The sequence below is a fragment of the Pseudooceanicola onchidii genome (assembly GCF_004959925.1).
In the GTDB taxonomy this organism is placed as follows: domain Bacteria; phylum Pseudomonadota; class Alphaproteobacteria; order Rhodobacterales; family Rhodobacteraceae; genus Pseudooceanicola; species Pseudooceanicola onchidii.
Genome location: NZ_SPUW01000004.1, coordinates 55647 through 112076 on the forward strand (window position 1 = coordinate 55647; position 56430 = coordinate 112076).

Sequence of the window (56430 nt, forward strand, 5' to 3'; positions counted from 1 at the left end):
GACCTGCTGCCCTTCCTGATCGCGCTGTTCATCGCGCTTGGCATCATCACCTTCGTGCCGGACTTCGTGCTCTGGCTGCCGCGCCTGCTGGGGTACAAGGGATGAGCGACGTGAAGATCGACCTCGCGCACCGGGCCGAGGCGCAGCTGGGCGAGACCTGCCTGTGGGATGCCCGAACCGGGCTGCTGGGCTGGATCGACATCGAACAGCCACGGTTTTACACGCTTGACCCCGCCACCGGCGCGACGACCAGCGTGGCGCATCCCGGCACCTACCTTGGCTGCCAGGCGCTGACCCGGTCGGGGCGGCAGCTGCTGGCCCGCGACCTGACGCTGATCACCTGTGACGCCGACGGCAGCGACGTCCGCGTGCTGGCCGAAACGCCCGGAGAGGCCATGCCCGACACCCGCCTGAACGATGGCCGGGTCGACGCGCAGGGGCGGCTCTGGATCGGGACGATGGACAACGAATTGCACCGGGGGCTTGGGCATCTCTACCGGGTCGACCCCGATGGCACGATGACCGCGGTGCTGGGTGACGTGATCGTGTCGAACGGCATCGCCTTCGACCCGCAGGGCCGCTGGATGTGGTTCACCGATACACGGCGGCACCTGACCTGGAAGATCCATCTGGACGCCGACGGCACCGTGACGGGGCGCGACCCCTGGGCCGATTACAGTGCCTCGGGTGGCCGCCCGGACGGGGCCTGCGTCGATGCCGACGGCTGTCTCTGGCAGGCGATGTTCGGGGGCGGGCGCGTGGTGCGCTATGCGCCCGACGGCCGCATCGACCGCGACATCGCGCTGCCGGTGACCAACCCGACCTGCCTGTGCTTCGGCGGGCCGGACCTGAGCACGCTGTTCGTCACCAGCGCCACGAAATTCCTGACCCCCGAGCAGCGCGCGACCGAACCGCTGGCCGGGTCCGTCCTGGCCATTCACGGCGCGGGGCAAGGGATGCCCGAAAACCTATTCAATATCTGACCCACAGGGAGGACCCCCATGAAACTGACACTCAAGGCCATGATGCTGGCCGCCGCGACCGCCGTCGCGCTGCCCGCCGCAGCACAGGACAAGGTCGAACTGATCTTTTCCGACGTGAACCCGCCCGAGGTGCCGCGGTCAAAGGCGATGGTCGAGATCTTTGCCGCCGAACTGGGCGACAGCTTCGACTTCCAGCCCTACTTCAGCGCGACGCTGATGAAGCAGGGGACCGAACTTGTCGGCCTGCAGCGCGGCAACATCCAGATGGCCGGCCTGCCGCCGTCGGACCTGGCGCAGCAGGCGCCCGAATTCGACATCCTCGGCGCGGCCTATGTCGTGCGCGACCAGGCGCATCTGAAGGCGATCTTCAACTCCGAGGTCGGTGATCAGCTGAAGGCCATCGCCCGCGACAAGCTGGGCGTCGAGATCCTTGGCACCTTCTACTACGGCACCCGCCAGGTGAACCTGAAGGGCGACATGCAGGTCCAGACCCCGGCCGATCTGTCGGGCGTGAAGCTGCGGATGCCCGGCGGCGAAAGCTGGCAGTTCCTGGGCCGGTCGCTTGGCGCGAACCCGGTGCCGATCCCCTATACCGAACTGTACACCGCGCTGCAGTCCGGCGTCGTCGACGGCCAGGACAACCCGCTGCCGAACGACAAGGCGATGAAGTTCTACGAGGTCACGGACCAGATCGTCCTGACCAACCACAACGTCGGCTTCGGCATGCTGCTGGTGTCGTCGCAGGTCTGGAACGGCCTGAGCGATGACCAGAAGGCCGCGATGCAGGCCGCCGCCGACAAGGCGACCGCCTGGTCCGATGAACAGTACCTGGCGGAAGAGGCTGAACTGGTTGCCTTTTTCGAAGGCGAGGGCCTGAAGGTCTACAGCCCCGACGTGAAGGCCTTCCAGGAGCACGCGCAGAAGATGTACCTGGAGTCGGACCTGTCCAAGAACTGGCCCGAGGGCATGCTGGACGCGATCAACGCGCTCTGATTGTCAGGTGACAACATGGAAAACGCCCGCTTGTCCAAGCGGGCGTTTTTCGTTGCGACGGGGTCGGGTCAGGCCTCGGCCAGGATATCCTGTGCTGCCGTCACCGCGTGGACATAGCCGCGCGCGCCCAGCCCGGCGATCACGGCCGTCGCGACGGTCGAGACCAGCGATTTGTGATAGATCTCGTCGCGCCGGTGAATGTTCGAGATATGCACCTCGATCAGCGGCCCGGAAAACATCTTGAGCGCGTCCAGCAGCGGGATCGACCGAAAGCTGAGGCCGGCCGGGTTGATGATCAGCGCATCGCCCGTGTCGCAGGCTTCGTGGATCCAGTCGATCAGCTGATATTCGGCGTTGGACTGGCGAAAGACGATCTCGTCGTCGGTGGCGGCGCCACGGCACATCGCCTCGATCTCGGCCAGGGTGGTGTGGCCGTAGATCTGGGGTTCGCGCAGGCCAAGGCGATTGAGGTTGGGGCCGTTGAGCACGTGGATGCTACGGGTCATGTCGGTCTCCGGGGTCTTGGGAAACGGGGCGACCCGGGGGCCGCCCCCGCAGGGATCAAAGCGCGTTGATGCGGTCCAGCATGCCTTCGGGCCAGTCTTTCGACAGGTCCGAGTCAAGGTACATCTTCTGGGCATAGGCGCGGAAGGCGTCTACGTCGGGGGTGTGGAAGGTCATGCCCTCCCCCTTGAGGAATTCGACCAGCTCGGCCTCGCGGGCCAGGTGCTGTTCGGTCGACCAGGCGATGGCCTCGTCCGCTGCGGCCTGGAATTCGGCCTTCTGCGCGTCGTCCAGCTTGTCCCAGACCGTCTTGGACACGACCAGCAGGTCATAGGCGATCAGGTGCGAGGTCAGGACGGTCTGCTTCTCGACCTCGTAGAACTTCATGTTCTCGACGTTCGGCAGCGGGTTGTCCTGCCCGTCGATCGCACCGTTCTGCAGGCCGGTGTAGACCTCGGGATAGGCCATGGGCGTCGGGTTCGCCCCAAGCGCGCGACCCAGGAACTGCCAGCTTTCGCCGCCGGGCATGCGCAGCTTGATGCCGGCCATGTCCTCGGGCGTGTTGATTTCCTTGTCGGTGCGCAGGCCGACCTGCCGGGTGCCGAAATAGGTCGGGCCCAGGATGTGGATTCCCAGCTGGTCCTCGGCCATCTGCTTCATCTCGGCGCCCACGTCCGACGCCCAGAAGGTCTTGAGGTGGTCGGCATCGCGGAACAGATAAGCCGAGGTCAGGATCGAGAAGGCCGGGATCTGGTTCGACACGTCCTGCGGGGCGATGTTGCCCATCTCGAGGTTGCCACGCTGCAGCGCGACCAGTTCGGTCCCCTGCTTGAACAGCGTCGCGCCGTAGTAGCCGTTGAAGGTGTAGCCGTCGCCAAGCGCCTCGGCGAACTTCTGCATCATCTCGGCCCGGATGTCCTGCTGCGAGAATACGGCCGAGAAGTTCAGTTCGACCTTGTCCTGCGACAACGCGGGCAGCGCGGTGGCAAGCAGGCCGACCGTGGCGGCGCCCATCATCAGGCGTCGGGTCAGTGTGAGCATGTTTTCTCCTCCAGTTAACCGATAGTTTTGATTCTATCGGATGATTTAGAAAACATATGCTGAAATACAAAACCGGTAAAGCCGGTCTGACCCATCTGGCAAACGGCGGTAGGCAAGCGGCCACGAACCGGGTAATCAGACGTCATAAGGCAAAGTGGATTTCATCCTATGATCCGAAAGACCTTCTTCGATGCGCAGACGACGGATACCGTCGGAGATTCCGGCTATCGGCGGATCAAGTCCGACATCCTGCGCGGCGGGCTTGCCCCGTCGAAAAAGCTGAAGATCGATGAACTGCGCAAGACTTACGACCTTGGCGCCGGCACCGTGCGCGAGATTCTGACCCGTCTCTGGGTCGAGGGTCTGGTCGTCGCCGAAGGCCAGAAGGGGTTCGAGGTCGCCCCGGTCACCGCCGAAGGGCTGCGCGACGTGGGGCGCCTGCGGCTTTTGCTGGAAGAACAGGCCCTGCGCCAGTCGATCGAAACCGGCGACATGCACTGGGAGGCCGACGTGGTGCGCGCCCACTACATGCTGTCCACGGTCGAGGAGAAGCTGATCGCGGGCGACCGGTCGATCGTGAACGACTGGGTGCAGCAGGACTGGGAATTCCACTACGCCACGATCTCGGCCTGCAATTCGCCTGCGCTGATGGCGGCGCATTCGATGGCCTTCGACCGGTTCATCCGCTACCACATGCTGGTGCTGGAATTCCGCGGCCGCCCCGCCGCCGACCAGCACGCCGAACTGCGCGAACTGGTCATTGCCCGCAAGACCGACGCCGCCGTCGACCTGCTGGGCCGCCACATCCGCAGCGGGGTCGACCACATCCTGTCGACGGGCCGCATTCCCGGGTGACGATCGGCGCACCAAGATAGACACTGGCATGCCAGCGCCCGTGCGCCCTATTGCCGGGCGCAAAAAGGGTCAGCCCGACCATATCGCTGATTTCCCGGCCAAAAGTTGATCTGGTACTGTTTTACCTTGCTTGCAAAGGCCCGGGGGCAGTCCATATACCGGTATTCAGAGACCTGAGAACCGGGAAGGGAAACGGATTTGGCGGTGCCGCAGCGGCTGACAGACTACTTGCGCGGATCCAATATCGCCCTGGCCCTGTCCGACACGTCCGAGGATGCGCCGCTTGTCCTGGTCAACAAGTCCTTCTGTGATCTCACCGGATACGACGAAGAAGACGTCCTGCATCAGAACTGCCGGTTCTTGCAGGGCGAGGCGACGACCGAAGAGATGCGCAAGCCGCTGCATGATTTCGTCCACGGCGTGGGCGCGGATGCGGGCCGGTTCCCGATCCTCAATTACCGCAAGGACGGCACGCCCTTTCACAACTATGTCTTCATGTCCCGCCTTCGTGATGACGCGGGCAAGGCCAGGTACATCCTGGCTTCGCAGTTCGACATGACCTCGGCGGTGAAGCGGTCGAAGATCCAGTCGAACGACGACACGCTGCGGGACACGCTGAGCGATGTCGAACAGATCGGGCGTGAATACGGCCTCGCGATGATCGGATCGGCCAAGCTGCTGGCGGATTCGGTCGCCATGATGGCGCGGCTTTCCTTGTCGCGAACCTGAGCGGACAGGGAGCTTCGGACAGACCATGCGCGATCAGGAAAGCAACGATCCCCAGCAGATCGACGGCGATACGGAACGGCTGTGCATCGTGGGCATCGGCGCCTCGGCCGGCGGACTCGAGGCGATCCGCGAGATGCTGGCGGGGGCGTCGCCGGATGCGAACCTTGCCTACGTGGTGATCCAGCACCTTGACCCGAACCACGAAAGCCTTCTGGCCGAGCTTCTGGCGCGGCATACGGATCTGGCGGTCCGGCAGGTGTCGGGCGGCGAAAAGATCCAGAGCGGCAACGTCTATATCATCCCGCCCGGCGTGGGTCTGTCGGTCAGCAAGGGCGTGCTGGACCTGACCGCCTTTTCCCAGCCGCGCGGCCTGCGGCGTCCGATCGACGACTTCTTCGAAAGCCTTGCCATCGACCAGGGCCGGTTCGCGGCCTGCGTGATCCTGTCGGGGACCGGCGCGGACGGCAGCGTGGGCCTTCGGGCGATCAAGGAACATGGCGGGCTGTGCATCGTGCAGGATCCCGAATCCGCCAAGTACGACGGCATGCCGACTTCGGCGCAGAATACCGGGCTGGTCGATTTCGTCCGCCGCCCCTCTGACATCGTCGAGGCGATCCGGTCCTATTACACCCATTCGTTCCTGGGCAAGACCGACACGCAGCTGGCCAGCACGATCGAAACCAACCTGACCGACATCTGTGCGGTGGTGCGGAATTTCGTCGGCCACGACTTTTCCGGCTACAAGCAGTCCACGCTGGTGCGTCGGGTGCAGCGGCGGGTCCAGGTGCTGAACCTCGACAATGCCGAGCAGTACCTGCAGCACATCCGGTCCGACCCCCGCGAATGCGAGCTTCTGTTCCGCGACCTTCTGATCAACGTCACGCGGTTCTTCCGCGATGCCGACCATTTCGAGGTGCTGCGCAAAACGGCGATCCGGCCGCTGGTCAAGAATTCGGGCAACGAGGATGACATCCGGATCTGGGTGCCCGGCTGTTCCAGCGGCGAGGAAGCCTATACCATCGCGATGATGATCGCCGACGAATGCCGCCTGCAGAAACGGTCGGTGAACGTCCAGATCTTTGCCACCGACATCGACGAACAGATGCTGCGGATCGCCCGGGAAGGCACCTATGCCCAGGCCGCGCTTGGCGATATTCCCGAACAGATGCGCGATGCCTACACGATCGGGCGCGACGGGCATTTCCAGGTCTCTGCCAAGATCCGCGACATGATCCGCTTTTCGGTCCACAGCATCGTGCGCGATCCGCCGTTTTCGAACATCGACCTGCTGTCGTGCCGCAACCTTCTGATCTATTTCGGAGATCAGCTGCAGAAGGCGGCGATGCCGATCTTTCACTATGCGATCAAGCCGGGGGGCATCCTGTTTCTGGGCCCCTCGGAAACCGTGGGCCGGTTCGATCATGCCTTCCAGGCGATCGACCAGTCCGCGCGCGTCTTCCGCCGCAACGACAGCCGGCCGGAATACCCCCTGCACCTGCGCCATCAGGAACCCACGGCCACGACCAACCGGCGTCGGCCGCAGCACGACGAAGAACCCTCGAAGCGGCTGGAATGGGGCGATGGCGGCGCGACCGACCGGATCCTGGCGGCCTATGCCCCCGCAACCCTGCGGGTGACGGCCAGCGGCGAGATCCTGAAATCCACCGGTCGGCTGGGCAAGTACCTGGATTACAGCATTGGTGGGGATTCGAACCGGTTCGCACCCTCGATCGCGCGTCCCGGCGTGCGCGAGGCGATCTCGGCCATCATCCGGCAGGTCAGCCGGAACAAGAAACGCACCATATCGCGCGATCTGACCGCGCAGTCCGAATTCGGCACGCAGGACTTCGACCTGATCGGAGAGCCGCTGCCGGACGGGTCCTTCCTTCTGGTCTTCCGTGAAAGCGACCGCTTCACCTTCGGCGATGACGAGGATTTCGAATCCGTCCTGCCGATGGACAGCCATGTCCAAAGCCTTGAGGACGAGCTGCGGTCGACCCGCGTCCGCCTGCACACCACCGTCGAGGAACTCGAGACCGCGAACGAAGAGCTGAAAAGCTCGAACGAAGAAATGATGTCGATGAACGAGGAGCTCCAGTCCACGAACGAGGAGCTTTCGACGGTCAACGACGAGTTGAAGGGCAAGGTTGACGAGCTTTCGGTCGCCAATTCGGACCTGTCGAACTTCTTTGCCTCGACCGCGCTGCCGCTGGTCGTCGTGGATGCCGACATGGCGATCCGCAACTACACGGTCGCGATCCAAAGCATCTATCCCTTCCGCAATTCCGACCGGGGCCGCCCGCTGACCGAGGTGACAAGCGCCCTGCGGCAGGACTCCGAGATGCTGGAGGCCACCCGCGAGGTGATGCGCGACGGCGAGGTCCGGCACCTGCGGGTCTGGGACCGCAACGATGAACGCATCTGGTCGCTGGTCATCACGCCCTACCGGTCCCGTGACGGTCAGCTGGACGGCGCGACGCTGGTCTTCTCGGAACTCACCGACGCGGTGCGGCTGGAAGATGCGCTTGAACAGGAAAGCGAACGCCTGCGCCTTGCCCTCGACGTGTCGAACCTGTCGGTCTGGGAATTCGACCCGGTGGCGGGGACGGTGCGCATCGACCCGACCGGCGCGGTCATTCTGGGCCTTGCGACCGAACATCCGTCGGCCGAGGACTTCTACGACTGCGTCCACGACGATGACCGCGACCGCGTGAAGCAGGCTTTCCGTGCCGCATCGGGCGACGGCGACCAGATCGATGTGACGTTCCGCACCAGGTCGGACGATGCGACTTCTCGGTTCTGCCAGATCGTCGGCCAGCGCATGCACAGCCGGAAATCCGCCCGCGTCCTTGGCGTCGTCTTCGACGTTACGCGCGAACAGGAAGACCGCGACGTGCGCGAACTGATGCTGCGCGAGATGAACCATCGCGTGAAGAACATGTTCGCGATCATTTCGGGCATGCTGCGGATCGTCGGTCGTTCAGCCAATTCGGTCGCGGATCTGGTCGAGGCGATGCAGCTGCGCATCACCGCGCTGGCCCGGTCGCACGACATGACGCAACGCGCCCCCGCCGGCGAGGCGCTGACCCTGGCGGATGTCGTCGCGGCGTCGGTCGAACCCTACGACGCGCATTCCGAGATCAGTATCGACGGCCCCGAGGTCGCGGTGGACGTCAGCGAACTGACCGCGCTGTCGCTGCTGTTGCATGAATGGGCCACCAACGCGGCCAAATACGGTGCACTTGGCGCACGGGACGGGCGCCTTGCGGTGACCTGGGCGAAGAACGAGTCCAAGGGCATCACATTGACGTGGAACGAAGTGATGGCCCAGGACGTTGTCCGATCGGAAGAAAAAGCCGGCTTCGGGTCGACGCTTGTCCAGTTGTCCGCGATGCAACTGGATGGACGCCTCGAGACGACGATCGACGCGAACACTCGAAGGATGACCCTGGAATATGTCCCCAACTCCGAAGGATCCCGCACCTAGACAGACGGTTCTGCTGTGCGAGGATGAGCCGATTGTCGCGCTGGATCTGAAGTTCATGCTCGAAGACATGGGCTTCGATGTCGTCGGACCCTTCGCCGACGTGAAATCCGCCAAGCATTCCCTCGACGTCGGCGTGCCGGACATCGCGGTGCTGGACGTGAACCTTCGCGATGGCCAGGTCTTCCCCCTTGCCGACGTGCTGATGCAGCAGGGCGTGCCACTGATCTTCCACTCGGGCCACGTCGACGACCGGGAGATCTCGCGCCGCTATCCGGGGGCGGAAACCTGCATGAAACCGGTCAATCCCGCCAAGCTGAAAGGCGCGCTGACGATGTCGGCCCCGTGATCGGGACGTAGGGCAGGTGTCTGGTCTGCGTGACGCCTGGGCCCGCGATCAGGCCCGTTGTTTGGCGAAAGAGGGCGCGCGGAACACGCCCATCATCCGGATGGAATTGGCCGCCTCGGCCATGCGCGGACCCAGGTCATTCTCGATCACGTCCTCGCGCGCCCGGAAACGCGGCAACCCGCAGCTGAGCGCCACGTAAAGCCCGTCTTCGGTTTGGCCAAGCGGGGTCGACAGTGCAACGATATTTGGCCGCCATTCGCCGTAAGCCACGCAGAACCCTTCCTCGCGGCAGCGCTGTATGGCTGCGAATGTGGGCTCTGCGTACTTGTCGAAATCTTCGGGAAAGCGCATGCGGAGTTCGGCCAGCTTGTCGTTGAGCTCCTGGCCCTCGAGCAGCGCAAGCAAAGACCTGCCGCTGGCCGAGCGCAGCAGCGGGCCGGTGATGCCGGGTTCGGGGATGTGCGGGAAAGAGGCCGGATCGCCGACCGGCTGGACTTGGACGAACCTGTCATCCGACATCACGCAGAGCGAGACGTTGCCATTGCTCATCTCTGCGATTTCTCGCATCGGCGGGATCAGGCGGTGCCGCCAGCGCGTGGCGGCCAGAACGGGGTAGGCCAGCGACAGGATCTGCGGGGCCAGCCGGAACAGGCCCTTAGGATCGCGCCGCAGATAGCCCATGTGCACCAGCGTCTTGCACAGCCTGGACACGGTCGCCCGGTTCAGGCCCAGGCGGCGCGCGATTTCCGAATTTGACAGACGATCCTCGGTGTCACTGTAAAGCCCGAGGATCTCGAGCCCGCGCATCAGCGTGGATGACAGGGCCTGGTCGGTCGACGTATCGATGGTCAGGTCACACTGCCCGTCATCGGCCCACTGGCTGAGGATAGTCTTGCCGTCTTTCAAAGGATGCCCTTGTCCCTGTAAGCCTCGATCTCCTGATCGCTCAGGTTCAGGACCTGTTTGTAGATGTAATCGTTGTCGGCTCCAATCGCCTTGGCGGCCCATCTGATTTTTCCCGGCGCGTTGCGGTAGCGCGGCACCAACCCCTGCATGCGGACTTGGCCGAAATCTTCGTCTTCGACCGACACGATGGCCTCGCGTGCCTTGTACTGCGGGTCTGCGAAGATCTGGTCGATGCCGTAGATGGGCGCGATGGTGCCACCCGTCTTGCGGAAGGCCTCCAGCACTTCGTCCAGCGTGTGCGCAGCGATCCAGCTGCCAAAGATCTTGTCCAGCTCGGCCACGTTCTTCACCCGTCCGGCGTTCGAGTTGAACCTGGGATCCTCGACCAGCTCGGGTCGGCCGATCGCGGAGGCGTTGTAGCCGAAGGTGCTGTTGGTCGATCCGGCAAGCGACACGTACCGCTTGTCCGCCGTCATGTAGACATCCGACGGGGCGGAGTAGGTGTTCTTGTTGCCCACGCGTTCACGTACGTCGCCCAGCTGGTCGTATTCGATGGCGAGGGACTCCAGCAGACGTAACACGGCCTCGGTCATGGCAAGGTCGATCTCCTCGCCCTCCTGACGGTCGGATCGGACCACGCGGACCAGCGCGGCGCAGATCGCGAAGGCCCCGAAGACAGCGCCGATGGAATCGGCCAGCGGATAGCCGGTGTGCATCGGCGGGCGGTCCGGATCGCCCGTGATATGGGTCAGGCCGCCCATGGCTTCGAAGATGCGGGCAAAGCCGGACTGCTTGGCCATCGGCCCGTCCTGGCCGTACCCCGAAACGCGCAGCACGACGAGCCGTGGGTTGGCTTTCCAGAGGGTGTCGATGTCGAAGCCCCACTTGGTCAGCGTGCCGGGGCGGAAGTTTTCGATCAGCACGTCGACCTCGGAGATCAGGTCGAGGAACAGCTTGCCGCCCTCGGGTGTCCGAAGGTCGAGCGTGCCGTGGCGCTTGCCGCGATTCGTGACCTTCCACCACAGCGACTTGCCCTCTTTGAACGGGGGGAAACCGCGCAGGCCGTCACCCACGCCGGGGAGTTCGAGCTTGATAACCTCCGCCCCGAAATCTGCCAGCAATGACCCGGCCATAGGCCCTGCAATGATGGTCGCGATATCGAGAACTTTCAGCCCGGCCAGGGGGCCGGACCCGGTGTCTGTGGCGGTCATGGATGCTCCTAATCATGAAACTCGTTTGACATGTGTTACGATATTTGAAACAAGAGGGTCAAGAAGCGCAAATAATGAACCTTGGGAGGGGGTATGCACTTCGAACCCACAGACAGATCGCAAGAGATCCTGGCGCAGGTCGCCGCGTTCTTCGACACCGAGATCCTGCCGCGGCATCGCGATTGGGTCGAACAGGTGCAGCGCGGCGGAGTCGAGGCCGACTTCCTGCCCGCGCTGCGCGCCAAGGCGCGGGCGCAGGGGCTTTGGAACCTGGCGTTGCCCGAGCTGGCAGAGGATGAACCGGGGACACGGCTGACCAACCTGGAATTCGCGCCGCTGGCCGAGATCATGGGAAAGCTTCCCTGGGGAAGCCAGGTCTTCAACTGCCAGGCGCCGGACGTGCCGAACATGGCGATGCTGCAGGCGCTGGCGACGCCAGGGCAGAAGGCCCGGTGGCTGACGCCCTTGCTGGAGGGCACGACCCGGTCTGCCTTTGCCATGACCGAGCCCGACGTGGCCTCTTCGGACGCGTCGAACATCGCGACCCGGATCGAGTTCGTAGGTGACCGTATCCGCGTCACGGGTCGCAAGTGGTTTGCCACGGGCGGTGCGCACCCCGACTGCTCGTTCCTGATTGTCATGGGCGTCAGCGATCCCGAGGCCGTGCGGACCGAACGTCAAAGCATGGTGATCGTGCCGACCGATGCCCCCGGCGTCACCATCACGCGGGAACTGAGCTACCTGGGCTGGGAAGACCACGTCGCCCCGATCGCGCAGATCGACTTCGACGGGGTCGAGGTGCCGGTCGAAAACCTGCTGGGCGAACGGGGCAGGGGCTTCAAGGGCGCGCAGGTCCGGCTTGGACCGGCCCGCATCCATCACGCCATGCGCTGCATCGGGCTAGCCGAGATGCTGGTCGAGCTGATGATCGCGCGGGCCCGGGAACGGACGACCTTTGGCAGGTCGGTGATCGATTACGACACCGTGCAGCGCTGGATCGGCGAGGCGCGGGTCGACATCGACCTGAACCGGCTGGCCGTGCAGCGCTGCGCCTGGCTGCTGGACCAGGGCGGCGACGGGGCCAGCTGGCGTCCGGTGTCGATGATCAAGGTGTCGGTGCCGAACATGCTGCAAAGGATCGCGGATCACGCGCTTCAGATCTTCGGCGCAATGGGCGGCACGGCAGATGTGCCGATCCACCACGCCTTTGCCTATGCCCGCTGGTTCCGCATCGGCGATGGCCCGGACGAGGTGCACCTGCGCCAGATCTTCCGCACCGAACCGCAGCCGGGATGGAGCATCGCCGACAGCCCCTATGTCACCGTGCCCGCCGTGGCCCAGCCTGTCAGGAGTGCCGCGGAATGAGCACACGGGAGTTCGACCTGCGCAATGTCGGGCTGTTTCTGGCCGCGCTGATTTCGGTCGCGCTGGCCGGCCAGTCCGTCTGGGTGGCCTATTCGGGGCCCTGGGACATCGCCTTCGGACGCAACATGCTGATCGGTGCGGCGGTGGTCATCGTGCTGCTGTTGCGGCCCGTCTTCGGGTCGCGCGACGTGTCGGGCCTTTCGAGACTGGCCGGTACGGTTTTCGATGCGGTGCTGATCGCGGTGGTCGTGGCGGCCTGCGCCCGGTTCACCATTGTCGAGCACCTCAACGAGATCACCTTCTACATCTTCTCCGCATTCGATACATGGCTGGCGTTCGCCGGGGTCCTTGTGGTGCTGGAAGCCACGCGGCGCCTGTTCGGCCTGCCGATCGTGATCATCGCGGGGCTGATGCTGGTCTACTGCCTGTTCGGGTCGAACCTTCCGGGGTTCCTGGGCCATGCGGGGGTCGATCTGAACCGCACCATGCAGAACGTGTGGTATGGCTATCAGGGCGTCTTCGGCATGCCGACGGGCGTGGTGATCCGTGTCGTGTTGGTCTTCGTCGTCTTCGGCGTGATCCTGGAAGGCACCGGGGCCAGCGATGCGCTGATCCGGACCTCGGTCGCGCTGACCGGGGGGACGCGCGGCGGGCCTGCGCATTCGGCGGTCGTCGCCTCGGCCCTCTTCGGGTCGATGTCGGGCAGCGTGACGGCCAATGTGGTCGGCTCGGGCACATTCACCATTCCGATGATCAAGCGGCGCGGCTTTTCGCCCGCGATGGCGGGCGGCGTCGAGGCCGCGGCATCGACCGGGGGGCAGATCGTGCCACCGGTGATGGGGGCTGCGGCCTTCCTCATGGCCGACCTGACCGGAGAACTTTACACCACGATCGCGGTGGCCGCGCTGATCCCGGCGCTGTTCTACTACGGGTCACTCTTCGCGGCGATTTCCGTCCAAGCGGCGGCATCGGGGATCGAGCCAATCCCGGTCGAGGACCGGGTGAAACTGACCCGTATCGACTATCTGCATGCCCTGCAGTTCGTCATCCCGATCCTCGCCATCGTGGCCGTGCTGATCATGGGCCGGTCGCCGGCCATGGCCGGCTTTGTCGCGGTGGTGCTGTCGGTCATCCTGGGCCTCTTCCGCAAGCAGAACCGCGCCAATCCGCGCGTCTACTGGGATGCGCTGGTCAAGGCGGGCAAGGCCTGTGCCTCGATCCTTGTGGCGGTGGCGTGCATCGGGGTGATCCTGGGCGTGATGAACCTGACGGGGATCGGGCTGACCTTTGCCAGCGTGATCTCATCCTATTCCGAGACCTGGCTTTTCGGATCGCTGGTGATCACCGCCTTTGCCTGCCTGGTGCTGGGCATGGGCATGCCGACGCTGCCAGCCTACCTGATCATCGTGCTGGTCCTGGGGCCCGTAATGACCAAGCTGGGCGCGGACATGCTGGCGGTGCACATGTTCGTCTTCTACTTCGGCGTGCTTTCGGCCATCACGCCGCCGGTCGCCATCGGTGCCTTCGCGGCCGCCCCGATCGCCGAGGCGAACCCGATGAAGACGGCCTTTGTCGCCGTACGGCTGGCGCTGGTTGGCTTCATCATTCCGTTCATCTTCATCTACGAGCCGTCGCTGCTGCTGATCGGAGAGTTTCACCCGGAAGCCTTCGTCCGGGTCTGCGTCGCGCTGGCCCTGGCCATCTGGCTTCTGAACACCGGGATCGTGGGCTACGCGGGCACGCGGATCGGCCTGGCGCATCGTGGCCTGCGGATCGCGCTGGCTGGGGGCCTCGTGATCCAGATCGCGACGCTGCAATACGTGCTGATCGTCGCGGCGCTGGCCCAGCTTCTGCTGCCTGGCCGCAAGCGGGCGGGCACGGCCTCACACACACCTGTCACAGAAACCAAGGGAGGAATTTGATGGGACTCATGACGTTCAGGAAAAGGGCGCTGGCGCTTGCCGCGGGGATGGCGCTGGTTGCAGGCGGGTCGCAGGCGCAAAGCTTGCGCATGGCGTCGCTTGGTCAGGCATCGCCGACCACCGTCTTTTCGATCGCGCTGAGCCAGGCGATCAAGAAGGACCACGGGTATTCCACGCAGCTGACCACCGGCGCCGTCGGCACCCGGATGATCGTCGACGCCTCGAACCAGCAGCTTGACCTGTTCATGACGGCCGTGTCGATCAACGGTTACCTGCGCGACGGCACGCGGATGTATGAAAAGCTGCCGAATGCGAAAGAGCTGTTCACCAACATCCGGTCCATCGTGAACTATCCGCTTGGCGCCTATCATGGCATCACCTGGGCGGATTCCGGGATCGAGAGCATGGCCGACCTGAAGGGCAAGAAGGTCTATATCGGCCCGCCGTCCAGCGCCGGGCGCACCGTCATCAGCCAGGTCATCAAGGGCGTCACCGGCTATGAGGCCGACACCGATTTCGAACCGGTCAACCTGGACTGGGCTTCGGCGGAACAGGCTTTCCAGGACCGCCAGGTCGACGCCTATTTCGTGCCGACCCCGATCCCGAGCGCCGAACTTCAGCAGTTGTCCGCAATCGGTCCGTTCCGGGTTCTGGGTATTCCGGATGACAAGCTGGAGGATCCGTCGATAAAGGCGGCCGCCGCGGTTCCGGGGCGCGAGTTCGATATGCTCGAGCCAGGCACATACAAGAACCTTGTCAACGACACGCCGGTGCGGATGGTCAGTTCGATCGTCGGCCTGGGCACCAACAAGTGGATGGACGAAGAGGTCATCTACAACGTCACCAAGTCCATCTTCGAGCATCACGACGATTTCGTCGCCGCCGCGAAGTGGATGGAGGTGATCACCCCCGAGACGGCGCTGAACCAGATGAACGCTCCGCTGCATGTGGGCGCCTACCGCTACTACAAGGAAATCGGCGTCGACGTGCCCGAAGACCTGATCCCGCCCGAAGCGAAGTGATGAACCGGGGCCCGCGGCGGGGCGCCGCGGGTCGTGATCAAGACGAAAGGCCGGCCATGGAGCTGTTCTATTCCGACGCGGACCTCGCCTTCCGCGACGAGGTCCGCAGTTATCTGGACGACGCGCTGCCCGAGGATATCTCGGGCACCTTTTTCGGATACGGTCGCCATTCCTGGCACCAGATGATCCGCTGGCACAAGATCCTTGCCGACAAGGGCTGGGTCGCGCCGAACTGGCCTGAGGACCACGGCGGCACGGGCTGGAGCCCGATGCAGCAGTACATTTTCGACAGTGAGGCGATGATGGCCGGCGCGCCGCGCCTGCGGCCCTTTGGATTGAAGATGATCGGCCCGGTGCTGATTCGGTTCGGGTCCGAGGCGCAGAAAAAGCGGTTCCTGCCGCGCATCCTGAGCGCTGACGATTACTGGTGCCAGGGCTTTTCAGAACCCGGCGCCGGGTCCGATCTGGCCGCACTGAAGACCCGCGCGGTTTGGGACGGCGACGCCTATGTCGTCAACGGTCAGAAGACATGGACCACAACGGCGCAGCATGCGGACTGGATGTTCACGCTGGTCCGTACGGACCCGGATGCCGAGCGGCCGCAGCAGGGGATCTCGATGCTGCTGATCCCCCTCGACAGTCCCGGTGTGACGGTGCGTCCGATCATCACGATCGACGGTGATCACCATGTGAACGAGGTTTTCCTTGAAGACGTGCGCGTCCCCGCCGACCTGCTGGTCGGAGAGGAGAACAGGGGCTGGACCTATGCCAAGTACCTGCTGGGCAACGAACGTGTCAGCATCGCGAACGTCGGGCAGTCGAAGGCCGAGCTGGCGCTGCTGAAACGGCTGGCAGCAAACCGGAAGCGGGGCAACGTCGCCCTGATCGACGATCCGGTCTTCGGCATGAAGCTTGCGGACCTCGAGGCGGACTTCCTGGCGCAGGAGGTGACCAACCTGCGGATGCTGTCGCAGGTCCGGCCGGGTCAGGACGTCGGTGCGCTGTCGTCCTTCCTGAAGCTGCGCGGATCCGAGATCCAGCAGCGCATACAGGAACTGGCGATGGAAGCCACCGGCGCGTTGGCCGCGCCGTGGCGCGAAGCGGACCGGCCCCGGACGGACGACTACGGCATGCATGGCTGGCTGAATTCGCGGGCCTTCACCATTTTCGGCGGATCGAGCGAGGTGATGAAGAACATCGTCGCCAAGCAGATCTTGGGATTCTGAGGAGATGGCCATGGATTTCTCACCGACCGACGACCAACGGATGATCGCCGACAGTTTTGCCCGGGTCTTCGAGGGCGGCGGCGGACAGGCCGAGCTGGACGAGTTGGGCCTGCTGCTGGCGGCCCATCCCGAGGCGACGGGCGGCTTTGGCGCGGGCGTGGCCGACCTTGTCCCGGCGCTTGTCGAATGCGGCCGCGCGGCGACACAGGCCCCGGTGATCGGCGCGGCCTTTCTGCCGGGGCTGGCGCTGACCCGTGCCGGGATCTGGGCCGAAGGACCCGCATGCCTGGACCCGGAAGCCGAAGTGCGGATCGACGATGACCGGCTGACAGGCGTCCTGCCGGTGGTGCCCGGGGCGGATGTGGCGGACAGGCTGGTCATGTGCCTGCCGGACGACCGTCTGGCCGTGGTACCTTTGTCCGTGGCCGAGGTCGTGCCATTTGCTCTGGTAGACGGGCGGGGCGCCGCAGAGGTGCGGCTGGACGGGGCACGGGCCACGATCACCGACACGGTGCCGGGTCTGACCGGGGCGATTCAGGACAGTGCCGTGACGCTTTACGCCGCCGAGGCGCTTGGCGCGCTTTACGCGATCCGCGAGATGACGCAGGCCTATCTGAAAGAGCGCAGGCAGTTCGGTCGGCCGCTTGGATCCTTCCAGGCGCTGCAGCACGCGATGGTCGATCTTTATCACGACATCGAACATTTCCAGTCGCTGGTCCATCTGGCCGCACGGTGCTGCGACGGGCCAGACGTGGCGATGCGCCTGCGTTCGGTGTCGGCCTTGAAACGCTATCTGGGTGGGCGGATGCGGAGGGCCGCAGCCTCGGCCATCCAGATGCACGGCGGGATCGGCGTGACCGAGGAATACGCGCTTGGACGCTATGTGAAACGCGTGATCGTCGCGGACCTGCTGAACGGCAGCGCGGATGACCACGGGGCCCGTCTGGCCCGGCTGATCGCGGAGGAAACCCGCGCCGCCGACCGGGCTGCGCCCGCAGACGACCTGAAGGAGAATGTCGCATGAGTACCCCTGCAACCGAACTGCGCGTCGAACGTGACGGCGCGGTCCTGATCCTGTCGCTGGACGGCGCGTCGTCGCGCAATTCGATCAGCCCCCCCGTCTACAAGGCGATCCAGACGCAGGTCATCACGGCGGGCGAGGATCCCGGGGTGCGGGCGATCGTGTTGTGCGGGCTGCACGGGTTCTTCAGTTCGGGCGGAAACATCAACAACCTCAAGGAAAGCGCGAACAGCACCATGGCCGAGGTGTCGGGCAACACCGATGCGCTGAACGCCATGATACTGTCGATCCGGGCCTGTCCGACACCGGTGATCGCCGCGGTCGAGGGCGGCGCGGCCGGGGCCGGCATGTCGCTGGCGCTGGCCTGTGACATGATCGTCGCGGACGAGGGCGCGAAGTTCGTGGTCGCCTACGTCAAGGTGGGCCTCGCCCCCGACGGCGGCGTCACGCATTTCCTGAGCGAGGGCCTGCCGCGCCAGCTGGTGAGCGAGATGTGCCTGACCGGCACCCCGGTCGAGGCCGAGCGGCTGCACGCCCTTGGCGTCGTGAACGCGGTCGTCCCTGCGGGCGAGGCGATCGAGGCGGCCAAGAAGATGGCCGGAAAACTGGCCCTTGGTCCGTCGGGGGCGATGGCGCTTATCAAGTCCGAAATCGCCGCCGCGCCGCACAACGACCTGGCGACCCAGCTGGTGCTTGAGGCCAGGGGCATCAACACCGCGCGGTTCGGGGCCGAGGCCGCCGAAGGGCTGGCCGCGTTCCTGGGCAAGCGCAAACCTGACTTCGCAGGAAAGGCGTAAGCCATGATCAGGGACAAGGCAAAACTCGACGCGCTTCTGGGCGAGGTGCATGACTGGGTCCGCAACGTGGCACATCCGAACGAGGACCGCGTGGCCGAGTTGGACGAGGTGCCCGCCGACATCGTGCAGGACATGGCGCAGCGCGGCTATTTCGGCTGGTCGATCCCCGAGGAATACGGCGGGTTGGGCCTGACGACCGAAGAGCTGGTGATGGGCGCGATGGAGCTGTCGCAATGTGCCGTCGCCTATCGCGCGCGGGTCGGCACCAACACCGGCATCGGGTCCGAGGCGCTGGTCGCCGACGGCACGGAAGAGCAGAAGCGCAAGTACCTGCCTCTGATGGCACGGGGCGAGGCGACGGGCTGCCTTGCGCTGACCGAACCGAACGCAGGATCCGAGGCCAGCAACATCGAAACGACCGCGCGCCGCGAGGGGGATCACTATGTCCTGAACGGGATGAAGCGGTATATCACCAACGCCCCGATCGCGGATCTCTTTACCGTTTTCGCGCGGACCGAGGACGGCACCAAGGGGGCCAGGGGCGTCACCGCCTTCATCGTGGAGCGCGGGTTCAAGGGGCTAAGCACCTCGAAGGGGTACCGGATGATGGGGCAGCGCGGCTCGCCTGTCGGCGAGGTGCATTTCGACAACTGCATCGTGCCCGCCGAAAACATCATCGGCGGGGTCGAGGGCGTGGGCTTCAGGACCGCGATGAAGGTGCTGAACAAGCAGCGCATCCACCTTGCCGCGCTCTGCACCGGTCCGGCGATCCGGATGCTTGACATGGCCTTTGATCATGCCTCGGGACGGGAACAGTTCGGGCAGAAGGTCATCGACTTTCAACTGGTCGCCGCGCTGCTGGCCGATTGCCGGGCCGAGATCGAGGCCGCGAAGCAGCTGGTCCTCGCCACCGCCCGGTCGCGGGACGACGGCAAGGACATCGCGCTGGAGGCGTCGATCTGCAAGTACTTCGCGTCCGAGATGTGCGGCCGGGTGGCCGACCGCTGCGTGCAGGTCTTCGGTGGCGCGGGATTTGTCGCCAACCATTCCTCGATCGAACGGTACTATCGCGACGTGCGACTGTTCCGCCTGTACGAGGGCACAAGCCAGATTCACCAGCTGAACATCGTCAAGCAGATGCAGCGCCGTGAAGCTGCGGGCGGGGGACGCTGACCGCCACGACATGGGGCTCCGGTGCGCCATGTGCGGACGGCAGATCTCCCGAAACGCTCAGGCGTCCGCCGCGCCCGGGCCCGGCTGTCCCGTGCCCCGGGCCTCCCATGATCCGTCGTAAATCGCGGCTGGTCTTCCAGCGCGCGCAGACCCGGCGCGGGGGCCCGGTCCGTCCTGTGCGGTCAGTTCCATGATCGGCACATGGACCGGCTCTGGCCTGATCTTGGTGACGGGCGCTGGCGGTTTCATCCCGTCGATGCCCGCATAGGATAATGGTGGTCAGGCAGGGTGAGCCGTCGAGACGCATTTACGCGCCACGTCCGTCACAACCAATTGATGACGCTCATATATCCTCCAAAAATCAAAAAGAGAAGATTGCGCCACCGGCACCGCGGCGCGACCGTTTTCACATATGTGACAGTCCGCCTTTGCACCAAATAGATGTTGATCGGTGCAGGAGAGCTTCCTATCCTGCGGCTGACTGACCGGTTGGTCAGCGGCGGTGGATGCCGCCAGTAGTGGAGGAGGAACCCATGAAGAAAATCGTCGCGGCCCTGGCCGCCTGCCTTGTCGCATCTGCCGTTCAGGCCGAGGACTACCCCGCCGAAACCGTGACCATCGTCGTGCCCTATTCCGCAGGTGGCGTCACCGACAGCTATGCCCGGATGATCCAGCCCGCGCTGCAGGAAAGATGGGGCCAGACCGTCATCGTCGAGAACAAGCCGGGGTCGGGATCGATGGTCGGGGCGATGGATGTCGCCCGTGCGGATCCGGATGGGACGCGCATCCTGATGACGGCCTATGGCGTCATTTCGAACGAAGTACTGATGCCCGACATCCCGTTCGACCTGGCTGACCTGTCGCCGGTCTACATGCTGGGCCGCGGGTCCAACATGCTGATCATGCGTCCCGACTACCCGATGGACGACATCACCGACATCGTCGCCTGGGCCAAGGAGCATCCGGGTGAGTTGAAGCTGGCGTCCTCGGGCGTGGGGGCAAGCCCGCACATCGCGGCAGAATTGCTGGCCAACGTCGCGGGCTTCGACTTCCTGCACATCCCCTACCAGGGCAGCGCGCCGTCGCGCCTTGATGTGATCGCGGGCCGGGTGGACGGCATGATGGACGGGATCTCTTCGGTGGCCTACGTCGAATCCGGTGACATCAAAGCGATCGCCCTTGCCGCCGAGGAACGTCACCCGTCGCTGCCGGATGTTCCCACCTTCAAGGAAAAGGGCATCGACTTCGTCTTCGGGACGATCTTCGGTTTCTACGTCCCCAAGGACACCCCGCAAGAGGTTCAGGACGAGATCTTCGCCGCCCTTGATGCCGCGCTGCATGTCCCCGAGACCGAGGCGCTGTTGAACAAGCAGGGGATGGACACCACCCGCCGGACCCAGGCCGAATTCCAGGAGATCGTGGCCAAGGAACTCGACCAGCTCAAGGAGCTTGTCGCCAAGGGCCGACTGACCCCCCAGTAACATGTGTCAAAACCCCGGCGCGCGATCGCGCCGGGGTTTCTGACTGAAAAAGGAAAAGGTTGAGGGTGATGCGTTCTATTTGGTCAAAAGATGTGGCGACGGCCGTGCTCATCATCGTGCTGGGCGTGGCCGTTCTGCTTTACGCGCAGGGGCACTACAAGTTCGGCAGTTTCAGGTCTCCGGGACCCGGCCTGTTCCCGGTCCTGGTATCCGGCGTTCTGGCGGTCGTGGGCGTCGGCCTGTTGATCCAGGCGCTGATGCAGGGGACCGCGCCCGAAGACGTCCGGTTCGCCTGGCGCCCGTTCATCCTGATCCTCGGGGCCATCGCGGTCTTTGCCGTCACGTATCCCGTGACCGGGGTCGCGCCCTCCGTCTTTCTGATGGTGATCATCAGCAGTTATTCCGACAATAAGCTGCCCCTGAAGAACAAGGTCCTGCTGGCATCGATCGTGACGGTCATCGCGGTGGTCCTGTTCACAATGATCCTCGGCGTCAGACTGCCTGTCATCGCGGGGGTCTGGTAAATGTCGACCATTCTTGACAATGCGATGCTGGGACTGGGCGTCGCCTTTCAGCCCTACAACCTTGCCTTCTGCTTCCTCGGGGTCTTCCTTGGAACTATCCTTGGCGTCATTCCGGGCATCGGTGTGCTGGTCTCGATCTCGCTGCTGTTCCCGATCACCTTCCATGTCGAACCAGTTGCCGCGCTGGTGCTGCTGGCAGGCATCTACTATGGCACGACCTACGGCGGGTCGACCTCGGCCATCCTGTTGAACGTGCCGGGCACGCCGTCGTCGGCGGTGGCCTGTCTGGACGGGCATCCGATGGCGCAGAAGGGCCGGGCGGCCACGGCGCTGTTCATGACCACCGTCGCGAGCTTCTTCGGCGGGTCGGTCGGGATCATCATGCTGATGGGCTTTTCGCCGGTCATTGCCGCCTCTGCCGTGCAATTCGGATCGGCAGAGTATTTCGCGCTGATGGTTCTGGGCCTGATCGCCGCGTCGACCATCGCCTCGGGGTCGATGTTGAAGGGGATCGCGATGGTCCTGATCGGCATCCTGATGGGGCTGGTCGGATCGGACGTCTATACCGGGACCCTGCGCTTCACCTTCGGACAAATGGCGTTGTTCGAAGGCATCTCGATCATCGCGCTGGCCATGGGCATCTTCGGCGTGACCGAGGTGATCCATTCGGTTCTCAACATCAAGAAGGCGGGTGAGGCGAACCACGACCTGTCGTTCCGCGCCATGCTGCCGACCAGGCAGGAGATGCGCGACAGCTGGATGCCGATGATCCGCGGGTCGATGATCGGGTCGTTCTTCGGTGCATTGCCCGGAACCGGTGGCCTGATCGCGGCCTACATGAGCTACGCGACGGAAAAGCGGGTCGGCAAGACAGAGACATTCGGCAAGGGCGCCATCCAAGGCGTGACGGGGCCCGAGTCGGCCAACAACGCCGCCGACCAGACCGCCTTTATTCCGACGCTGACGCTTGGCATCCCGGGCTCGCCGACCATGGCGATCATCCTGGGCGTCCTGATCATCCACGGAATCGAGCCGGGGCCTATGGTCGTGGTCAACCAGCCCGACCTTTTTTGGGGCCTGGTGATGAGCTTCTGGGTTGGCAACCTGATGCTGCTGATCCTGAACATCCCCATGGTGGGCCTGTGGGTCCGGCTGCTGCGCATTCCGTTCCACCTGATGTACCCGGCGATCCTGATGTTCATCGTGATGGGTGTCCTGACCACCTACAACGACGAGATACAGGTCTGGGTCGTGCTGATCTGCGGCGCATTCGGCTATCTGCTGCGATACCTCGGGATGCAGGCCGCGCCGCTGATCCTGGGTTTCGTGCTGGGCCCGATGATGGAGGAGCACTTCCGGCGGACCCTGTTGCTGAACGGCGGTGACTTCACGGCCTTTGCGGGCAGCGCGATCTCTCAGGTCTGTCTCGGGGTTTCGGCGCTGTTGCTGGTCTATGGGCTTTTCGTGACCTACCGCACACGGCTCAGGACCGTGCAGGCGCAGCGAAGCGTCTCGTCCAGAAATTCACAGGTGTGAAGTTCGGGTTCACATAAGGGTTTTTCTTTGACTCCTACCCCGAGGCGTGACGAAATCGACCCAGGGGCGGAGCGGAGGCTGCCCCCATAGGGAGGAGGCCATATGCTTGGTCTGATGCAGGAGCGGCCGCTTCTGATTTCAAGTTTGCTTGAACACGCGGCCTGTTATCACGCTGACAGGGAAATCGTGTCCAGGACCTGCGAAGGCCGCCTTCGCCGGGATACGTACCGTACGCTTGCACATCGCTCGCGGCAGCTGGCCCATGCCCTGATCCGCATGGGCGTGAAACCCGGCGACCGCGTGGCATCGCTGGCCTGGAACACGCATCGCCATCTTGAGCTGTACTACGCGGTTTCCGGCATCGGGGCGGTGTTGCACACGGTCAATCCGCGACTGTTTCCGGAACAGCTGACCTACATCATCAACCACGCCGGCGCGAAGGTCGTGATGTATGACATCACCTTTGACAAGCTGGTCGCGGATCTGCGCCCGACACTGGATCATGTAAAGACCTATGTCGCCCTGACGGATGCCGATCACATGGCCGGAATGCCAGAGGGATCGCTGTGCTACGAGGACCTGCTGGCCGCCGAGCCGACCGAATTCGACTGGCCGGTCTTCGACGAGAATACCGCATCCGGGCTGTGCTATACCTCGGGGACGACGGGCAATCCGAAGGGCGTGCTGTATTCGCACCGCTCGACCCTGCTGCACGCGATGATGCTGTGTCAGGTCGACGGTCTGGCGCTGTCCAGCCGTGACGCGACCCTGCTGTGCGTTCCGCTGTTTCATGTGAATGCCTGGGGCGTGCCCTACGGCTCTCCTCTGTGTGGGGCCAAGCTGGTGCTGCCGGGGCCGAACCTTGACGGGAAAAGCCTCTACGAGCTGGCCAAGACCGAAGGCTGCACCTTCTCGCTTGGCGTGCCGACGGTCTGGATGGGGTTCCTGGACCATATCGAAAAGACCGGTGCCGATGCGAAGTCCGAGCTGATGATGCAGCGGCTGATCGTCGGTGGATCGGCCGCGCCCAAGTCGCTGATGCGCAAGCTGGACGATCTGGGCATCCACGCCTTCCAGGCTTGGGGGATGAGCGAGACAGGGCCGGTGGCCACGGTCGCCCATGCCCTGCCGAAACACGACGCGCTGAGCGAAGAGGCGCGGTTCGACCTGCGCTGCATGGGTGGGCGCCCGATGTTCGGGGTCGAGCTTCGGCTGATCGACGACGAGGGCAGGGTGCTGGCGCATGACGGCGACACGCCGGGCGAATTGCAGGTTCGGGGTCCCTGGGTCACCTCGGGCTATTTCGGAGGCGAGGGGACGGGTCCGGATGCCGAGGGTTGGTTTTCGACCGGGGATATCGCGACGGTGGATCCCGACGGCTTTGTGCGCATCACCGATCGGGCGAAGGACGTGATCAAGTCGGGCGGCGAATGGATTTCCTCGATCGACCTCGAAGACGCGGCGATGCGGCATCCGCAGGTGGCGGAGGCGGCCGTCGTGGGCGTGCCGCATCCCAGGTGGCAGGAACGGCCACTGCTGGTCGTCGTGCCCAAGGGCGACGCGCCGGACAAGGCGGCGCTGCGCGATTTCCTGACCGATTACGTGGCGCGCTGGTGGCTGCCGGACGATGTCGTGTTCGTCGACGAACTGCCGCATACGGCGACGGGGAAACTTCAGAAGATGGTGCTGCGCAAAGCCTATGCGGAATACGTGCTGCCGGACGTGGCAACGGGCAACCGGGGGGCGGCGGAATGAGCGGGCTGATGCTGGACGATCCCGACGGCACGCTTGAAATGCTGCGCGACAGCGTGGCGGGCTTTGCCGAGCGCTTTGACGGACCCGAGGGCTTTCGCGCGCGCCGCGACGCCGGGCAGGACCTGGACCGGACGGTCTGGTCCGCCATGGCCGAGGCTGGATGGCTGGGTCTTCACCTGCCCGAGGAAATCGGCGGCGCCGGGCTGGGCGTGGCCGAGCAGGCCGTGCTGAGCGAGGCGCTTGGCCGGGCGCTGATTTCAGAGCCGCTGGCGCAGCTGAGTGTTTTTGCCGGTGTCCTGCTTGCGCAGGGCGACGGCGCAGAACGGGACCGGCTGGCTGACGGGCTGATCGCCGGGACCGCGATCGTCTCGCCGGCCTGGCAGGGGCGTGATGGCGCTCCGGCCCCGCTGGTGGCGCGGGTCCATGGCGAGGACACGGTGCTGACCGGCGCCCTTTGCCATGTCAGCGCGCCTGTATCGGCGACGGATTTCGTCGTGCTTGCCGAGGCGGGCGGTGACTGGATGCTGCTGTCGGTTCCGGCCGGGGCTGGCGGGTTGAGCGTGGATGCGGCCCCGACATTGGACGGGGCCCAGCTGGGCCAACTGACGTTCCGGGATGTCAAGGTTCCGGGCAATGCGGTGCTGGCGCGGGGCAATTCGGCCCGTGCGGCGCTCGAGGCGGCCGTGGCGACGACCCGCTTGGCGCTGGCGGCCGAAATGGCAGGCATCGCGGCCGAAGCGATCGACCGCACCGTCGCCTATACCCGCGACCGTGTGCAGTTCGGCAAGGCGATCGCGTCCTTCCAGGTGGTGCAACATCGGCTGGTCGACATGTGGTCAGATGCGGAATTCGCCCAGGCCGCTGTGGTGAACGCGGTCGAAACGCTGGCGGACGGGCCAGGCAAGGCGGCGGATCTGGCGATCCTGGCTGCCAAGGCACGGGCCGGCGACGCGGCGGTGACCATCACCCGGCGGGCGATCCATCTGCATGGCGCCATGGGTTTCACCGACGCCTGCGACATCGGGCTTTTCATGAAACGGGCCGTGGCCCTGAATGCAACCCTGGGCCAGCCGGAAGAGCTGCGCCTGCTATTCGTGGCGCGCGAAGGCGTCGCGGCCTGAAAGGACAGGACATGGAAAACAACATGATCAAATGCGAGATCAAGGATCACGTCGCGGTCATCACGCTGGATGCTCCGCCGGTGAACGCGCAGTCCAAGGACTTCATGGAAGAGCTGATCGCCTGTTTCGACGAATTGAACCACAAGAAGGGCGTGCGTTGCGTCGTCCTGACCGCCCAAGGCAAGGTGTTTTCGGCCGGCGCCGACATCAAGGGCCGTTCCAAGCAGAGTGATTGGGCCCCCGGTGACATCAACCGTCACCTGCGCCGCGCCCGCGAAGTGGGCTTTGTCATCATGGAGATGAACATCCCCGTCATCGCCGCCGTGAACGGCCCGGCGCTTGGTGCGGGCATGGGTCTGGCGATCTGTTCCGACATCATCGTGGCGTCAAAGAACGCCGTCTTCGGCCTGCCCGAGATCGACATCGGCCTGATGGGCGGCGTGCGCCACACGATGCGCGTCTTCCCGATCGGCCTGACCCGGCGCATGGTGCTGACCGGCTATCGCGTCCCGGCCGAAGAGCTGTACCGCCGTGGCCTGATCGAAGCCTGCGTCGAACCCGAAGAGCTGCTGGACACCGCGATGGAGATGGCGAGGAACATCGCCTCGAAATCCCCGACGGCGATCAAGCTGGCCAAGCGCGCGCTGAACACGGTCGAGACCATGGGCCTGAAGGACGGCTACCGGTTCGAACAGAACCTGACCGTCGAAATGACCGGCACCGCTGACAGCAAAGAGGCCATGGCGGCCTTTCTTGAAAAGCGTCCGGCCGTTTTCCAGGACGAATGACCATGGAGGCGCAGCAGGACTGGAACGCACTGAGCGACGACGCCTTCCGGGAGATCTTCCGGGAGTGGGTGGACGCGAACTGTCCGTCCGGGCTGCGCTTCATGCGCAAGCAGCGCCCTGTCTTCGACGAAGTGGCCGAGTGGTACCACCTGCTGGCTGAGAAGGGCTGGCTGTCGCCTGTCTGGCCGCAGGAATACGGCGGCATGGGCCTCGATGCGGGCAAGCACATCGTCTATGTCGAGGAATGGGCGCGCCTCGGCTGCCCGCGCATTCCCGACCATGGCATCGGCCTGACCGGGCCGCTGCTGATCCAATACGGGACGCCGGAACAGAAGGCCTTCTTCCTACCCAAGATCCTGAGCGGTGAACACGTCTGGTGCCAGGGCTATTCGGAACCGAACGCCGGGTCGGACCTTGCGTCGCTGCGGACCTCGGCGGTGGCGGATGGCGACGGGTTCATCGTCAACGGGCAGAAGATCTGGACCACCCTGGCGCATTGCGCGAACTGGATCCTTCTGCTGACCCGGACGTCGAGCGACGGGCCGAAGCGGCAGAACGGGATCACGGTAATGCTGGTCGACATGACCACGCCCGGCGTGACCGTCCGCCCGATCCCGAACCTACGGCAGGAGACGGATTTCTGCGAGGTCTTCTTCGACAACGTGCATGTCCCCTCCGCCAACGTGGTGGGCGAGGTGGATCAGGGCTGGGCCCTGGCCAAGGCCGTGCTGGGGCACGAGCGCATCTTCCTTGGTGCGCCGTCCCGTCCGGAATACGCGATCAGGCGGCTTGAACGGCTGGCCCGCGACCGTGGCGCCTTCGACGATGCGGGGTTCGTGGCGCGCTATGCCAAGCTGCGGCTGGATCTCTACGATCTGGGGTCTGCTTTCGAACGCTTTGCGCGGGTGTTACGGGCCGGCGGCACACTTGGCCCTGACGTGTCGGTGCTCAAGATCTTCTGTTCAGAGCTGTACCAGCGGATCACCGAAGAGATGCTGACCGTCGCGGGTGAGGATGCGCGGTACTGGGACGACCTGCCCACTGGAGAGGGCGATGTGGATGCAATGAACCTGTATCTCGACAGCCGGGCGCCTGCGATCTTCGGCGGCTCGAACGAGATCCAGAGGGGCGTTCTTGCAAAGGGGGTGCTTGGTCTGCCGGGGTAGATCGAGCACGAGGGGAGGAGACGGATGGCACAGAGTGAATTTGCCCTTGAGGCCAAGGGGATAGGCCGGAGGTTCGGCGACTTCTGGGCGGTCAAGGACGTGGATCTGCAGATCAGGCGCGGGTCCATCCACGCGATGATCGGGCCGAACGGGGCGGGAAAGACGACCTGCTTCAACCTGCTGACCAAGACGTTGCAGCCATCGACCGGGCAGATCATCCTGAATGGCGAAGATATCTCGAAGTTGCGGACTTCGGACGTGGCCCGCAAGGGGATGGCGCGGTCGTTCCAGATCAGCGCCACCTTCACCGAACTGACGGCACTGGAAAACGTCCGGGTTGCCCTGCAGTCCGGCCATGGCAGCGCCTGGCGGTTCTGGAGCCCGATCCGGTCGATCTATTCGCTGAACCAGCGCGCTGAAGAGCTGCTGGAGCAGGTCGGCTTGTCTGCCGCGCGCGACATGACATCGGCCGAGCTGTCCTACGGCAAGAAGCGCGCGCTCGAGATCGCGACCACGCTGGCGCTGGAGCCGGAGGTGATGCTGCTGGACGAACCGACGGCGGGCATGGGTCACGAGGATATCGAACCGATCACCGCGCTGATCCGCAAGGTGTCGGCGGGACGGACCATCCTGATCGTGGAACACAACTTGTCCGTCGTGTCGGACCTGTCGGACCGGATCACGGTGCTGCAGGCTGGGCAGGTGCTGATGGAGGGCACCTATGCCGAGGTCTCCTCGGACGAACGGGTGATTGCAGCCTACATGGGGGGTGTCGACGATGCCGCTTGATACGTCATCCGCAGAACCGCTGCTGAAGATCGAGAACCTGAAGGCCTGGTACGCCGAAAGCCAAGCACTGCACGGCGTCGGCTTCGAAGTCAACAAGGGAGAGCTGGTCACGCTGATCGGGCGGAACGGCGCCGGCAAGTCCACCACGCTGCGGTCGATCATGGGTATCGTGAAGAACCGCAAGGGATCGATCCGGTTCCACGGGGAAGACTTGATCGGACTGCGCACCTTCCAGATCGCGCGCAAGGGCATCGCCTGGTGCCCCGAGGAACGCGGGATCTTTGCCGACCTGTCGGTGAAAGAGAACCTGACCCTGCCGCCGCGCCTGGTGCAGGGCGGCATGACGGACGAGGACCTGCTGACCAGCTTCCCCAACCTGCGCGCCCGCGCATCTTCCGGCGGCACGCAGCTGTCGGGGGGTGAGCAGCAGATGCTGGCCATCGCGCGCATTCTGCGAAACGGCTGCCGGTTTCTGCTGCTGGACGAGCCGTCCGAGGGGCTCGCCCCGGTCGTCGTGAAGGAGATCGGCAACCAGATCCGCCGGCTGAAGGACCAAGGCTACACCATCCTGCTGGTCGAGCAGAACCTGAACTTCGCACGCGCCATTGCCGACCGGCATGTCGTGATCGAACACGGACAGGTGGTCGATCAATTGACCAACGATGAACTCGCGGCCGATGTGGCCCGCGTGAAGACCTATTTGGGAGTGTGACCATGTTCGACGGGATCACGCCGCAGCTGTTGTTCGGTCAGCTTCTGATCGGGGTCATCAACGGCTCTTTCTACGCGATGCTGGCCATGGGGCTGGCGATCATCTTTGGCCTCATGCACGTGGTGAACTTTGCGCATGGCGCGCAGTACATGCTGGGGGCCTTCGTCGCCTGGCTGCTGCTGAACTATTTGGGCGTGCCCTACTGGGGCGCCCTGGTCATCGCGCCGGTGGTCGTGGCCTGTTTCGGCCTGGTGATGGAGCGGTTGATATTGAAACCGATCGCCAATCTGGACCATCTGTATTCGCTGCTGGTGACCTATGCCGCAACACTGGTGATCGAAGGGCTGATCCGGCAGCAGTATGGATCGACCGGGTTGCCCTACAATTCGCCGCTTCCGGGCGGCGTGAACCTCGGGTTCATGTTCATGCCCTGGTACCGTCTCTGGGTCGTGGTGTTTTCGGTGGTCACCTGCCTCGCCACCTGGCTTCTGATCGAACATACCAAGCTGGGCGCCTACCTCCGCGCGGCGAACCAGTCGCCCGAGATTGTCGAAAGCTTCGGCATCAACGTGCCCCGGATGGTGACGCTGACCTATGCCTTCGGGGTCGGCCTGGCGGGTCTGTCGGGCGTGCTGGCGGCGCCGATCTACCAGGTGTCGCCCTCCATGGGATCGACCCTGATGATCACCATCTTCGCGGTGGTCGTGATCGGCGGGATGGGGTCCATCCTTGGCGCGATCCTGACCGGTTACCTGCTGGGCATCGTCGAGGGGCTGACCAAGGTGTTCTACCCCGAGGGCGCGAACCTCGTCATCTTCTTCATCATGCTCCTGGCGCTCATCTTCCGGCCGTCGGGGCTGTTCTCAGGGGGGAAAAACTGATGCGGATCGCCCTCATCCTGATCGGAGCGGCGCTGGCGCTTGCGGCCCCGTTCTTCGTCTACCCCGTGCTGCTGATGACGATCCTGTGCTTCGTGATCTTCGCGGCCTCGTTCAACCTGCTGCTGGGCTATGTCGGGTTGCTGTGCTTCGGGCAGGCGATGTTCCTGGGCCTGTCGGCCTACATTGCCGGTCAGATCCTGAAGACCACCGGCATCTCGATCGAACTGGCAATTATGGCCGCGGCTCTGGTCTCGGCCGCGCTTGGTGCCTTCGTGGGATTCGTCGCGGTGCGCCGGTCCGGCATCCAGTTTGCGATGATCACCTTTGCCTTCGCGCAGTTCGTCTATTTCCTGCTGCTGCAGTCCGAGTTTACCGGCGGCGAGGACGGCATGCAGGGCATCCCGCGCACGCATCTGTTCGGCATTATCGACATCTCGGACAGCCGAACGTTCTACTACTTCGTGCTGGCGATGACGGTGTTGGCGATCTTCGTGGTCTATCGCGTGGTGCATTCGCCCTTCGGCGAGATCCTCAAGGCGATCCGGGACAACGAGCCGCGGGTGGAATCCCTGGGCTTCCGGCCCGAACGGTTCAAGATCCTCGCCATGACGATTTCGGCCGGCCTGGCCGGGTTCGCCGGCGCGCTGAAGGCCACCGTCTTCGGGTTCGCGACGCTGACGGATGTCAGCTGGACCGTGTCGGGCGAGGTCATCCTGATGACCCTGCTGGGCGGTCTGGGCACGCTGACCGGTCCCATGGTCGGGGCGGGGATCATCATCCTGATGAACGACGAATTGGCGCAGTTCGGCGAATGGGCGCTGATCGCGCAGGGGATCATCCTGATCCTCGTCATCCTCTTCCTGAGGCGTGGCGTGGTCGGCGAGGCCGGCGCCCTGGTCCGGAGGATGAAGGCAAGGCGCGCCAAGTGATGCCGCGCCGTGCGTCAGAGTTCGATCTGCACCGGGTTATCGAAATCCGGGTCGGTGCGGATCGACCGGACGGCCTTGTGCAGCGCTGTAAGATACCGGTCCTGGTGGCGTCGAAACCTTTCCGTCACACCGCCAAGTGCCAGCGTGATCGGCTGACCCTGCACCAGAACCGGCAGCAGCATGGCCAGAGTCGCACCGCCTTCGAAGGGAAGGTCCTCGACATAACCGTACCCCTGCGTACGGATCTTGGTGATCTCGGCCTGGATGTCCGCCAGTTTCATGCGGCTCGCCGGTTCGGCGGTCGCGATGTTGGCGCGTCGCACGGTATTCTCAAGCTTTTCGGCGGGCATGGTGGACAGCAGGACGAGACCGGCGATGGACTTGGTGATCGGGCGGATCGTGCCTTCGTCGATATGAAATCGCAGGGCATGGATCGACGGCTTGGTCTGGATATATTGCAGGTAGACGTCGTTCTTCGCGCCCAGGAACACCCCTTCGCCGGTTTCGGCGTGCAGGTCGTACATTGCATCCAGCACCTGGCCGGAGCCGAAGAGGACCTTGGGAATCCACTCGCCGAGGGTCGAAACCTTCGTGGTCGGAAAATAGACCCGGTCGCGCCGGTCGTAGTTCAGATACCCCAGCTTTACCAATGTCTTGAGCAAGACGGTGGTGCTGGAAAGCGGGTAGTCGAGCGAGGCTGCGATTTCCGACATGGAGCGTGGCTGACGGCCGATCCGGAAGTGTTCGAGGACTTCGAAGGCACGGGCCGCGGACTTGACTGTAGCATCGCTCATGGGGGTGGCTTCGTTCTGAATTTCAGAAATGTGAAAGTCATATCCACATACACAAAACAATGGTCTCGCACAACCGGGCGTGAGAAGCTGGAGTCCAGGAGGGGCACGAGGAAGCCCCGGGAGAAGGCGGTTCGCCGGCGACAGGCCGGACCGGGGTCGGAGGCCCCGAAGACCCGCACTTTGACACGAATTGGAAGCAAGATATCGCAGCGCATCACGCGTTTGCGAAGGGAGAGGATTTATGTCTGAACGGCTGCGCGGCAAAGTGGCACTTGTGACCGGTGGCGGCATGGGTATCGGCCGGGCCATCTGCGAAGCATACGCCCGCGAAGGTGCCGCGGTCGGCGTGTTCGACCTCAAGACCGAGATCGCAGATGACGTCGCCAGGACGATCTGCGACGCGGGCGGTCGGGCGATGCCGATTGTCGGGAACGCGGCAAAACGCACCGACATTTTCGCCGCGGCCGACGCGCTGAAGGCGGAATTCGGACCCGTCACGCTGCTGGTCAACAACGCGATGTACAACCGGTATGGCCCGCTTGAAGCGCAGGACGAAAAGACCATCGGCCTGATGATCGACGTCGGCTTCAAGGGCGTGATCTGGGGCTACCAGGCGGTCATTCCGCAGATGCGCGAGGCCGGGGGCGGTGCGATCGTCAACATCGCCTCGCCGTCAGCCGTGATCGCGATGAAGGATGGCATCATGTACAGCGCCATCAAGGCGGCAGTTGCAGCTGCGACCCGGTCGGGCGCTGCAGAGTTCGGACCAGACAACATCCGTGTCACCGCCATAGCCCCCGGACCCACGCAGACCGACGGTGCCATGCGCGTCGTCACCGAGGACGGGTGGGAGAGGCGGCGCGAGCGCATCCCGATCCGTCGGCTCGGCAAGCCGTCCGACATGGCGGACGCGGCCGTGTTCCTTGCCTCGGAGGAGGCGTCTTTCATCACCGGCGACATGCTCTTCGTCGACGGAGGAATAACCTACGCCTTTTCATAGGCGGGGCAAACAGGGCGGCCAAGAGGAGGGCCGTCCACAATATTGGGAGGTAAGACATGAACTACTTCACTAAAGGCGGGCTGTCGGCAGCCCTGCTTGCGGCCACGGCGCTGACATCCGTTCAGGCCCATGCCGAAATTTCCGATGGTGTGATCCGGATCGGCGTGATGAACGACCAGTCCGGGCCCTACGCCGACAACTGCGGCGCGGGCTCTGTCACTTCGGTGAAAATGGCCATTGCCGATCACGGCGGGTCGGTCAACGGGATGCCGGTCGAGGTCGTCATCGCCGACGACCAGAACAAGCCCGACATCGGCGTTGCGCAGGCGCTGAAATGGGTCGAGGCCGAAGGCGTCGATGCGATCGTCGGCTGTTCGGCATCGTCCATTGCATTGGCCGTGACCGACGTCATGGCGACGCATGAAAAACCCTACATGATCGCGGGCACGGCCACGACCGAGACCACGAACTCCAAGTGCACGCCCTACAACACCAACTGGGCCTACAATACCTACACGCTGGCCAAGGGGTCGGTGATGTCGCAGCTCGCCCAAGGGCTGGACGAGTGGTACTTCATCACCGTCGACTACACCTTCGGCAAGGCTTGGCAGGAAGACGCGACGAAGTTCATCGAAGCCAATGGCGGCAAGGTGCTTGGGTCGATCCTGCATCCGCTTGGCGCGACCGACTTCTCGTCGCAGCTGCTGCAGGCTCAGGCCTCGGGGGCCAAGGTGATCGGCATCGCCAACGCCGGCTCCGACCTGGCGAACGTGCTGAAGCAGGCCAAGGAGTTCGGTATCGCGGAGGCGGGCCAGAAGCTTGCGCCGCTTGGCATGCAGGTCAACAACGTGCACGGCATCGGGCTTGAAACGATGCAGGGCCTGATCGCGTCGGCCCCGGCCTACTGGGACCAGAGCGACGAAACCCGCGCGTTTTCGGACAAGTGGAGCGCGGAGATGAACGGCCGCAAGCCAAACGAGTCGCAGACCGTGACCTATTCGGCCGTGAACCACTACCTGAAGGCCATCGAGGCCGCAGGGTCGGACGCAGGTCCAGACGTGATGGCCAAGATGCGTGAGATCCCGATCGACGACCTGTTCACCAAGGCTACGATCCGTGAAGACGGCGTGATCTACCGGGACATGGTGCAGGTCCAGGTGAAGACCCCGGCGGAATCCTCGGGGGACTGGGATTACTACAAGGTCATCGGCGACCTGCCTGCCGAAGACGTCTGGGCCCCGCTGTCCGACAGCGCGTGCCCGCTGGTCAACAAGTGATCGGCGCTGCGCGGCCCGGACAACCGGGCCGCGCACTTCCAGAAGACGGTGCTGCCATGACCCTGACAATCACTGCCACCCGCGTCGCCGACACGCCCGACATGCTAGGCGAAAGCCCGGTCTGGGATGACCGTATTGGTCGGCTGTACTGGGTCGACGGCGTGCGGCGGCTGATCCGGTACCTCGATTATGCCGAGAACACGATCGGCGAGATCCAGATGCCGTCGATGGTCGGCTGCGTCGGGCTGACCGAGGACGTGGGCCGGGTCATCACCGGGCTGCGCGACGGCATTTACCTGGCTGACGTGGCGACCGGCGCTGTCGATGCGCTGTACCGTCCCGAACCGATGGATGATCGGGTCCGCTTCAACGACGGCAAGGTCGACCGACAGGGGCGTTTTGTCTGCGGCACCATGGGCGTGCAGGCAGACCCGGTGGCAGAGCTGGTGCGGGTGACGGGCAAGGGCGTGACCGACCGTCTGGCCTCGGGCATCCGTATTTCCAATTCGATCTGTTTCAGCCCCGACGGCGAGACATTCTATTTCTCGGACAGCCTGGACCGGCAGATCCGGGCCTACCATTATTCCGCCTCCGATGACCCCCTGACCGAGCCGCGGGCGCATATCGACACGCGCGATTACCGGTCTGGACCCGATGGCGCCACGGTGGATGCCGAAGGCTTCATCTGGGTGGCGCTGGTCCACGCCGGCAAGATCGGGCGGTTCGCCCCCGATGGCAAGCTCGACCGCCTCGTGGAGGCACCGGTCGACATGCCAAGCTGCGTGTCCTTCGGAGGTCCGGAGATGACCACGCTCTACATGACGTCCATCAAGGATTCGGGGTCAGGACGGGCCATTTCGCGGCACCCCTATGGGGGTCACCTTTTCGCACTTGAAGGTCTGGGCGTGACCGGCCTTCCCGAACCGAGGTTCAAGATTGATGGATGATGTCCGCCCGGTCTCTGGCGCTTTCGCGTCGCTGATCTCACCCAGAAGCGTGGCGGTGATCGGCGCGTCGGATGACGTCCGCCGGATCGGTGGCCGTCCGTTGCGCTACATGCGCGAGGCCGGTTTTGCGGGGGCGATCTATCCGGTCAACCCGAAACGCGACGAGGTGCAGGGGCTAAAGGCCTATGCCTCGGTCGCGGACCTGCCCGAAGTGCCGGACACGGTGATCCTGGCGTTGCCTGCGCAGGCGACCTTGAAGGCGGTCGAAGACTGCGTCGCCCGCGGCGTTCGATCGGGCGTTGTCTTCTCGGCCGGCTTTGCCGAGGCCGACGAGGTGGGGGCCGACCTGCAGGACAAGATCGCGTCGGTTGCCCGCGACGGCGGGATGCGGCTGCTTGGGCCCAACTGTCTTGGCGTGATGAACCCCGGGATTGGCTACTATGGCACCTTTTCGGTGATCCTGGACGGCGCATTCATCCAGCCCGGGCCGGTCGGGATCGTGTCGCAAAGCGGTGCCTACGGATCCCACCTGGCGCATCTCGCACGGGAGCGTGGGCTGGGCCTGAGCCAGTTCATCACCACCGGAAACGAGATGGACATCACCTTGGCCGAGGCGCTGGAGCACGCGATCGCTCAGCCCGAAACCCGTGTGGTCATGGCCTATGCGGAAGGGATCGCCGATGGTGACCGGTTCCGCGCGGCGCTGGACCGGGCGCGGCAAACCGGCAAGGCGATCGTCTTCATGAAGACGGGCCGGACGGATGTGGGGGCCAAGGCGGCTGCGTCTCACACGGCCTCGCTGGCCGGGTCGGACGCCGTATTCGACGCGGTCTTGCGCCAGTACGGGGTCTATCGCGCGCGCACCACGGCCGAACAGATCGACATCGCCTATGCCGCCGCGCAGGGACGCTTTCCGACAGACAACAAGGTGGGCATCTTCACCATGTCCGGCGGCTTCGGCATCCAGCTGGCCGACGATTGCTCGGACGCGGGGCTGGACGTGGCCCCGATGCCCGACGCGGCGCAGGCCGACTTGAAGGCGCTGCTGCCCTTTTCCTCTCCGGTCAACCCGGTGGATGCGACTGCCCAGGCGGTCAGCGACTGGGAGATCCTGACTGCTTTCGTGAAGGCGATGATGGAGAAGGGCGGATACGACATGTTCTCGGCGATCCTTGGAACCGGCCCGTCCAGCCAGAGCTTTGCCAAACCGCTGCGCGACGCTCTGATGGAGGGTTTGTCGACCCGTGGCGACAGCATTCGCGGACTGACCATGTCCGCACCGCGCGACGTGGTGGCGGACTACGAAGCCGACGGGTTCCTTGTCTACGAGGACGGCGCGCAACTGGCGCGGGCCTTCGGGGCGCTGGTCAGTTTCGGCAAGTCCTTCGCCCAGGACGGTGACCGGATCGACCCGGTCGATCCGATAGACCTGCCGGAGGGACCGCTGAGCGAGGCCACGGCCAAGGCGGTGCTGCGAAGGGCCGGATTGCGCTTTGCAGACGAACGTCTGGCGACCACCCCCGGTGAAGCGGCCGAGGCAGCTTCGGGGTTCGGGTTCCCGATTGCGATGAAGATCTGTTCCCCGGATATCGCCCACAAGACCGAAGTCGGCGGCGTCGCCCTCGGGCTCGGCTCGGCCGAGGAGGTGCGGGCGGCGGCGGAAGAGATGTTGCAGCGGGTCGCGTCAAAGGTGCCTTCGGCCCGGATCGAGGGCGTGCTGGTAGCGCCGATGATCAAGGGCGGGGTCGAAACGATTGTCGGTGTGCACGATGATCCGACATTCGGACCGGTGGTGATGTTCGGACTTGGCGGGATCTTCGTTGAGGTTCTCAAGGATGTGACCTTCCGCGTCGCGCCCTTCAGCCTGGCCGAGGCGCACCGCATGATCCGAGAGATCCGCGGCTATCCGGTGCTGGAAGGGGTCCGGGGCGAAGCACCGGCGGACATCCAGGCGCTGGCGCAGCTCTTGTCGGATCTGTCCCGCTTTGCGTCGGCACACCGGGACCGGATCGCGGGTGTCGACCTCAACCCCGTGCGTGTCCTTCCCGACGGGCAGGGCGTGATGGCGCTGGACGCCCTGATGGACTTGAAACCGGAGGAGGGGGCATGAGCGATCCCAGACTCGAAGCGCTGTTCGACAAGGAGGCGATCCGCGACTGCATCCACCGGTACTGCCGTGGCATCGACCGCGCGGACGAAGCGGCCCTGCTGTCGTCCTATTGGCCCGATGCGCACGACAGCCACGGGGCCTACGATGGCCCGGTATCGGGATTTTTCGAACAGGTGCGCGCGACCTGGGCTCGTGGCCCGCGCAACATCCACAACGTCGGCAACATCCTGATCGAGTTCATCGGGAACGGGCAAGCGGCGGTCGAGACCTATTTTATCGCCTATCAGCGCGGGACGGGGCCCGACGGCGTCGAACGTCAGGTCCTGCTGTGCGGGCGGTACTGCGATCTTTTCGAAAAGCGCAAAGATGAGTGGCGGGTGCTGAAACGGACGGTCGTCTATGACTGGGTCGATCATCAGCAGCCCCCGTCAGAGGGCGAAGCAGAACGGTTCGGTCCGCGGACACCGATCGGCGGTGACCATCCCGACGATCCGATCTACGCGATCTGGCCGACACGAAGCTAGCGGTATGAGTTCACCCGGAGCGGCACATATGCAGGACGCGGTTTCCGAAGCGGAGTACAAGTACGCGATGCGTCGCGTCGTGTCGCCCGTCGCCGTGATCACCGCGAGGTCGGGCACCGCCCGCAACGGGCTGACGGCAACCGCGATCTGTTCGGCCACGACCGAACCGCCGACAGTGGTGGTGTGCGTGAACCGCCAGGCCCGGGCTTTGCGCCTGATCGAGGAGAGCGGCACCTTCGCGGTGAACTTTCTCAGCGAACAGCAGTCAGACCTTGCCCGCACCTTCTCGACCCATGGGCTTGAGGGAGAGACCCGGCTGGGATCGGCAAGCTGGACCACGCTGAAGACCGGTGTCCCGATCCTCGCGTCGTCGGTCAGTTCGTTCGACTGCGTGCTGGAAAAGTCGCTGACGCATGGCACGCACGAAGTCCTGTTCGGCCGCGTCGTGGCCGTCACGAGTACGGAATCCAATGCGCTGCTCTATCGCGACGGGTTCTTCCGTCGCATCGCCCCCGAGTAGGGCGGGCAGGCGCAGTTCAGATCAGACCGGAGGAGCAGATCATGAGCAAGACCAGTCAGGGCGCGGAACGCGTCGACGTGATTGTGGTAGGTGCGGGCTTCGGCGGCATGTACGCCGTCTACAAATTCCGCGAGGAAGGCTACAACGTCGTCGGCATCGAGGCCGGCGGCAACGTGGGTGGCGTGTGGTACTGGAACCGCTATCCGGGCGCGCGCTGCGACCTGATGTCGGTCGACTATTCCTACGGCTTCTCGGACGAGGTGCAGCAGGAGTGGAGCTGGTCGGAACAATTCGCGGGCCAGCCCGAAATCCTGGCCTACGCCAATTTCGTCGCCGACCGGCTGGACCTGCGCAAGGACTTCCGTTTCGACACCCGTGTCACCAGCGCGAAGTGGGACGAAGCACAGAAACTGTGGCGTTGCACGACCGATGACGGCGCGGTGCTCGAGGCACCTTTCTGCATCATGTCGACAGGCCCGCTGTCGATCCCCAAGGATCCCGACATCCCCGGTATCGACAGGTTCAAGGGGCCGATCTATCGCGCCCAGAAATGGCCGCACGAGGAGATCGACTTTACCGGCAAGCGCGTCGGCCTGATCGGCACCGGGTCCACCGGCATCCAGATCACCCAGGAAGTCGGACGCAAGGCGGGCGAACTCTATGTCTTCCAGCGCACGCCGAGCTGGACGCTGCCGATGCGGAACCACGATCTTGACGAGGATTACCTGGCCGAGATGAAGGCGAACTATCCGGCCATGCGGCAGGCCATGAAGATGAACCCGACGGGCGGCACGCGGCCCGTGTCGACACGCCCCTTCTTTTCTTTGCCGCCGTCGCAGCGCAAAGACGTGATGGAGCACGCCTGGCAGGACGGCGGACACACGTTCCTCGCCTGTTTCTCGGATCTGCTGTCGAACCAGGCCGCCAACGATCAGGTTTCGGATTTCGTGCGCGACAAGATCGGCCAGATCGTCGAGGATCCCGAGGTCGCCGAGGCGTTGAAGCCCAAGGGCTATCCGATCTTCGCCCGGCGTCCCTGTCTCGATACCGAGTATTACGAGACCTACAACCTGCCGACTGTGCACCTGAAGGACTGCCTGAAGGATCCGATCGTCGAGATCACCGAAAAGGGCATCCGGACCGAGTCTGGCGAAACCGAACTGGACATGCTCATTTTCGCCACCGGCTACGACGCGCTGACCGGTGCCCTGCTGGCGTTCGAGGTGGTCGGACGGGACGGCGCGCTCTTGAAGGACAAGTGGGCCTCGGGTCCGCGGTCCTACCTGGGCATGATGGTCGACGGCTTTCCGAACATGATCGCGACCAGCGGGCCGAACGGCCCTGCCGCGCTGGCCAACCTGATCACCATCGCGGAGAACGACGTCGACTGGGCCGCGGACCTTGTCGGCCACATGAAGCGTGAAGGCCTGTGTTCGGTCGAAGTGACCGAGAAGGCGGTGGACAGCTGGATGGACGAGGTGTTCCGCCTGGCCGAGCCGTCGCTGATCCGCAAGGCCCAGACGTGGTGGGTCGGATCGAACGTCAAGGGCAAGCCGACGGGCCTGTCGATGTATATCGGCGGCTTCAACAACTATCGCGCCCACTGCCAGGCGGCAAAGGCCGCCGGCTATCCCGGCCTGACCTTCGAAAAGGAACTCGAATCCTCCCTGTCGTAATCTGTACGACACTGGCGGGCAGGCATCGTCCTGTCCGCCATTTTTTACGGTTCAGGACAAGAAACAGCCCCGTCCCGGTAGGCCGGGCGGGGCTGTGACATGTGAAGGCCGGATCAGGATCGGCCTTCGCTACGTTGCGCGAACGGGAGGGAACGCGCTTCGTTCATTGCAGGGTCGCAGGCGCCGCAGAAGTCGCCTTGATCACCCCGTCATAGTTCATGAGCGCCGGGCCTTCGCTGGCGTCGCTGGTCGCGATGACCTGTCCGATCAGCACGGTATGCGTGCCTGCGATCTGCGCCGAGATCGGCGTGCAGACCAGGGTCTGGTGCGAGGTCGTCAGCACAGGCGCGCCCGTCTCTGAACTTGTCCACTGGTCGTCGAACCGGTCTGCCCCGCGCAGGCCGGTGCGCCCGGCGAAGGTCAGGGCGACGTCTTCCTGCAGCCCGCTCAGGATGTTCACGCTGAACACCGGGGCGGTGCTGATCGGGTCATGCGACGACGTCGACCGGTTGAGACAGACCAGAACCATCGGCGGTTCGGCCGAGACCGAGGTAAAAGCCGAGACGGTCATGCCCCGCCGGTCGTCCCCTTCGCCGCTGGCAACGATGCAGACGCCGCTTGCAAACTTGCGCATCGCATTGCGGAAGTCGTCGGGGCTGACGGGATGGGTTGCAGGGATCAGGTCGATATGGGCCCTGATCGCCCCTTTCGGTCCTGTCCAGCCCTTGCTTTCCGCATAGGCGCACATCTTTCCAAAGTCCTCGGTCCAGGCCGGATCCCCGGCCATGGACGACAGGGCGCGGATTGCGTCTGGTCGCACCCAGGCATGGGTCACGGCGTCCGACGTCGGCTCGGCAACCGGGGCCAGCGCGGCGATCGCGCTGGACCTTAGCCGTTCGTCGAGGGCGATGGAGAACTGCTTGAAGTCCTCCGGTGCCTCGAGACGCGGCGGGGTATCTTTCATCAGGACGATGCGCATGGCGTCACGCGTTGACGGCCTTGGCCGTCACAGTTTCAGTGCCAAGCGCCTTCTTGATCGCCGGGATGATCGTGTCGCCCCAAAGCTCGATCTGCTTGAGCATGGTCTTCTGGTCGAAATCGCCCAGCTGGGTCTGAAGCGCGATGTGCTTTGGCTTGAGGATCTCGATCTCGGCCAGCATCCGGTCAATGACCTGATTCACGCTGCCCACGGGCAGGTTGGCGGCCATTTCGTCCAGGCTCATTTCCTTGTTCAGCGGCACCTCCTGCATAAGATAACCGTCATCGGTCTGTTGGCGGCGGTCCCGCAGGCTTTCCGACAGGCGGCGGGCAAACCGGGCACTGTCAAGGTAGCTTTCGATTTCTGATTTGTTGTCCGACGCATAGCCGCAGCGAAGGAAGCCAACTTTGGTGTCATCAAGGTTGGTACCGGCGGCGTCTGCAGAGTCCTGAAGCTTGTCGCGCAGGCCCCGGATCGCGTCCAGATCGCCATGCAGAACGGTGACGAACAGGTTGTGCCCTTCCTTCATCGCACGCTCGCGCACCTTGGGGTTGCCGGTGGTCACCCAGATCGGCGGCATCGGATCCTGCACGCAGCGGACCGAGATCGAGCTGGGCGGGATGTCGAGGTACTTGCCGTGGTATTCAAAAATGTGTTCTTTCAGGGCCAGCGGGATCAGGTCCATGTATTCCTGAAACATCGGGCCGGCCTCGGCCAGGTTGGTGCCGAAGCGCTCGAATTCGAATTCCTGGTAGCCCGACCCGATGCCAAGCTCGAGCCGACCATTCGATACCGTATCCACAAAGCCGACCTCGGCCAGGAAACGCGCAGGGTGATAGAGCGGCAGGATGCAGACGGCAGAGCCCAGCCGGATCTTCGACGTCTTGCCTGCGCAATGCGCCACCGTCATCAGCGGCGAAGGCGACAGGGAGTAGTTGTTGAAGTGGTGCTCGGCATACCAGGCGGCGTCGAAGCCTGCCTGCTCGGCAAGCACGGTCTGTTCGACCGAGTTGTCGATGACCTCTTTCGAGCTCTGCTTGTAGTTGCGCTGCTGCGCGAGTGTGAAAACACCGAACTCCATTGCGATTCCTCCCTTGGTGCAACTGTCGGACCCAAGGTAACTTCTTTTGAAATTCGCCTTAATAAGGTAATATCGATCAACACCTTTTCGTAAAATGGAAAAGCGATGGACAAGCTGAGAGCGATGGAGCTTCTGGTGGCGACCGCGGAAACCGGCAGTTTTTCGGCCGCCGGCCGTCGCTTCAACTTGTCTCCAGCCAGCGTCTCCCGGCATGTGTCGGACCTGGAGGCGCATCTTGGCGTGACGCTGGTGCACCGGTCCACACGGAACCTGACCTTGGCCGAGGCAGGGGAAACCTTCGTCGCGCGCGCCGAGGGCATCCTGGCCAGCATCCGCGCCGCCGAAGCCGACACCGCGTCGCTTCAGGATGTGCCGCGTGGCGTCTTGCGGGTGCATTCCCGCACGATGTTCGGCATCGCGGTCCTGGCCAAACTGCAAAGCGACTTCGCCGCGCTTTATCCCGAGGTCACCGTGGAGCTTCACCTGTCGGAACGGCCCGCCCGGTTGCGGGAAGACGGATTCGACCTCGACTTCCGGATTGCGCCGCCGCAGGAGGCCGGTCTGATGCGCCGTCGTCTTTTCGCCAGCGAAAGGGTCCTGATTGCGTCGCCCGAGTATCTGGCGCAGGCGCCGACGCTGACTGCGCCCTCCGACATCCGGCACCATGCCTGCCTGCCCTACATCCTGGGACCGGACACGGCATACTGGCGGTTCATGAAAGGCGGCGAGATCGAAGAGATCGCTATTTCGGCGGCTTTTGCATCCAACAACGGCCAGGTGATCCTTGAAGCCGCAAGGCGCGGGCATGGCATCGCCCTTCTCGACGAATACACGGTGGCCGAAGACCTGAGGGAAGGTCGGCTGGTGCGCCTACTTCCGGACGTCCGCGTGACAAACGCAACATTCGAGGAAGGTATTTTCGCAACCTTCCTGGAAACCGTCCAGGTCCCCACGAAACTGCGCGTGTACCTCGATTTTGTTGCTGCCTCGTGGCAACGGTTTGCGGGGCTGACCGATAATGTTGCGCCGCGGCATTGACCGCCCGGTCAGTCACGCCGTAAGCTGTTTTGACCGTTGCGATCAAGGGCTGCTGAGCATGAAGGACGATCCGAAATCCATGATATCCGGGGAAGGTGATGCACCTGCCTACAGCCCCCGCGTCCTGGAAATCCTCGAAGTCGGCGCGCGCATTTTCGCAGAAAAGGGTTTCGACGCCGCGACCATGCGGGACGTGTCCGAGGCCTCGGGCGTGTCGAAGGCGCTGCTGTACCATCATTTCGAAAGCAAGGATCAGTTCTTTGCCCAGATCGCGACGCGGTCGGCGCGGCGTCTGAACGATTTTGTCATCGAACGCATTCCCGAGCAGGGCACGGCGGCCGAAAAGGTCCGTGCGTTCATGATCGCCATGGCCGAGTTCTTCCAGGAATACAGATGGGCCTGGATCGCGGCGAGCACCGCATTCTGGAATGATCCGGACCGGCACCGCCAGGCCGAACGCATGGAACGGCGGGCCCAATTGGAACACACGCTGCGGGACCTGATCCGCGAGGGCGTCGACAACGGCGAGTTCAACGAGATCGATCCCGCCATGACCGGCCGTCTGATCCTGTCGGGTATCAACTGGATGCACCGTTGGTACAACCCGAAGAAGGAAATGACCGCAGCGCAGATCGTGGACGCGTACTTCGGCATCCTGCTGCAGGGCCTGGCAAAGCGCTAGTCCGCCATCCGCTTCCGAGGGATGTGGGTCATCAGCGTTCGCGTAAAGCCTCCGTCCACCAGGATTTCCGCACCGTTCACGTAATCGGCCCGGTCACTGGCCAGGAACAGCACGGCGTCCGCGATGTCCTGCGGCGTTCCGATCCGACGGGACGGCACCACGTTCTCGCGGGCTTCCCTGTCCATGGGGTCGGCGTAGAACCGTTCGCTGAGGGGCGTCAGGATCAGCCCAGGGCTGACCATGTTGCTGCGAAGGCCCTCGGGCCCCCATTCCACGGCCTGTTGCTGGGTCAGCATCGACAAGGCCGCCTTGCCGGGCGAATAGGCGGACCCAAGCGGAACCGCGTGCGTGGCCGCGATGGACGAGATGTTGACGATTGCGCCGGGCTGCCCGGGTGCGCGGAGCTTGCGGAACGTCTGCGCCGTCAGCAACGCCGCCGTCATGTTGACGGTCATCTGGAGGTTGAAATCCGCCTCGCTGACATCGGCCAGCGCCGATGGCAGGGACATCGCGGCAACATTCACCAGGATCGTCGGGGCGCCTGAGGTTTCGGCTGCGGCCCGGAGTGTCGGAGCGATGGACGCGGTGTCCGACAGATCAAGGGGCCGCGCGACATGGCCGGGCCCAAGGGACTCGGCCGTGCGCGCAAGGCCGTCGGCGTCGCGGTCGAATATCGCAAGCCTCACGCCTTCGGCGGCGAAGCTGCGGGCGATGGCACTGCCGATGCCGCCGGCGGCGCCGGTGACGAAGGCGATGCGGTTTTCGAGGTTCAGCCAGCTCATGATGGTGCGCGCCGGGCTGCCCCGGCGCGATCCTTTGTATCAGATGTCATTCTAGGGTGATGTTGTTGTCCGTGACGACCTTGCCCCAGAACTCCTTGTCACTGTCCAACTGGGCCTGAAGGGCGTCCGCACCACCCACCTGGGGGGTCATCCCGACCTTGAACATCTTGTCCTGAAGGTCCTGATCCTGCATCGCGTTCTGGACCGCAGTGCTGACCTTGGAGGTCATCTCGTCCGGGGATCCGGCCGGTGCCATCACGCCGAACCAGAAGGACGACACCAGGCTCGGAAAGCCGAGTTCGGTCGTCGTCGGCAGATCGGGGAACTGCTCCATCCGCTCGGGCGTGGTCACTGCGAGGATCTTGATGTCGCCGGCCTTCTGATGTTCGAGCAGCGAAATCGGGGACGAGAAGTTCAGCTCGTTCTGGCCGCCGATCATATCGACAAGGCTTGACGGGTTGTTGCGGTAGGCGACATCGTTCATCTCGACGCCCAGTTCCTTCTTCAGGGTCAGGCCGAACAGGTGGGTCACGCTGCCGGGGCCAAGCGTCGCGTAGCGCAGCGGCTTGCCGGTCTGCTTGGCGTAATCGGCCAGACCTTCGATCGTGTCCACGCCGATCGCGGTCGGTACTGTCACCGTCAGCGGACCGCTGAGCATCGTGGCCACAGGTTCAAAGCTGTCGAACCCATAGGGCAGGTTCGGGCGCAGCAGGATGTTGAGAGAGATCGGGCCGGTTGCCCCGATCAGGTAGGTCAGACCGTCGTTTTTGGCCGCGGCGACATAGGATGCGCCGATGATTCCATTCGCGCCGGGCTTGTTTTCCACCAGGACGGTTTGACCGAGCTCGGTGGTCATCATGTCGGCAACCTGCCGGACGATTCCGTCGATTAGACCGCCGCCGCCATAGGGCACGACAAGGGTGATCGGTTCGTCTGATTGGGCGACTGAAGCCTGGGGTAGGCCAAGCGCGACGGTGGCGCCAACCGCAGCAATCGCGGCACGGCGAGTCAGTTTGAACATAATTTCTCCTCCATTTTCAGGCTTTTAAACCCGTTCTCCGTAGGTAGCTGCCACGGATGAATGCATAGACGCTAGGACTGACCGGACAGTCAGTCAATCTTGAATTTCCTGTTGTCAGCCATTTTGCCGGGTGCTACCTATTGGGCTGACCGGCTGGTCAGTCAGGGTATGGAGAGCCCTAGCGGAGGAGAAAACATGACTTACGAAACGCTGCGATTCGATCTGGACGGCCATGTGGCTGTCGTGACGCTCGATCGCCCGCCGGTGAACGCGCTGAACCGGAAGGCGCGCGCCGAAATCATTTCTGCCTTCGATGAAATTTCCGCCCGGGATGATATCCGCTGCGCGGTGCTGACCGCGAACGGGAAGGTGTTCTGTTCCGGTGCGGACCTGAAGGATCGGCCCGATCAGGACGTTCCCGGCGACTTCCTTGAACACAACCGCATCACCCGTGAAACGGGCAATGCCATCCGCGAATGCGCCAAGCCGGTGGTCGCCGCGGTGAACGGCGCTGCACTGGGTGCGGGCCTTGGGTTGATGGCCGCCTGTGATATCTATTACGCGTCCGAAAACGCGACCTTCGGCATGCCGGAAATCAACGTCGGCCTTGCCGGCGGCGCCTCGATGCTCAACACCCTGTTCGGCCGGTCGACCATGCGCCGGATGTTCATGACCGGGGTGCGGCTGACCGCGGCCGAACTTCTGGACCGAAGCATCATCGAGGCCGTGACGACGCAGGAAGACCTGCTGCCGACAGCCATGGGCGTCGCGCAGGACATCGCGTCGAAAAGCCCGCTTGCGATCCGCTATGCCAAGCAGGCGCTGACCCTCGTGGAACACATGCCGCAGCGCGATGCCTACCGGATGGAACAGAACTACACCATGGCCCTGTCCAAGACCGAGGACGCCAAGGAAGCGCGCATGGCTTTCCTTGAAAAGCGCGAACCGAAATTCACGGGGCGCTGAGATGGCTGCAGATCGGACCTTGGGCCGGGGGCTGGACAGTATTTTCCGTCCGTCCTCCATCGCCATCATCGGTGCATCCACCGACGCCCGCAAGACGGGCGGTCGGCCGGTGCACCTGCTGAAGAAGCACGGATATCAGGGCCGGATCTTTCCGGTGAACCCCAAGGGCGGTGACATCCAGGGGTTGCCCGGCTTCACAGGCGTTTCCGAGCTTCCTGAAACCCCGGACCTGGCATTGATCGCGGTTCCGGGCGCAGGGGCCCTGCAGGCGGCCCGCGATTGTGCCGCGCGCGGCGTGCCGTCGGTGATCGTCCTGTCGGCGGGCTTCGCCGAGCAGGGGCCGGAAGGCGCGCAGCGCCAGCACGCCCTGCGGGCCCTGGCGGACGATACGGGCATGCGGGTCCTGGGGCCGAACTGCCTGGGCACGGTCAGCGTTCCGGAAAAGGCGATCGGAACATTTTCGGTCGCCCTGGAAACCGAGATGCCAGCTGAAGGGCCGGTCGCCATCGTGTCGCAAAGCGGCAATGTCGGCAGCCTGGCGATGAAGATGCTGGGGCGCGGCGGAGCGGGGATCAGCCGGTTCCTCGCATCGGGGAACGAATGCGACGTGGATATCGCGGATGCGATCGCGTGGCTTGCGACAGATGACGCGACGCGGGTCATCCTTGTCTGCCTCGAGACCTGTCGAGATGCCGATCGGCTGACCCGGGCGCTCGATACCGCCCGCGCGTCGGGCAAACCGGTCATCGTTCTGAAGATGGGATCGTCGGACGCGGGCAAGGCCGCGGCGCTGTCGCACACGGGCGGGCTTGCCGGATCGGACAAGGTCTTTGATGCGGTTTTTGCAGAACACGGCGCGGTTCGGGTCCGTTCGTTGGAAATGCTGGTTCAGCTGGGCAGTGCCGCTGCCGCGCTTGGGGGTCGCCGTGTCAGCCCCAATGCCTCGCTCAGCATGATCGCAGCGTCGGGTGGGCTGGGGATCATGATGGCCGACGCCGCCGAAGAATTCGGCCTGGTGCTGAACCGCACGGGTGCGGCTGCGCAGGCGAAGATCCTGGAAGTCCTGCCGCTTGCCTCGCCGGTGAACCCGGTCGACGCCACCGCGCAGATGTCCGCCAATCCCGAAACCTTCGAGACCCTGCTGAACGCCGTGATCTCGGATGATGCGAACGAGGTAGCCTGCGTGATGATGGCGCTTGGCCTTGAGGTGCCACGCCTGCGCGACATCTACCTTTCGGCCCTTGAACGTGCGCGCGCGGCGCATCCTGATCGCGTCATCGCAGCCTGTGTCGCGGGTCCGGACGATGCGCTTCGGATCGTGAACGCCATGGGCGTGCTGACCTTCCCGACCATCGACGCCATGATGGAGGGGCTCGCGCATCTCGGCACGTTGACCGCACAGCGCGAGGCCGACCACGTGTCGCCCCCCGAGATCGAACCGGCTGCCTTGTCGCGCGCTTCGGTACGCAATGAGGCGGGTGCAAAGGCCGCGCTTTCCGGGGCCGGGCTCGTCTTCCCCGAAGAGGTGACGGTGACGTCGGCCACAGATGCGGCGGCGGCAGCGGACCGGATGGGCGAACCCGTCGCCATGAAGATCCTGTCCGCGGAAATCCAGCACAAGTCGGACATCGGTGGCGTCGAACTGGGCGTCACCGGCGGCGCGGCAGCCGCCGAGGCGTATGACCGCATCATGGCCGCCGCAGCGAAAAACGCGCCCGGGGCCAAGGTCGACGGCGTGCTTGTCGCGCCGATGATCACGGGGGGCACCGAACTGATCCTGGGGACAACGACCGACCCGATCTTTGGTCCGGTCATCATGGTCGGCCTGGGCGGAATCTATGCCGAGGTCTTCCGGGATACGGCCCTGCGCACCGCCCCTGTCAGCGAGGCGGATGCCATTGCCATGCTGCGCTCGCTCAGGTCTTTCGCCCTTCTTGACGGCGCGCGCGGCCGGCCCAAGGCTGATGTCGTGGCCGCCGCAAAGGCGATCGTCGCGCTGTCCGAATTTGCCGTGCGTCACGCTGCTGACGTTGCCGAGATTGATATCAACCCGCTCCTCGTCCGGGACGCAGGGAAGGGCGCCGTTGCCCTTGACGCCCTGATCGTGCCGCATGCGGACCAAACTGCTGAGGCCGCAGAATGACCCAGACCTCCGCCCTGGCCGTCGCGCCTTCCGAAACCCGATCTGTCGGCCCGCAAGCCAGGGCCTGGCTGGATGCCAACCTGCCTGACGCCCTGCGCGAAGACATGCTGCAGGACAATAAGCCGACGGTCGCCGACCTGTGCGACTGGGAAGCGAGGCTGCACAAGGCGGGTCTTGTCGGATCGACCTGGCCCGAGGCCTATGGCGGGCGCGGCCTTGGCCTGCGTGCGCATCTCGACATCAGCCGCGAGATCGGCCGAACCCCGATGCCGGAAAGCGTGAACTCGATCGGCAAGGAACTTGCCGGTCCGATCATCATGGCCGTGGGTCGCGAGGACCAGAAGCTGGACTATCTGCCCGCGATTCTCGAGATGCGCGATATCTGGTGCCAGGGCTTTTCCGAGCCGAACGCCGGGTCGGATCTGGCCGGGCTGCGCACGAAGGCAGAAAAGACCGCCGATGGCTGGGTCGTGAATGGCCAGAAGATCTGGACCTCGGGCGCGTCGAAATCCAGCCGCTGCCTGCTTCTCGCCCGGACCGGATCGGTCGAGGACCGGCATCGCGGGCTGGTGTTGTTCGCATTGCGCACGGACACGCCCGGCGTGGACATCCGGGAAATCCAGTCGATCGACGGAGAGAGATCCTTCTGCGAAGTCTTCTTCAACAACGTCGTGATCCCGGAAGAGGACATGCTGGGGTCGCCGGACGAAGGCTGGGCCGCGGCAACCCGTGTGCTGTCGATAGAACGGGCCACCAACCGGATGCACCGGTCCTGGCGGTTCGAGAATCAGCTGAACCACCTGGTGTCGGCCTGTGCGGCCAATCCGGCCACCCGCAAGCTGGTCGAGGTCGACTATGCCCGGCAGCTGGCTGACGTGTCGGTGAACATCGATCTGCTGAAAGGCCACGTCGAAACGCTGGTCGGATCGCTGATCGACGGCAACGAAATCGGTCCCCGTGGATCTCTGCCCAAGCTGTTCTGGAGCGAGGCACACCAGAATTTCGCCACCCTCGCGCTTGAGATCGTGTCGCGGTTCCCGCCGGACATGTCCGATCCGCTGCGCGCCGTACGTCGCCGCATGGAGGACATCTACATGAAGGCGCGGGCCGAAACGATCTATGCCGGAACAACCGAAATTCAGCTGGGCATCATCGCCAAGCGCATCCTGAAACTGAACCAGGGGAAGTGACGATGTCCGATCTCGATTTCTCTCCCGAGGATTTCTCGGATACCGCCCGCGCAGTGATGGAAGCCTGCGCAACCGCCGCCGATCTGCCCGCCCGGATCGCCCTTCTTGCAGAGGCCGGCCTGACCGGGATCCTTGCACCCGAGGATGACGGGGGAATGGGCCTTGCACTGGACTACGCCGTGCCCGTCCTGCGCGAGGCGGGGGCCGGTTTCCTTGCCGCGCCGCTGCTGGAAACCATGCTGCTGGCCCGCGCCTTTGCCGGCCAGGATGTCGCGGCTGAAATCGCCGGGGGAAAGACCCTGGCAACCATCGCTTGGGTCGGTGAAATCTCGGGCCAGGGTGGTGTCGTCGGACGCGCGCCGCTTGGGGCCGAGGTCGCCAGTGTGCTTGTGTTCCGCACCGATGGAACTGCGGTTCTGGTCACGCTCGGAGACGGGGCCGAGGCACAGGCGGACGACAGTCTCGATCTGGAACGTCCCGAAGCCACGATCACGGTGAAGGACGTCAACGGACCGACGCTTGACGCGACGCAGGTCAAGGCACTGCTGCACGCGGCGCAGATCCTGCGGTCGGCCCTGATCCTCGGCGCGTCCGAAGATGCGCTGAAACGGGCGGCCGACTATGCACAGGAACGGGTCCAGTTCGGCAAGCCCCTGTCGGCCTACCAGGCGGTCCAGCATCACCTCGCGCGCCAGTGCCTGGCGGTCGAGACCATCCGCAATTCGATTGCACGCAGCCTGTCCGCACATTGCGAGACCCCCGTCGCCGCGGCCCGGGCAACCTTTGTCGGGTCGTGCGACCTTGGGGCTTTCGTGGCTGAAAATGCCATCCAGGTGCACGGGGGCATGGGCTTTACCTGGGACGTGCCGCTGCACCGTCACCTGCGGTTTGCCCGCACGCTGGCAGCCCAGGGGAAAGCGGCAGAACTGAAAGAAGACGTGATGCAGCAGCTGCTGTCGGGTCAGGACAAGGAAAAGGAGCCGGCCCATGGCTGACAAGACCGTCGCACTTATCACCGGTGCCGGGCACGGCATCGGCAAAGCCAGCGCCAAGCTCATGGCTGCCCGCGGCTGGACCGTCGGGATCAACGACCTGAAACCCGAGTTCGTCGAAGAAACCGTGGCCGAAATCGAAGCCATGGGCGGCAAGGCGATTCCGGTCGTCCAGAACGTTGCGACCCGTGACGGGGTGCGTGAAGCCGTGGACAAGGTGATGCAAGAGGCCGGGCAGCTTGATGTTCTGGTCAACAACGCGGCCTGGGTGCGGTATCAGGCGATCCCGGATATCGCGCCGGAAACGGTCGAGAGGATGGTGCAGATCGGGTTCACCTCGATCATCTGGGGCATTCAGGCCGCGGCCGAGGTCATGGACCCGGCGCGTGGTGGCGCGATCGTCAACGTCGCCTCTGCGGCGGCCTTCCGGTCCGCGCCCCGTTCGCTGGTCTACAGCGGCATCAAGGCCGGGGTCACCGGCCTGACCCGCGCGGCATCGGCCGAACTTGGCGCAAGCAAGATCCGCGTCAACGCCGTGGCCCCGTCGGCCATTCCGACCGAAGGCACCCAGAAGCACCGCAATGCTGAGCTTGATGCAAAGCGGATCGCCGCCACGCCGCTTGGCCGCCTGGGCACCGTCGACGACATCGCGCGTGCGGTGACTTATCTTTGCGCCCCCGAAAGCGACTTCATCACCGGTCAGGTGCTGTTGGTCGACGGCGGGATCTTCAGCGCCAACCTCTGAGGCCGCCCATGTCCGCGAACCGTTCAGATAAACACGCTCATCCCCGCCGCGCGCTTGTGACCGGCGGTGCGACGGGGATCGGCTGGGCCATCAGTCGGGCGCTGGCAGCGCAGGGCCTGACCATCGCGCTTGCGGACATCAACATCGCTGCGGCCCGGGACCGGGTCGCGGAGCTGGGTCAGGGGCATGTCGCGCTGGATGTCGATCTGTCCGATCTGTCGGCGGCAGCGACCCTGCCGGAACGGGCGGCGCAGGCGCTTGGCGGGCTCGATGTCATCGTCAACAATGCCGGCATCACCGACACGTCGGGACGCCGAATCGGAGAGATCCCCGACACGGATTTCGACAGGCTCGTCGCGGTGAACCTGGGAAGTGTCGAAGCGATTTGCCGGGCCGGTCAGGTCGTACTGGGGCAGGGCGGCGTGACGGTCAACCTCGCCTCGGGCGCGGCTTACAGGGCCCTGCCGCTGCGCGGCGCCTACAGCGCGACGAAGGCGGGGGTCGTTGCACTGACGGAAATGATGAACAGCCGGGCGCGGCCGCTAGGACAGCGGGTCTGCGCCGTGGCGCCGGGGTATGTCCGCACCGAACTGGTTGAAAGCCTGATCGCGAACGGTCGGCTGGATCCGGTCGTCGCGGCGTCGACCATACCGCTCGGTCGGCTTGGCACGCCCGAGGATATCGCGCAGGGCGTGGCGTTCCTTGCCTCTCCGCTAGGGGCCGTGATGGCGGGCAAATGCCTGGCCGTCGATGGTGGGACCGGTGCGTCCGGAGGCGCCACCGTGCAACCGCAGGACGCGGGATACACGGACGCTCCGGAGGGCGGCAGGCTGGTGGTGATCGGCGCGTCGTCTGACGCGGCCCGCGTCGCGGACACCCTGGATGACGCATCGCATGTCGAAACGGTCGCGGACCTCGGGACCTTCAGGTCGGCTTCGGCGGTGATCGATCTTGGTGGGTTGACAGCGATGGACACGGCATCGGCCCTCGCCCGGGCACGGGCCATCGCGGGGCAGATCGAAGAGCTTGCCCCGCCAAGGGGGTTCACACTTCTTATGTCGGTCCGCGCGACGGACCCTGTCGTCACCGCTGCGATGGACATGATGGCCCGGCTGCTGGCCATCGAATGGGGGTCACGGGGATATCGGGTCAACACGATCGGTTGGTCGGGTGACAGCCTGGACGGCCTGGCCGGGCTGGCGGCGTACCTGACGTCAGGTGCTGCGGGCTACGTGACGGGTCAGCTGATCCGCGCCGGGGCCGAAGGCTGAGGGACAGGACCTGCCGCCGCAGGCTGGACACCACACAAGCGACACAGCTGTCGGGAGGAGGATCTGACATGCAACTGCTGAAAGACAGACGAGAGGACCTGATTGCCGGCGCTGTAACCGCGGGCCTAGGGGCGTTCATCCTGGTCGAAGCCGTGGGCTATCGCCTGGGCACGGTCCGAAGCATGGGCCCGGGGTATTTTCCGATGCTGCTGGCCATGTGCATGTGCGTCCTCGGAGTCTTGCTTGTCGTTCTGTCGGAACCGTCGCCGGCGGAGGGCGAAACCGACAAGTCGCAATTTGCAGACAAGCGCGGCGTTGTCATGGTAACGGCGGCCTTCCTCGCCTTCGCAGTGCTGATCGAAAGGGCGGGGCTAGTGCCTGCCGTCGGGCTGGCCGTCTTCCTGTCCGCCTTGGCCAATAGGGCCACAAACCTGGTGACCGCCGTCATCCTTGCGGTGGTCACTGCCGGAACCTGCTGGTTGATCTTCAACCTTGCGCTTGGCCTTCAGATCAAGGCGTTCGTGTGATGATGGAGCTGTTTCACAACCTCGGAATCGGGCTTGGCGTCGCGGCGTCGATGGCGGGCCTGGGATACTGTTTCCTTGGCGTGACCCTTGGTACCCTGGTCGGCGTTCTGCCGGGGATCGGGACCATGGCGACGCTTGCGATGCTGCTTCCCATCACCTTCCACGTGGACGCGAACTATGCGCTGATCATGCTGGCGGGCATCTATTACGGGGCGGCCTATGGCGGCTCCACGGCATCAATCCTGCTGAACCTTCCCGGAACGGCCACAAGCGCGGTCACCGGCATTGACGGATACCCGATGGCACAGAAGGGGCAGGCCGGCCTGGCGTTGTTCGTCACCGCGATCGCATCGTGCTTCGGATCGATGTTCGGGGTGGTTCTGCTGTCATTGTTCTCGGTGCCACTGGCGCGCGTCGCGCTTCAGTTCGGGCCGCAGGAATACTTTGCGCTCATGTTCCTCGGGCTGATCGCGGCATCGCTGATCGGCTCCGGCCGCTCGATCCGGTCCCTGGCCGCCGTGACGCTCGGGCTTGCGCTTGGTCTCGTCGGGCTTGACCTGAACTCTGGCGTCGCGCGGTTCACCTTCGGCATGCCTGAATTCTTCGATGGCCTGCCATTGGTCGCCATTGCGATCGGATTGTTCGGTCTGCCCGAAATCATCGCGAACGCGGGCAGGGTGGTACGATCCTCTGCCAGCGCAAAGGACATCAGTTTCCGATCGATGCTACCGACGCGCGCGCAATGGAAACGGACGGCCATGCCGATGCTAAGGGGGTCTGCGATCGGGTCGTTCTTCGGGGCGTTGCCCGGAACCGGCGGCGTCGTGGCGACCTTCATTTCCTACGCGACCGAGAAGAAGATTTCGCGACATCCCGAGGAGTTCGGCAAGGGTGCCATCGAAGGCGTCACCGCCCCCGAAGCCGCAAACAACGCAGCGGTCCAGTCCGCCTTCATCCCGACCCTGTCACTTGGCATTCCCGGTGACCCGGTCATGGCCATCATGCTGGGCGTGATGATGATCCACGGCATTCTTCCGGGGCCAAGCGTGATCTCGGACAGCCCCGACCTGTTCTGGGGGCTGGTGGTCAGCTTCGTGATCGGCAACGTCTTCCTTTTGGTGTTGAACCTGCCGCTGATCGGAATCTGGGTGCGGATCCTGTCGATCCCCTACAACCTGCTGTTTCCCGTCATTGTCGCCTTCGTCTGCATCGGCATCTATTCAGTCAACTACCAGGTCATGGACCTGTTCGTCCTGCTGGCTTTCGGCTTCCTCGGCTGGGGCATGAAGGCGCTGAACTTCGAAGTTGCGCCTTTGCTCCTGGGCTTCGTGCTCGGGCCCATGATGGAGGAGAACTTCCGCCGCGCGCTGGTGATCTCCAACGGAGAGGTATCGACCTTTTTGGCGCGGCCGATCTCGGGAACCATCATGGTCGCGACGTTCCTGATCATCGGCTACTACGTCGTGCAGGGCCTGCGCAAAGTTCTAAGTCGCAAGATGGTCTCTGCGGAGAGCCACAATGTCTGAGCTCGCGCAACCTGGCCATGCCGATCAGGCGCCGATCATCCGTTTCACGCAGGTGACGCGAAAGCCTGACCTTCTGGGCGAAACACCGGTCTGGGACGCGGATCAGGACTGCCTGTGGTGGATCGACGGTGCCGCGGGGCAGGTCCGCAGGATGACGGTCACCGACAAGGATCCGCAACCCGAAAGCTTCGGGTTCAGGGGCCACGTCGGGTCCATAGCGCTGGCGGAAGACGGCTGTGTCCTGGTCGCGCTGGAACGGTCCGTTGTGCTGTTTCGCCCGGGCGAGCCGATACAGTTGGTGGTCCTCGATCTAGGTCCGCCGGCGTCACCGCTGCGGTTGAATGATGGCACGACAGACCGCCAGGGTCGCTTCATCGTTGCCGACATCTCGACCGATCGGCAGCCGACCGGGCAGGTTCATCAAATCCATCCTGACGGGCGACATCGGATTCTGCACGAAGGCATCCTGGTCGGCAACGGCGTCTGCTTCAGCCCCGAAGGCGAGACGCTGTATTTCTCGGATACGGCCGCGCGCAGGGTCTACGCCTGCGATTACGACATCAGAACCGGAGAGGCGAAAGCGCCGAGAGTTCACATCGACACCTCTGCGCTGAACTCGGGCACCGACGGTGCGACCGTCGACCGCGACGGAAACCTTTGGGCGACACTGATCCATACCGCGCGGATCGGGTGTTTCGATCCCCAGGGTCGCCTGATCGACAGTTTCGCCGCACCGACGGACCTGCCGTCCTGCGTGGCCTTCGGAGGACCTTCTATGGACGTGCTGTACGTTACGTCCATCAAGGATTCGGGCACCGGGCGCGCCGTTTCCCACCATCCCCTCGGAGGTCATCTTTTCGCCGTCGAAAGGCTTGGGGCAAAGGGCCTGCCCGACAAGCGTTTCGGCCAGACCGGGGACACCTGACAGATCGGTTTGATACAGCTGCGCAACTTGTCCGTAACGACAGCTTGTGGCTGGACAAAACGGGCAATTAGCTACTGCAAGAAACGGTTGGCCGCTTTGGCGTTTCGCCTTGGCTGCACCAGATCGTTTAGCACATCTCCGCTCCGATCCACAGCCCGCCACAGCCACAACTTTGTGTCGATGACCGGCAGGACAACTTCATCGAGATGTCGCTTATCTCCCGCAGCGGGCCGGTCAAGCTTATTGCAATCTTCGGGATTCTGACAAAATCGGTCCCCCATCTGCGCACGGTTTCCCGGCTAACCAATATACGAAGCTCGGCGAGCAGATCATCGACATCCGCCATACCCTTGCATCAGCGGCGACGGTCTGCGGTCTGCGGTTGACACTTTCGGACCCGTCGGCGTAATTCTTATATAAGAGTTACAAGATATGCATCGCAACGACGATG

General features: G+C 64.2%; 53 protein-coding genes (1 of these 53 cut by a window edge). 43 read left to right on the forward strand and 10 right to left on the reverse strand.

The window, feature by feature from the left end:
* The 3 genes in view from E4S58_RS17040 to dctP are tightly spaced (at most 18 nt apart) and all read left to right on the forward strand, a layout consistent with a single transcriptional unit that may run on beyond the window.
* Nucleotides 1–105 carry the 3' portion of a TRAP transporter large permease gene (locus tag E4S58_RS17040; RefSeq protein WP_136637672.1) on the forward strand. Its footprint begins 1191 nt before the window's first position, so only the last 105 of its 1296 coding nucleotides appear in the window; the start codon falls outside the window, past its left edge; the stop codon is at nt 103–105.
* Nucleotides 102–983, forward strand: coding sequence for an SMP-30/gluconolactonase/LRE family protein (locus E4S58_RS17045; protein WP_136637673.1), 882 nt, complete (start codon nt 102–104; stop codon nt 981–983). Before E4S58_RS17040 ends, E4S58_RS17045 begins: the two co-directional genes overlap by 4 nt.
* Nucleotides 984–1001: 18 nt before the next feature.
* Complete coding sequence (gene dctP / locus E4S58_RS17050; protein ID WP_136637674.1) at nt 1002–1976, forward strand: TRAP transporter substrate-binding protein DctP; 975 nt, start codon at nt 1002–1004, stop codon at nt 1974–1976.
* A 68-nt stretch (nt 1977–2044) separates the two neighbouring features.
* Here the strand turns inward: dctP and E4S58_RS17055 are convergent, their stop codons facing one another.
* Complete coding sequence (locus E4S58_RS17055) at nt 2045–2482, reverse strand: type II 3-dehydroquinate dehydratase (protein WP_136637675.1); 438 nt, start codon at nt 2480–2482, stop codon at nt 2045–2047.
* Between the two features lie 55 nt (nt 2483–2537).
* Nucleotides 2538–3521 (reverse strand): sialic acid TRAP transporter substrate-binding protein SiaP, encoded by a 984-nt coding sequence (locus E4S58_RS17060; RefSeq protein ID WP_136637676.1) that lies wholly within the window; start codon nt 3519–3521, stop codon nt 2538–2540.
* Nucleotides 3522–3689: 168 nt separating this feature from the next.
* Between E4S58_RS17060 and E4S58_RS17065 the strand changes: the two genes are divergently transcribed.
* From E4S58_RS17065 to E4S58_RS17080, 4 genes are all read left to right on the forward strand, one after another.
* Nucleotides 3690–4376 (forward strand): GntR family transcriptional regulator, encoded by a 687-nt coding sequence (locus E4S58_RS17065; protein ID WP_136637677.1) that lies wholly within the window; start codon nt 3690–3692, stop codon nt 4374–4376.
* Nucleotides 4377–4580: 204 nt separating this feature from the next.
* Nucleotides 4581–5105 (forward strand): PAS domain-containing protein, encoded by a 525-nt coding sequence (locus E4S58_RS17070; protein ID WP_240789604.1) that lies wholly within the window; start codon nt 4581–4583, stop codon nt 5103–5105.
* A gap of 25 nt (nt 5106–5130) precedes the next feature.
* Nucleotides 5131–8592: a CheR family methyltransferase gene (locus E4S58_RS17075; RefSeq protein WP_136637678.1), complete on the forward strand. Its 3462-nt coding sequence runs from the start codon at nt 5131–5133 to the stop codon at nt 8590–8592.
* The gene (locus E4S58_RS17080; protein WP_136637679.1) at nt 8561–8938 is read left to right on the forward strand and encodes a response regulator; all 378 of its coding nucleotides are present in this window, start codon (nt 8561–8563) and stop codon (nt 8936–8938) included. The genes E4S58_RS17075 and E4S58_RS17080 overlap by 32 nt, the downstream gene beginning before the upstream one ends.
* Nucleotides 8939–8986: 48 nt before the next feature.
* On the opposite strand, the gene E4S58_RS17085 is transcribed toward E4S58_RS17080, so the two are convergent.
* Nucleotides 8987–9844 carry an IclR family transcriptional regulator gene (locus E4S58_RS17085; protein ID WP_169052716.1) on the reverse strand — a complete coding sequence of 286 codons (858 nt, stop codon included), beginning with the start codon at nt 9842–9844 and terminating at the stop codon, nt 8987–8989.
* Nucleotides 9841–11055: a CaiB/BaiF CoA transferase family protein gene (locus tag E4S58_RS17090; RefSeq protein WP_136637681.1), complete on the reverse strand. Its 1215-nt coding sequence runs from the start codon at nt 11053–11055 to the stop codon at nt 9841–9843. Before E4S58_RS17090 ends, E4S58_RS17085 begins: the two co-directional genes overlap by 4 nt.
* 93 nt (nt 11056–11148) lie before the next feature.
* Between E4S58_RS17090 and E4S58_RS17095 the strand changes: the two genes are divergently transcribed.
* From E4S58_RS17095 to E4S58_RS17180, 18 genes are all read left to right on the forward strand, one after another.
* Nucleotides 11149–12420: an acyl-CoA dehydrogenase family protein gene (locus tag E4S58_RS17095; RefSeq protein WP_136637682.1), complete on the forward strand. Its 1272-nt coding sequence runs from the start codon at nt 11149–11151 to the stop codon at nt 12418–12420.
* The gene (locus E4S58_RS17100) at nt 12417–14342 is read left to right on the forward strand and encodes a TRAP transporter permease (protein ID WP_169052717.1); all 1926 of its coding nucleotides are present in this window, start codon (nt 12417–12419) and stop codon (nt 14340–14342) included. The genes E4S58_RS17095 and E4S58_RS17100 overlap by 4 nt, the downstream gene beginning before the upstream one ends.
* Nucleotides 14342–15364, forward strand: coding sequence for a TAXI family TRAP transporter solute-binding subunit (locus E4S58_RS17105; protein WP_136637684.1), 1023 nt, complete (start codon nt 14342–14344; stop codon nt 15362–15364). Before E4S58_RS17100 ends, E4S58_RS17105 begins: the two co-directional genes overlap by 1 nt.
* A gap of 56 nt (nt 15365–15420) precedes the next feature.
* Nucleotides 15421–16590 carry an acyl-CoA dehydrogenase family protein gene (locus E4S58_RS17110; protein ID WP_136637685.1) on the forward strand — a complete coding sequence of 390 codons (1170 nt, stop codon included), beginning with the start codon at nt 15421–15423 and terminating at the stop codon, nt 16588–16590.
* Nucleotides 16591–16600: 10 nt separating this feature from the next.
* Nucleotides 16601–17614 (forward strand): acyl-CoA dehydrogenase family protein, encoded by a 1014-nt coding sequence (locus E4S58_RS17115; RefSeq protein WP_169052718.1) that lies wholly within the window; start codon nt 16601–16603, stop codon nt 17612–17614.
* Nucleotides 17611–18408 (forward strand): oxepin-CoA hydrolase, alternative type, encoded by a 798-nt coding sequence (locus E4S58_RS17120; protein WP_136637687.1) that lies wholly within the window; start codon nt 17611–17613, stop codon nt 18406–18408. The genes E4S58_RS17115 and E4S58_RS17120 overlap by 4 nt, the downstream gene beginning before the upstream one ends.
* Nucleotides 18409–18411: 3 nt before the next feature.
* Complete coding sequence (locus E4S58_RS17125; protein ID WP_136637688.1) at nt 18412–19581, forward strand: acyl-CoA dehydrogenase family protein; 1170 nt, start codon at nt 18412–18414, stop codon at nt 19579–19581.
* 533 nt (nt 19582–20114) lie between these two features.
* Complete coding sequence (locus E4S58_RS17130; protein WP_169052719.1) at nt 20115–21062, forward strand: Bug family tripartite tricarboxylate transporter substrate binding protein; 948 nt, start codon at nt 20115–20117, stop codon at nt 21060–21062.
* 68 nt (nt 21063–21130) lie between these two features.
* Complete coding sequence (locus E4S58_RS17135) at nt 21131–21586, forward strand: tripartite tricarboxylate transporter TctB family protein (RefSeq protein ID WP_136637690.1); 456 nt, start codon at nt 21131–21133, stop codon at nt 21584–21586.
* The gene (locus E4S58_RS17140; protein ID WP_136637691.1) at nt 21587–23122 is read left to right on the forward strand and encodes a tripartite tricarboxylate transporter permease; all 1536 of its coding nucleotides are present in this window, start codon (nt 21587–21589) and stop codon (nt 23120–23122) included.
* A gap of 114 nt (nt 23123–23236) precedes the next feature.
* Nucleotides 23237–24877, forward strand: a complete 1641-nt coding sequence (locus E4S58_RS17145; RefSeq protein ID WP_338101537.1) for a long-chain fatty acid--CoA ligase — start codon at nt 23237–23239, stop codon at nt 24875–24877.
* Complete coding sequence (locus E4S58_RS17150; protein ID WP_136637693.1) at nt 24874–25998, forward strand: acyl-CoA dehydrogenase family protein; 1125 nt, start codon at nt 24874–24876, stop codon at nt 25996–25998. The genes E4S58_RS17145 and E4S58_RS17150 overlap by 4 nt, the downstream gene beginning before the upstream one ends.
* A gap of 11 nt (nt 25999–26009) precedes the next feature.
* The gene (locus tag E4S58_RS17155) at nt 26010–26786 is read left to right on the forward strand and encodes an enoyl-CoA hydratase/isomerase family protein (RefSeq protein ID WP_136637694.1); all 777 of its coding nucleotides are present in this window, start codon (nt 26010–26012) and stop codon (nt 26784–26786) included.
* Nucleotides 26787–26788: 2 nt separating this feature from the next.
* Nucleotides 26789–27952: an acyl-CoA dehydrogenase family protein gene (locus E4S58_RS17160; RefSeq protein ID WP_205965415.1), complete on the forward strand. Its 1164-nt coding sequence runs from the start codon at nt 26789–26791 to the stop codon at nt 27950–27952.
* Nucleotides 27953–27976: 24 nt separating this feature from the next.
* Entirely contained in the window at nt 27977–28741 is a 765-nt protein-coding gene (locus E4S58_RS17165) for an ABC transporter ATP-binding protein (RefSeq protein WP_136637696.1), read from the forward strand.
* Nucleotides 28731–29453 carry an ABC transporter ATP-binding protein gene (locus tag E4S58_RS17170; RefSeq protein ID WP_136637697.1) on the forward strand — a complete coding sequence of 241 codons (723 nt, stop codon included), beginning with the start codon at nt 28731–28733 and terminating at the stop codon, nt 29451–29453. The genes E4S58_RS17165 and E4S58_RS17170 overlap by 11 nt, the downstream gene beginning before the upstream one ends.
* A 2-nt stretch (nt 29454–29455) precedes the next feature.
* Entirely contained in the window at nt 29456–30334 is an 879-nt protein-coding gene (locus E4S58_RS17175; protein WP_136637698.1) for a branched-chain amino acid ABC transporter permease, read from the forward strand.
* A complete protein-coding gene (locus tag E4S58_RS17180; RefSeq protein WP_240789600.1) occupies nt 30334–31263 on the forward strand; it encodes a branched-chain amino acid ABC transporter permease in 930 nt (309 codons plus the stop codon). Before E4S58_RS17175 ends, E4S58_RS17180 begins: the two co-directional genes overlap by 1 nt.
* Before the next feature lie 14 nt (nt 31264–31277).
* On the opposite strand, the gene E4S58_RS17185 is transcribed toward E4S58_RS17180, so the two are convergent.
* Complete coding sequence (locus tag E4S58_RS17185) at nt 31278–32057, reverse strand: IclR family transcriptional regulator (RefSeq protein ID WP_136637700.1); 780 nt, start codon at nt 32055–32057, stop codon at nt 31278–31280.
* A gap of 241 nt (nt 32058–32298) precedes the next feature.
* Here E4S58_RS17185 and E4S58_RS17190 point away from each other — a divergent pair, with 241 nt between their 5' ends.
* From E4S58_RS17190 to E4S58_RS17220, 7 genes are read left to right on the forward strand one after another with little or no spacing between them, the layout of a single operon-like run.
* Nucleotides 32299–33057, forward strand: coding sequence for an SDR family NAD(P)-dependent oxidoreductase (locus E4S58_RS17190; RefSeq protein ID WP_136637701.1), 759 nt, complete (start codon nt 32299–32301; stop codon nt 33055–33057).
* Nucleotides 33058–33113: 56 nt separating this feature from the next.
* Nucleotides 33114–34334, forward strand: a complete 1221-nt coding sequence (locus E4S58_RS17195) for an ABC transporter substrate-binding protein (protein WP_136637702.1) — start codon at nt 33114–33116, stop codon at nt 34332–34334.
* A gap of 56 nt (nt 34335–34390) precedes the next feature.
* Nucleotides 34391–35281, forward strand: a complete 891-nt coding sequence (locus tag E4S58_RS17200) for an SMP-30/gluconolactonase/LRE family protein (RefSeq protein WP_240789601.1) — start codon at nt 34391–34393, stop codon at nt 35279–35281.
* Nucleotides 35274–37391, forward strand: a complete 2118-nt coding sequence (locus E4S58_RS17205) for an acetate--CoA ligase family protein (RefSeq protein ID WP_136637703.1) — start codon at nt 35274–35276, stop codon at nt 37389–37391. Before E4S58_RS17200 ends, E4S58_RS17205 begins: the two co-directional genes overlap by 8 nt.
* Nucleotides 37388–37915 (forward strand): nuclear transport factor 2 family protein, encoded by a 528-nt coding sequence (locus E4S58_RS17210; protein WP_136637704.1) that lies wholly within the window; start codon nt 37388–37390, stop codon nt 37913–37915. Before E4S58_RS17205 ends, E4S58_RS17210 begins: the two co-directional genes overlap by 4 nt.
* Nucleotides 37916–37943: 28 nt before the next feature.
* Nucleotides 37944–38435 carry a flavin reductase family protein gene (locus E4S58_RS17215; protein WP_169052720.1) on the forward strand — a complete coding sequence of 164 codons (492 nt, stop codon included), beginning with the start codon at nt 37944–37946 and terminating at the stop codon, nt 38433–38435.
* A 41-nt stretch (nt 38436–38476) separates the two neighbouring features.
* A complete protein-coding gene (locus E4S58_RS17220) occupies nt 38477–40111 on the forward strand; it encodes a flavin-containing monooxygenase (protein ID WP_136637706.1) in 1635 nt (544 codons plus the stop codon).
* 163 nt (nt 40112–40274) lie between these two features.
* On the opposite strand, the gene E4S58_RS17225 is transcribed toward E4S58_RS17220, so the two are convergent.
* Together E4S58_RS17225 and E4S58_RS17230 are read right to left on the reverse strand one after the other, a co-directional pair.
* Nucleotides 40275–41075, reverse strand: a complete 801-nt coding sequence (locus E4S58_RS17225; protein WP_240789602.1) for a flavin reductase family protein — start codon at nt 41073–41075, stop codon at nt 40275–40277.
* A gap of 19 nt (nt 41076–41094) precedes the next feature.
* Nucleotides 41095–42171 (reverse strand): LLM class flavin-dependent oxidoreductase, encoded by a 1077-nt coding sequence (locus E4S58_RS17230; RefSeq protein ID WP_136637708.1) that lies wholly within the window; start codon nt 42169–42171, stop codon nt 41095–41097.
* Nucleotides 42172–42276: 105 nt separating this feature from the next.
* On the opposite strand from E4S58_RS17230, the gene E4S58_RS17235 reads away from it, so the two are divergent.
* Complete coding sequence (locus E4S58_RS17235) at nt 42277–43209, forward strand: LysR family transcriptional regulator (RefSeq protein WP_136637709.1); 933 nt, start codon at nt 42277–42279, stop codon at nt 43207–43209.
* Between the two features lie 58 nt (nt 43210–43267).
* Nucleotides 43268–43891 (forward strand): TetR/AcrR family transcriptional regulator, encoded by a 624-nt coding sequence (locus E4S58_RS17240; protein WP_205965416.1) that lies wholly within the window; start codon nt 43268–43270, stop codon nt 43889–43891.
* Here the strand turns inward: E4S58_RS17240 and E4S58_RS17245 are convergent.
* Both E4S58_RS17245 and E4S58_RS17250 read right to left on the reverse strand, forming a co-directional pair.
* On the reverse strand, nt 43888–44673 hold the full coding sequence (locus E4S58_RS17245) for an SDR family NAD(P)-dependent oxidoreductase (RefSeq protein ID WP_136637710.1): 786 nt from the start codon (nt 44671–44673) through the stop codon (nt 43888–43890). The two genes, E4S58_RS17240 and E4S58_RS17245, sit on opposite strands and share 4 nt — an antisense overlap.
* Nucleotides 44674–44719: 46 nt before the next feature.
* Nucleotides 44720–45694, reverse strand: coding sequence for a Bug family tripartite tricarboxylate transporter substrate binding protein (locus E4S58_RS17250; protein WP_136637711.1), 975 nt, complete (start codon nt 45692–45694; stop codon nt 44720–44722).
* A 195-nt stretch (nt 45695–45889) separates the two neighbouring features.
* Here E4S58_RS17250 and E4S58_RS17255 point away from each other — a divergent pair, with 195 nt between their 5' ends.
* The 9 genes from E4S58_RS17255 (at nt 45890) to E4S58_RS17295 (ending at nt 55979) form a co-directional block, all read left to right on the forward strand.
* Complete coding sequence (locus tag E4S58_RS17255; RefSeq protein ID WP_136637712.1) at nt 45890–46660, forward strand: enoyl-CoA hydratase/isomerase family protein; 771 nt, start codon at nt 45890–45892, stop codon at nt 46658–46660.
* Between the two features lies 1 nt (nt 46661).
* Nucleotides 46662–48803 carry an acetate--CoA ligase family protein gene (locus E4S58_RS17260; RefSeq protein WP_136637713.1) on the forward strand — a complete coding sequence of 714 codons (2142 nt, stop codon included), beginning with the start codon at nt 46662–46664 and terminating at the stop codon, nt 48801–48803.
* The gene (locus tag E4S58_RS17265; RefSeq protein ID WP_136637714.1) at nt 48800–49993 is read left to right on the forward strand and encodes an acyl-CoA dehydrogenase family protein; all 1194 of its coding nucleotides are present in this window, start codon (nt 48800–48802) and stop codon (nt 49991–49993) included. Before E4S58_RS17260 ends, E4S58_RS17265 begins: the two co-directional genes overlap by 4 nt.
* 2 nt (nt 49994–49995) lie before the next feature.
* Nucleotides 49996–50988 carry an acyl-CoA dehydrogenase family protein gene (locus E4S58_RS17270; RefSeq protein ID WP_136637715.1) on the forward strand — a complete coding sequence of 331 codons (993 nt, stop codon included), beginning with the start codon at nt 49996–49998 and terminating at the stop codon, nt 50986–50988.
* Nucleotides 50981–51730: an SDR family NAD(P)-dependent oxidoreductase gene (locus E4S58_RS17275; RefSeq protein WP_136637716.1), complete on the forward strand. Its 750-nt coding sequence runs from the start codon at nt 50981–50983 to the stop codon at nt 51728–51730. The genes E4S58_RS17270 and E4S58_RS17275 overlap by 8 nt, the downstream gene beginning before the upstream one ends.
* Before the next feature lie 8 nt (nt 51731–51738).
* Nucleotides 51739–53001 carry an SDR family oxidoreductase gene (locus E4S58_RS17280; RefSeq protein ID WP_136637717.1) on the forward strand — a complete coding sequence of 421 codons (1263 nt, stop codon included), beginning with the start codon at nt 51739–51741 and terminating at the stop codon, nt 52999–53001.
* Nucleotides 53002–53069: 68 nt separating this feature from the next.
* Nucleotides 53070–53528: a tripartite tricarboxylate transporter TctB family protein gene (locus E4S58_RS17285; protein WP_136637718.1), complete on the forward strand. Its 459-nt coding sequence runs from the start codon at nt 53070–53072 to the stop codon at nt 53526–53528.
* 2 nt (nt 53529–53530) lie between these two features.
* Nucleotides 53531–55054 (forward strand): tripartite tricarboxylate transporter permease, encoded by a 1524-nt coding sequence (locus E4S58_RS17290; protein WP_420821288.1) that lies wholly within the window; start codon nt 53531–53533, stop codon nt 55052–55054.
* Complete coding sequence (locus E4S58_RS17295; RefSeq protein ID WP_136637720.1) at nt 55047–55979, forward strand: SMP-30/gluconolactonase/LRE family protein; 933 nt, start codon at nt 55047–55049, stop codon at nt 55977–55979. The genes E4S58_RS17290 and E4S58_RS17295 overlap by 8 nt, the downstream gene beginning before the upstream one ends.
* Before the next feature lie 71 nt (nt 55980–56050).
* Here the strand turns inward: E4S58_RS17295 and E4S58_RS18160 are convergent, their stop codons facing one another.
* Nucleotides 56051–56260, reverse strand: a complete 210-nt coding sequence (locus tag E4S58_RS18160; RefSeq protein ID WP_136637721.1) for a DDE-type integrase/transposase/recombinase — start codon at nt 56258–56260, stop codon at nt 56051–56053.
* Nucleotides 56261–56430 lie beyond the last annotated feature (170 nt).

What these genes read in the sequence shown, in the direction of transcription:
- E4S58_RS17045 (WP_136637673.1), top strand. Translation starts at nt 102, where the DNA reads ATGAGCGACGTGAAGATCGACCTCGCGCACCGGGCCGAGGCGCAGCTG.
- dctP (WP_136637674.1), top strand. Translation starts at nt 1,002, where the DNA reads ATGAAACTGACACTCAAGGCCATGATGCTGGCCGCCGCGACCGCCGTC.
- E4S58_RS17055 (WP_136637675.1), bottom strand. Translation starts at nt 2,482, where the DNA reads ATGACCCGTAGCATCCACGTGCTCAACGGCCCCAACCTCAATCGCCTT.
- E4S58_RS17060 (WP_136637676.1), bottom strand. Translation starts at nt 3,521, where the DNA reads ATGCTCACACTGACCCGACGCCTGATGATGGGCGCCGCCACGGTCGGC.
- E4S58_RS17065 (WP_136637677.1), top strand. Translation starts at nt 3,690, where the DNA reads ATGATCCGAAAGACCTTCTTCGATGCGCAGACGACGGATACCGTCGGA.
- E4S58_RS17075 (WP_136637678.1), top strand. Translation starts at nt 5,131, where the DNA reads ATGCGCGATCAGGAAAGCAACGATCCCCAGCAGATCGACGGCGATACG.
- E4S58_RS17080 (WP_136637679.1), top strand. Translation starts at nt 8,561, where the DNA reads ATGTCCCCAACTCCGAAGGATCCCGCACCTAGACAGACGGTTCTGCTG.
- E4S58_RS17090 (WP_136637681.1), bottom strand. Translation starts at nt 11,055, where the DNA reads ATGACCGCCACAGACACCGGGTCCGGCCCCCTGGCCGGGCTGAAAGTT.
- E4S58_RS17095 (WP_136637682.1), top strand. Translation starts at nt 11,149, where the DNA reads ATGCACTTCGAACCCACAGACAGATCGCAAGAGATCCTGGCGCAGGTC.
- E4S58_RS17100 (WP_169052717.1), top strand. Translation starts at nt 12,417, where the DNA reads ATGAGCACACGGGAGTTCGACCTGCGCAATGTCGGGCTGTTTCTGGCC.
- E4S58_RS17105 (WP_136637684.1), top strand. Translation starts at nt 14,342, where the DNA reads ATGGGACTCATGACGTTCAGGAAAAGGGCGCTGGCGCTTGCCGCGGGG.
- E4S58_RS17110 (WP_136637685.1), top strand. Translation starts at nt 15,421, where the DNA reads ATGGAGCTGTTCTATTCCGACGCGGACCTCGCCTTCCGCGACGAGGTC.
- E4S58_RS17115 (WP_169052718.1), top strand. Translation starts at nt 16,601, where the DNA reads ATGGATTTCTCACCGACCGACGACCAACGGATGATCGCCGACAGTTTT.
- E4S58_RS17120 (WP_136637687.1), top strand. Translation starts at nt 17,611, where the DNA reads ATGAGTACCCCTGCAACCGAACTGCGCGTCGAACGTGACGGCGCGGTC.
- E4S58_RS17125 (WP_136637688.1), top strand. Translation starts at nt 18,412, where the DNA reads ATGATCAGGGACAAGGCAAAACTCGACGCGCTTCTGGGCGAGGTGCAT.
- E4S58_RS17130 (WP_169052719.1), top strand. Translation starts at nt 20,115, where the DNA reads ATGAAGAAAATCGTCGCGGCCCTGGCCGCCTGCCTTGTCGCATCTGCC.
- E4S58_RS17135 (WP_136637690.1), top strand. Translation starts at nt 21,131, where the DNA reads ATGCGTTCTATTTGGTCAAAAGATGTGGCGACGGCCGTGCTCATCATC.
- E4S58_RS17140 (WP_136637691.1), top strand. Translation starts at nt 21,587, where the DNA reads ATGTCGACCATTCTTGACAATGCGATGCTGGGACTGGGCGTCGCCTTT.
- E4S58_RS17145 (WP_338101537.1), top strand. Translation starts at nt 23,237, where the DNA reads ATGCAGGAGCGGCCGCTTCTGATTTCAAGTTTGCTTGAACACGCGGCC.
- E4S58_RS17150 (WP_136637693.1), top strand. Translation starts at nt 24,874, where the DNA reads ATGAGCGGGCTGATGCTGGACGATCCCGACGGCACGCTTGAAATGCTG.
- E4S58_RS17155 (WP_136637694.1), top strand. Translation starts at nt 26,010, where the DNA reads ATGGAAAACAACATGATCAAATGCGAGATCAAGGATCACGTCGCGGTC.
- E4S58_RS17160 (WP_205965415.1), top strand. Translation starts at nt 26,789, where the DNA reads ATGGAGGCGCAGCAGGACTGGAACGCACTGAGCGACGACGCCTTCCGG.
- E4S58_RS17165 (WP_136637696.1), top strand. Translation starts at nt 27,977, where the DNA reads ATGGCACAGAGTGAATTTGCCCTTGAGGCCAAGGGGATAGGCCGGAGG.
- E4S58_RS17170 (WP_136637697.1), top strand. Translation starts at nt 28,731, where the DNA reads ATGCCGCTTGATACGTCATCCGCAGAACCGCTGCTGAAGATCGAGAAC.
- E4S58_RS17175 (WP_136637698.1), top strand. Translation starts at nt 29,456, where the DNA reads ATGTTCGACGGGATCACGCCGCAGCTGTTGTTCGGTCAGCTTCTGATC.
- E4S58_RS17180 (WP_240789600.1), top strand. Translation starts at nt 30,334, where the DNA reads ATGCGGATCGCCCTCATCCTGATCGGAGCGGCGCTGGCGCTTGCGGCC.
- E4S58_RS17185 (WP_136637700.1), bottom strand. Translation starts at nt 32,057, where the DNA reads ATGAGCGATGCTACAGTCAAGTCCGCGGCCCGTGCCTTCGAAGTCCTC.
- E4S58_RS17190 (WP_136637701.1), top strand. Translation starts at nt 32,299, where the DNA reads ATGTCTGAACGGCTGCGCGGCAAAGTGGCACTTGTGACCGGTGGCGGC.
- E4S58_RS17195 (WP_136637702.1), top strand. Translation starts at nt 33,114, where the DNA reads ATGAACTACTTCACTAAAGGCGGGCTGTCGGCAGCCCTGCTTGCGGCC.
- E4S58_RS17200 (WP_240789601.1), top strand. Translation starts at nt 34,391, where the DNA reads ATGACCCTGACAATCACTGCCACCCGCGTCGCCGACACGCCCGACATG.
- E4S58_RS17205 (WP_136637703.1), top strand. Translation starts at nt 35,274, where the DNA reads ATGGATGATGTCCGCCCGGTCTCTGGCGCTTTCGCGTCGCTGATCTCA.
- E4S58_RS17210 (WP_136637704.1), top strand. Translation starts at nt 37,388, where the DNA reads ATGAGCGATCCCAGACTCGAAGCGCTGTTCGACAAGGAGGCGATCCGC.
- E4S58_RS17215 (WP_169052720.1), top strand. Translation starts at nt 37,944, where the DNA reads ATGCAGGACGCGGTTTCCGAAGCGGAGTACAAGTACGCGATGCGTCGC.
- E4S58_RS17220 (WP_136637706.1), top strand. Translation starts at nt 38,477, where the DNA reads ATGAGCAAGACCAGTCAGGGCGCGGAACGCGTCGACGTGATTGTGGTA.
- E4S58_RS17225 (WP_240789602.1), bottom strand. Translation starts at nt 41,075, where the DNA reads ATGAAAGATACCCCGCCGCGTCTCGAGGCACCGGAGGACTTCAAGCAG.
- E4S58_RS17230 (WP_136637708.1), bottom strand. Translation starts at nt 42,171, where the DNA reads ATGGAGTTCGGTGTTTTCACACTCGCGCAGCAGCGCAACTACAAGCAG.
- E4S58_RS17235 (WP_136637709.1), top strand. Translation starts at nt 42,277, where the DNA reads ATGGACAAGCTGAGAGCGATGGAGCTTCTGGTGGCGACCGCGGAAACC.
- E4S58_RS17240 (WP_205965416.1), top strand. Translation starts at nt 43,268, where the DNA reads ATGAAGGACGATCCGAAATCCATGATATCCGGGGAAGGTGATGCACCT.
- E4S58_RS17245 (WP_136637710.1), bottom strand. Translation starts at nt 44,673, where the DNA reads ATGAGCTGGCTGAACCTCGAAAACCGCATCGCCTTCGTCACCGGCGCC.
- E4S58_RS17250 (WP_136637711.1), bottom strand. Translation starts at nt 45,694, where the DNA reads ATGTTCAAACTGACTCGCCGTGCCGCGATTGCTGCGGTTGGCGCCACC.
- E4S58_RS17255 (WP_136637712.1), top strand. Translation starts at nt 45,890, where the DNA reads ATGACTTACGAAACGCTGCGATTCGATCTGGACGGCCATGTGGCTGTC.
- E4S58_RS17260 (WP_136637713.1), top strand. Translation starts at nt 46,662, where the DNA reads ATGGCTGCAGATCGGACCTTGGGCCGGGGGCTGGACAGTATTTTCCGT.
- E4S58_RS17265 (WP_136637714.1), top strand. Translation starts at nt 48,800, where the DNA reads ATGACCCAGACCTCCGCCCTGGCCGTCGCGCCTTCCGAAACCCGATCT.
- E4S58_RS17270 (WP_136637715.1), top strand. Translation starts at nt 49,996, where the DNA reads ATGTCCGATCTCGATTTCTCTCCCGAGGATTTCTCGGATACCGCCCGC.
- E4S58_RS17275 (WP_136637716.1), top strand. Translation starts at nt 50,981, where the DNA reads ATGGCTGACAAGACCGTCGCACTTATCACCGGTGCCGGGCACGGCATC.
- E4S58_RS17280 (WP_136637717.1), top strand. Translation starts at nt 51,739, where the DNA reads ATGTCCGCGAACCGTTCAGATAAACACGCTCATCCCCGCCGCGCGCTT.
- E4S58_RS17285 (WP_136637718.1), top strand. Translation starts at nt 53,070, where the DNA reads ATGCAACTGCTGAAAGACAGACGAGAGGACCTGATTGCCGGCGCTGTA.
- E4S58_RS17290 (WP_420821288.1), top strand. Translation starts at nt 53,531, where the DNA reads ATGGAGCTGTTTCACAACCTCGGAATCGGGCTTGGCGTCGCGGCGTCG.
- E4S58_RS17295 (WP_136637720.1), top strand. Translation starts at nt 55,047, where the DNA reads ATGTCTGAGCTCGCGCAACCTGGCCATGCCGATCAGGCGCCGATCATC.
- E4S58_RS18160 (WP_136637721.1), bottom strand. Translation starts at nt 56,260, where the DNA reads ATGGGGGACCGATTTTGTCAGAATCCCGAAGATTGCAATAAGCTTGAC.